Raw genomic sequence first — 57,167 nt, forward strand, 5'->3', positions numbered from 1 at the left:
CAGCCCGAAAAGACGTCGTCGATCTCCGGCCCCGCACATCGCACGCCCGCTGGGCGGTGACAGTGCCCGAAGCCGGGCATCCGCTTGGAGTTCCGACGGAGGGTGGCTTACCTGGGAGATTCGCGAGAGAATGATGAAGTCGCGTGATGAGAGGCGCTCTCCTGCGTCTCTTCCGGTGGAGGCGCAGCTGCGCCCCGCGACAGATGGATGATTGTGCACGAAGAGAACACGACTCACGACGAAACGATCGGCGACGCCGACCTGATCCTCCGCACCCGCTCGGGAGACACGGGGGCGTTCGGTGAACTCTGGCGCCGACACTATCCGTCCGGACTCTCCGTCGCGCGCTCCGTGACCTCGTCGATCGACCCGGACGATCTGGTGCAGGAGTCGTACACGCGCATCTATCAGGCGATCCTCAAAGGCGGCGGCCCCAACGGCTCGTTCCGCGCCTACCTCTTCACGAGCATCCGCAACACGGCCGCAGGGTGGGGGCGCGCGCGCCGCGAGACGGCGATCGACGAACTCGACACCGTCGCCGACCCCGACAGCACCGACCAGGCTGCGAGCGAGGCACTCGACCGCAGCCTCACCGCTCAGGCGTTCCGCAGCCTCCCCTCCCGTTGGCAGGAGGTGCTCTGGTACACCGAGATCGAGCAGATGAAGCCGCAGGAAGTCGGGCCGCTGCTCGGCATGAAGGCCGGCGCCGTGTCGCAGTTGGCCTTCCGCGCCCGCGAAGGCCTGCGTGAAGCGTGGATCCAGGCCCATCTGCGCAGCGCCGAAGACGGCTCAGAGTGCCAGTGGACCATCGAGCACCTGGGCGCGTACTCGCGCGGCAACCTCAGCACTCGCGATCACAAGCGCCTCGAACTGCACCTGGACGAGTGCGCGCGGTGCATGATCGTCGCGGCCGAGGCGAAGGACGTCTCCAAGCGTCTGGCTCTCGTGCTGCTCCCACTCGTCCTCGGCGTCACGGGCGCCGCGGGGTACCTCGCCACGCTCCAGGGCGCCGGCACGCCGATCGTCGCCCTGGCGGCGATGCCGTCCAGCATTCCCGGTGCCGTCTTCGCCGGCGACCCCGGCGCCACGCATGCCGCAACCGGTCTCGCCGCGGCCGGCGGTTCCGGTTCTGGTTCCGGTGCCGGCGGCTCAGCGGGTGGAACGGCCGGCGCTTCGTCAGGAGCCGGATCCGCAGGTGGCATGTTCACCGGTATCGGTGCACTGGTGGGAGTGGGATCCGCCGCTCTGGTCGTGGCCGGTGTCGTCGCCGCCGCCGCGATCGTCCCCGGGCTCGCCGGTGCCGATCCCGCGACGTCGCTTCCGAACGCCGGCGATGAGGACCCGTCCTCGATCTCTGCAGATGTCGGACCCGACGAGACGATGAACCTCGACGAGCCCGTCGTCATCGAACCCCCGGTCACCGTCCCCGACGAGACCCCAGCGCCGCCGGCCGCAGAACCTCAGCCCGGCGCAGATCAGGCGGGCGCACCCGTTCCTGTACCGCCCGCCACCGTCCCGCCCGTCACGGTCCCGCCGGTCATCGTTCCGCCGGTCGTCGTCCCGCCTGTCGATCCCGTGGACCCGGTCGACCCTGTGGACCCCGTAGATCCTGTGGACCCCGTAGATCCCGTGGACCCCGTCGACCCGGTGGACCCCGTCGATCCGGTGGACCCCGTCGATCCGGTGGACCCGGTCGACCCCGTGGGTCCGGTCGTCCCCACGGAGGCACCTACGTGGCAGACCGCCACCATCTGGTTCAACGGACTCCAGGTCCACTACAGCATTCCGGTCTCGGGTGTGGCCGGCCAGAGGGTCGAGGCGCTCCTGGACGACAGCACCGGCGGAGGCGACAGCATCCTGCTCGACGAGTCCGGCTTCGGAGTCATCGATCTCCGTCCCACCTTCTGGCAGTTCATCGACGCCGACCTCACGACCGTCACGTTCCGCTACGTCCTCGCATCCGGCACGGGCCCTTCCGCGGTCACCACCCTCCTCGATCTCGAGCCCAACCGCCCTGAGACTCCGGGTGAGGTGGTTCCGGTCGAATCGGCCACAGCGGAGCCCTCCACGACGAGCGACGTTTCCGCGTCGTCTGTGCCGTCCGAGTCTGCTCCGGTCGCTACCGAGCCGGAGGCACCCGCGTCAGACCCGACACCCACACCGGTCGAAGCAGCACCGGCACCGGTCGAAGCAGCACCGGCACCGGTCGAGACGGCCCCGGTCCAGACTCCGCCGGCCGAGACCACGCCCGCAGCAGCGCCCACGGAGGCGCCCGTTGCACCGACTGAGGAAGCCCCCACCGGCGAATAGACTGGATCCATGTCCTCGGATCCCGCTCCCGTTCCCGGCGTCGACCGTCCGGTGGTCACCGCACTCGACATCGTGCGCGCTGTCGTCCTCATCGTCGCCGTCGCCTCTCTGGCCTTGTGGGGCTTCGCGAGCTGGGATCTCCCGTGGAACATCGTCATCGGTATCGGCGCGCCGGTACTGGTGATCCTGGTGTGGGCTCTCTTCCTCTCGCCGCGACCTGTGCTGCGCGTGCACCCGTTCCTCCGCGCCGCGGTCGAGCTGCTGATCTACGTCGGCGTGACGATCGCCTGGTGGTCGATGGGGCAGGCACTCATCGGCACCGCCTTCGCCCTCGTCGCCGTGGTCGCCGGTGTGCTCAGCGGCCGGCGCGCATTGTCGTGAGATCTCCCTCATGAGTGTGCTCGCGCTCCTTGAGGAGTCCCTCGGAGCGCTCGTCGACACCGATGAGGCGACGCTCGAGGAAGCCAGAGCCGACCGCTCAGGGCACGCTGCCGCCGGCAGACCGCTCGCTGTGATCCATGCGGAGCGGGTCGAGCACGTGCAGCAGACCATGCGCATCGCGACCGCCACCCGCACACCGGTCGTGGTGCGTGGTGCCGGCACGGGTCTCGCCGGTGCCGCGAACGCCGGTACGGGCGAGATCGTCCTCTCCCTGCGCAGGATGACCGCGATCAACGAGATCCGTGCCGACGATCTGCTCGCGGTCGTCGAACCCGGCATCCTCAACGCCGACCTCAACGCCGTGCTCGCGGCTCACGGGCTGTGGTGGCCACCTGACCCCGCCAGCCGCGACATCTCCACGGTGGGTGGGAACATCGCGACAGGTGCCGGAGGGCTGCTCTGCGCCAAGTACGGGGTGGTTCGCGACGCCGTGCTGGGGGTGGACCTGGTGCTCGCCGACGGGCGCCTGCTGCACCTCGGACACCGCAGCGTCAAGGGAGTGACCGGGCTCGATCTCACCGCGTTGGTGGTCGGCTCGGAAGGCACGTTGGGCGTCGTCGTGGGCGCGACCCTCAAGCTCCGCAGGCTCGTCCCCGGGGAGACCTGCACGATCGCCGCGACCTTCTCGGGGGTGCGTCACGCTGCCGCCGCCTCGGCCGCTGTGACAGCCGCCGGCGTGCAGCCAGCCATCATGGAGCTGATGGACGCCGCGAGCCTCGCCGCCGTGCACGCGCTCCTCGCTCTTCCCATCCCGCATCAGGGAACAGCTCAGCTGACCATCCAGACCGATGGTCCGGCCGCCGCGGCCGAAGCGGAGGCGATCGCCGCGATCCTGCGCGCCCATGACGGCCTCACTGTCGTCTCACACGACCGCGACGAGGGCGAGCGCCTCCTGGCGGTGCGCCGTTCGATGCATGCAGCGATGGCCTCGCTGGGGACGACGCTGATCGAAGACGTCTCGGTACCACGGAGCGCCATGCCGGCGATGTTCGACGAGATCGCCCGCATCGAACGCGAGTACGACATCGTCATCCCGACGGTGGCACACGCAGGCGACGGCAACCTGCACCCGAACTTCATCTTCGAAGGGACGCAGACGCCTCCGCATGTGTGGGCGGCCGCCGACGAACTGTTCCGCGCCGCCATCCGCCTCGGAGGAACCCTCACCGGGGAGCACGGCATCGGGGTGCTCAAGCGCCGCTGGCTCGCCGACGAACTGGGCGACGACCAGTGGCGACTCCAGCGCCAGATCGCCGCGGTCTTCGATCCTCTCGGCATCCTCAACCCAGGGAAGGTCTTCAGCCCCGATGCCTGACATCCACGTGAGCGCGGCCGTGATCGTCGATGAAGCGGGGAGGGTGCTCGTGGTCCGCAAGCAGGGAACGACCATGTTCATGCAGCCCGGCGGCAAGCCGGAATCCGGCGAGTCCCCGGCGCAGACGTTGATCCGCGAGATCGAGGAGGAGCTCGGGGTGGTGCTCGATGAAGCGGCGCTCCGCCCTCTCGGCACGTTCGTCTCCGCCGCAGCGAACGAACCGGGTCACCGTGTCGTCGCCGAGGCCTTCGCGACCTCCATCGATCCCGCGACCGTCGCCGTCCAGGCCGAGCTCGCCGAGCTGCGCTGGATCACGCCCGCAGACGTCGGAACGCTCCCGCTGGCGCCGCTGAGCCTGGAGCACCTGCTCCCGATCGCCTGGCCCGCCCCGGCGAACTGAGTTCACCAGGGCAGGCATCAGGCACGTCTCAGATGCCCTGCCAGGCCGGCTTGTTGGCGAACGTGTACCGGTAGTAGTCGGCGAGCGCGAGACGCGACGCAGCCGCTTCGTCGACGACGATCGTCGCGTGCGGGTGCAGTTGGATCGCCGATCCGGGCAGGATCGCCGACAGCGGGCCCTCGACCGCACCGGCCACAGCCTCTGCCTTGCCCTCGCCGAAGGCGAGCAGCACGAGGTGGCGCGCCTCCAGGATGGTGCCGAGCCCCTGCGTGATGCAGTGCATCGGGACGTCGTCGATCGACTCGAAGAAGCGGGCGTTGTCCTCGCGCGTCTGCTCCGTGAGGGTCTTCACACGCGTACGCGATGCGAAGGAGGAGCCGGGCTCGTTGAACCCGATGTGCCCGTCGGTGCCGATCCCGAGGATCTGCAGGTCGACTCCACCGGCAGCCGCGATGGCCGCGTCGTAGTCCTCACCCGCATGCTGGATGGTGGCCTCCGCGCCGTTCGGCACGTGGATGCGCGCGGGGTCGAGACCGAGCGGCTCGACGACCTCGCGGGTGATGACCGAGCGGTAGCTCTCCGGGTGCGCCGGGTCGATGCCGACGTACTCGTCGAGGGCGAAACCACGCACCTGTGAGACGTCGCGGCCTGCGAGCTGCGTGCGCAGCGCCTGGTAGACCGGCAACGGGGTCGACCCCGTTGCGAGGCCGAGGACCGCGTCGGGACGACGCGCGATCAGCTCCACGATCTCGGTGGCGACCAAAGCGCCTGCGGCCTCGGCATTCTCGACGATGACGACCTCAGCCATGCGGGACGATCTCCTTCTCGGTGGTGGAGGCGCCGACGAGTGCGGCGCCGAATGCGGCAGCGGGGGAACCCGCGGGAAGCAGTTCGATTCTCTCATCCAGGCGGAGCGACCGCATGAACGGCGAGGCCTCCGCGCCGGCATGCAGGGCCGCGCGGAGTCCGTTCTCGAGTCGGTCGCCGAGAGCGGTGAGCCCTCCCCCGATGACCACCCTCTCCACGTCGGCGGAGAGCACGAGAACACGCACTGCGGCGGCGGCCCCGTGATGGAGGTCGTCACGGAGGGAGACAGCATGCGGGTCCCCGGCGTCCGCCGCATCGAAGATGTCCCTGATGGGCAGAGTGCCGGGTCGACCCCAGGCCTTGGCCAACGCCCCTCCGCCGCAGAACGTCTCGACGCACCCGTACTGCCCGCAGCCGCACAGGCGCCCTCGCGGATCGACGGAGAGATGACCGACCTCCCCCGCGGTTCCGCGTGCGCCGCGCCAGATCCGTCCGTCGATCACGATCCCGGCAGCGACGCCGGTCCCGAGATTCAGGTAGGCCATGGAACCGGCGACTCCGCTCAGCACCGCAGCGCCGAGGGCCGCGGCCTTCACGTCGTTTTCCACGCGGAACGGGACTCCGAGAGCGAGTTCGGCCCTGACGGCGAGGTCCAGGGACTCCACGCCGAGGTTGACCGCGTGGTCGACACGGCCGGTCTCGGCGTCGACGAGGCCGGGGATGCCGATCCCGACGGAGCCGACGTCGGCAAGGGGGAACCCGTTCTCCTCCGCGAGTGCCTTCACGGCCGTAACGATGCTCTCGACGACCGCGTCATCGCCCCAACCCGTCGGTCGGCGCAGGCGTCCGCGGATGGCCCCAGAGGGGTCCACGGCGACCGCGTCGATCTTCGTGCCGCCGACGTCCAGGCCCACTCGAATCGGCCGACCGGCGCGGTCGGCAGTGCTCGCACCCGTCATCGGATGCTGCTCCCGGCCGTGCCGTCAACGGTGCAGATGACGTTCACGACACTCCCAGCTGTCCCGAGAGCACCATGACCGCAGCTCCGCGCAGGACGATGTCCTCCTGGTGCGTCAAACGCACGACGACGTCTTCGAACACGCCCTCGAGGGTGCGCGCGCGCAACGTCGCGATGGCGGCCTCGATCAAGATGCCGTCGAGCAGCTCCGCCGGACCGGAGATCACCACCTCGGAGAGGTCGAGGGCAGCGACGATCGGAGCGGTCGCGATCGCCATCCGCGTCCCGGCATCGCGGAGGATCTCATCGCGTGCCTCAGGATCAGCGGCGATCGCCGCCTCGAGCCGACTCACGCTGAGCCACGCCTCGAGACAGCCGTCCTTCCCGCACGCGCAGCGAGGGCCCCCGTCGGTACCGACGACGACGTGACCGATCTCTCCCGCGGCGAAGCGGCTGCCCAGCAGAGGCTGGCTGCCGGTGATGAGGCCGGCGCCGACACCCTTGCCGATCTTGATCAGCATGAAGTCGGCCTTCGCCTCGCCGAACGTGTACTCGGCGAGCACCGCCGCGTTGGCGTCGTTGCGGGCGAGGACCGGAAGGTCGAGATCGACGCCGAGCTTCGCCTCCAGCGGGAAGTTCGTCCAGCCGAGGTTGGGAGAGCTCAGGACGAGCCCGTCGGGACGCACGACACCCGGGGTGCCGATGCCGACGCCCAGCAGCGGCTGAGTCGAGGCCTCGACCAGCGTCTGTGCGAGTTCCCGCAGCGCCGCGTATGCCGCCTCCCCGTCGGGGGATTTCGGACGCGGCACCTCGCGCCGCTCCAGCACGTCTCCGTCGAGGCTCAGCACCGCCCCGGTGAAGGCGTCGGGGCCGGAGAGATCGAGGCCGACGATCTGATGGCCGAAGCGATCGATGTCGATGAGGATGGGCGGCTTGCCCGGCCCCACCGCTTCACGGACACCCATCTCGATGACGATCCCGTCGGCGATGAACTCGGCGACCAGGTCGGAGATGGTGACACGGGTGAGGCCCGTCTCCCGGGAGAGGTCGGCGCGACTCATCGCCCCCGAGTGGTACAGCGTCTGCAGCACCAGTGCACGGTTGTGACCGCGCGCATGCTCTGGCAGCACCTTTGATCGCGAGCGCAGGTGGCGCCCCGGGCCGAAGGCGTGCGCATTCGCACCGGCGTACTCTGACGGCGATGCGGAACGCTGTTCATCCGAAACGGACATGTTTGTTAGTAGACCTTACGAACAAAATTTGCGCAACCTCTGCCCGCGGACGCGCTGGCAGGGTTACCGAAACGTTACATTACTTTCGATCGTCGACGACGACCGTGCGTGAGCGCCCGATGAGGCGCTCGACCAGGCCGGCGACGATCTGCTCCCGCGCCTCGATCGTGAGCGGCTTGCCCGGCACGCCGGGACGGCGCTGCTCGGGCTCCGGCCCGTCAAGGGGACGATACCGCACCCCCGCTGCGGCGAGCCGGCGCAGGTGCATCGGCAGACGCCGCTCGAAGTCGGCGTAGGGTCCCGGCTCCCCGCCGTCCCACAGACGCTCCGCGATCGCGGCGAGTCGAGGGAACATCGCGAAGTCGACGCGGTCCCTGGTGGGCAGGTGCTCGCTCCACACGTTCGCCTGCCCGCCCACAGCGCCGTCTTCGACACGCAGGGAGTACGCGCGCTCGATCGTGAGAGGCGGGCCCACTCTGATCGGCTCCTCCTCCGACTCCGACTGCGGGTAGTCGAGGTAGACCTCGAGGTCGGGGCACGCGACGACCTCGATGCCGAGCCGCAGCGCCTCACGCATCGCGGCGGGACCCCGCCACGCGAGGATGCGCACGCCCTCGGGCACGTCGCCTTCGAGGACCTCGTCCCAGGCCAGTGCCGTGCGGCCTCGTCCGCGGACATGCGCGACGAACTGCTCCGTGAACCACGGCTGCACGTCGTGTGCAGACTCGAGTCCGAGTTGTCGCATGCGCTCGGCCGCCGCGGCGCTCTGCTCCCACTCGGTCACCGGCACCTCGTCACCGCCGATGCCTATCCACTCCGAGTCGAACGCATCGCAGAGCGCATCGATCGCGGCGAATCCGAAGGCCAGGGCCTCGTCCGTCGGGGCGAGGGTGCGCGGATTGACCCCGAAGCGCTCCCATGCAGACAGCACAGGCTCTCCGACGTCGACGTTGCCGAGCTCCGGATACGCGGCGAGACCCGCTTGGATGTGTCCGGGCAGCTCGACCTCCGGCACGAGGGTCACGAAACGTTCTCGCGCATAGGCGACGAGCTCGCGCAGCTCCGCTGACGTGTAGAAGCCCTCGTGCACTCCCGGCTCCACGGTGGACAAGGGGCCGTGTCCGAGCTGGGTGGCTTCCCGACGCGCGCCCACTTCCGTGAGCCGAGGGAAGCCGGGCACCTCGAAGCGCCACCCCTGATCGTCTGTGAGATGAAGGTGCAGCACGTTCAGGTGATGATCGGCGAGGAGATCGACCAGACGACGGACCTCGTCGACGGACCGGAAGTGCCTGGCGACGTCGAGCATCGTCCCTCGCCAGCTGTACGCCGGCGCTCCCTCCCACACCCCGGCGGGGATGTGGGCCGATGCAGCGTCCGGATCCCGCAGCTGCCGCAGAGTGGTGGCACCGCGGAACACGCCGGCGGGGCTCGCTCCTCTGATCTCGACTCCGGCTGCACTCACGCTCACCCGGAAGGCCTCGTCACCGACACGTCCTCGCGCCGCGGCCTCAGCGCCGAGGTTCTCGTCGACCATCAGTCGGATCGGCGGGAGTTCGGCGTCGCCCGCGCCGGCGAGACCGCCCAGCCGGGCGGCAGCGGCGACGAGCTCAGGGGCCGAGAGGATCGGCGTGCGCTCCGTCCACGCGAATCCGGGGGCGACCGGATCGATGCGGGCACCCATGTGCGGCACGGTGGCGCGATGCGGCGGGGGCGGCATCCGCAGTGCGCGTCCGGGGGTCCGCCCCGTCGCCTCGCCCTCCGACACCACCGGCACTCCCCCGACAAGTACCTCGATGATCCCGCGCGGCGGTGCGAAGGGGGAGTCGAACGTGGCCCCCGCCTCGACCGTCTCCGGGTCGAAGAGCACGAGGTCGGCGGTCGCTCCCCGCCGGACGACGCCCCGAGGTGCGTCACCCCGGTCGAGTCCCAGCCGATGCGCCGGCGTCCCCGACAGGTGTCGGACGGCCTCCTCCCAGGTGAGGATGCCGAGCTCGCGCACGTAGTGTCCGAGGTACCGCGGGAACGTACCCCGCCCACGCGGATGAGGCCGCGCCCCGATCAGGATCCCATCACTGCCTCCCGTGTGCTGCGAGTGACGCATGATCGTCCGGACGTTCTCCTCGTCTCCGATGTGCATGAGGATTCCGGTGGCGGCGGCGTCCTCCACGATCGTGTCGAGCACCACATCGACGGCACGGCGACCGGTCGTGGTCGCGATCTCGGCGATGGTGCGGCCGATCAGACCCGAGAGGGCGGGGTTCACGGTGCCGGAGACCTGGATCTGCGTCCAATCGGCCCTCTCGCCGTGGAATCCGTCGCAGCCGACGTCTTCCAGTTCCACGCGGACGGCCTCCCTGCCCGCTTCGTCGAGCGCGGAGACGGCAGCGAGCAGGTCGCCGGATTCCGCCAGCCTGCTCGGCAGCAGAGCGGAGAGCGTCGTGGCGCCGGGCAGATACGGGTACGTGTCGAGCGTCACGTCGACGCCGTCCTCGATCGCCTCGTCGATCAGGGCCAGGAGCTCATCGGCGCGGCCGCGGTTCGGGGCGAAGTTCATCGTCGCGTGTGTGAGATGCACGGGGCACCCGGTGCGCCGACCGATGTCGAGCGCCTCCCGGTAGGCCTCCAGCGCCGCTCCCCCGTAGCTCCGGGTGTGCGGCGCCCAGTAGCCTCCTCGCTCGGCGACGATGCGGCACAGCGCTTCGAGCTCCGCCGTGTCCGCGTACATCCCCGGCGTGTAGGTGAGGCCGCTCGACATCCCGAAGGCTCCCGCGTCCAGCGCGCGACCCAGGATCTCCCCCATCGCGGTGAGCTCCGCAGTCGTCGCCCGACGGTTCTCGTGGCCGACGACCATCATCCGCAGATTCCCCTGGGGGACGAGGACGGCGGCGTTCGCGACCGCTGCGGCGTCGATCGCCGCGAGCAGGTCGTCCATCGTCCGCCACGGCACGTCGGCCGGAGTTCCGTTCCACCCGGCGATCTGCGCGGGGATGATCGCCGCCGCCGCATCGTCGAGGGGCGCATAGCCCAGGCCGTCCTGACCGAGCACCTCGGTCGTCACGCCCTGGCGGATCTTGGCGTCGTGCGCCGCGCCGCTCAGCACTGCGAGCTCGCTGTGCGCGTGCATGTCGATGAATCCGGGCGCGAGGACGAGTCCCTCTGCCGCGACCTCCACGGCGCCCTCGGGAAGTTCGAGTTCGGGGAGCTCGAGTTCAGGATTCACCGCACCGGCCGGGAGGATGGCGACGACCCTCGCGCCCTCCACCGCGACGTCGGCCACGTACCGGGGCGCCCCCGTCCCGTCGATGACGGTGGCTCCGCGGTACACCCGCACCTGTCCGGCGGCGGCCTTCTCGGCACTCAGAAGCACGTCGCCACCGCCCCGATCACGCGCGGATCGGCGGCATCGGGGTCGTCGATCACGGCGACGACCCTCCACTTGTCGAAGGCGGTGCACGGGTGGGAGAGCCCGAGACGGACGACATCGCCCACCGCGACCGTGTCATCGCCCGTGAGGCTCAGGAACGCATGCTGATCGTTCAGCGCCGTGATCTCCCCCCGCAGCCCCTGCGGGATCGGCAGATCCAGGTCGAAGGGCACATCGCGCCGTCCGGCGTCGAGGAGCGCAAGGCCGTCCTCGGGCTGCGACACCACCCGCGACCAGGCGTGCATCCCCGAGCGCAGAGGCGCGGTGCCGACGAGCGGTCCGAACGGAGACATGCGCGAGTAGAAGCCGTCGTCGTGGATCTGGAACGCCCCCGAACGCAGGACGACGTCCACGTCGTCCCCGGCGGCTGCGAGGACGGCGGCCGCCCGATCAGGGAAGGCGCTGCCTCCCGCGCTGAGAATCGGACGGAGACCGTGCGGGTACTCCAGTCGGGCGTGCAGATCCACGAGCGTCTGCAGGTACGCGTCGACGGCGGCGACCGAGGCATCGGAGCGATCGGGACCGAAGGGCCCCTCGTATCCCGCGACGCCGGCGAGGCGCAGCCCGGATGCGTCCGAGACGGCCTTCCCGATCCGCTCGCCCTCCTCCACGCTCCGTGCGCCCGTGCGGCCGTGCGCGCCGCCGAGTTCGACCAAGACATCGAGCGGACGCGCGGCATCGTGCATCCCCCGCGCGAGGATGGCCACTCCCTCGAGAGAGTCCGCCCAGCACAGCACGCGCAGGTCGGGGTCGGCTGCGAGCAGTGCCCCCAGGCGACGCACCGCAGTGAGATCGGTGACCGCGTTCGCGATCAGCACGGTCGAGACGCCCGCGTCGACGGCGACTTCGGCCTGCCAGGGCGTCGCCACGGAGATCCCCCATGCCCCCGCGTCGAGCAGTCGCTGCCAGAGGGCCGGAGCCATCGTGGTCTTGCCGTGTGGTGCGAGGAGCACCCGGCGCTCCCTCGCCCATGCGAAGACGGTCTCCTCGTTGTGCGCGAGGGCGCCCTCGTGCACCGTCAGCACCGGCGTCACCAGGTCGGAGAGATGCAGATCCGCATCCCCCACCTGCGAGAGGCGGAGTCCCGCTGCGTGCGCAGGAAAGCCCTTCGTCCAGGTGCCGAGAACGGGATCCGGAATTTGTAGAGGCATCTAACAATGCTACTAGGCTGGCGGCATGACCGCGAAGATCCGAGTTTCCACCGACGCCGCCCCCGCCCCCGCCCACACCTTCTCGCAGGGTATCCGCAAGGGCCCGTTCGTGCAGGTCTCCGGCCAGGGACCCGTGGACCCGAAGACCAACGAGTACCTGCACCCCGGGGACGTCGCTGCCCAGACCACCCGCACGCTCGAGAACGTGAAGGCGATCGTCGAGGCGTCCGGCGCGACGTTCGACGACGTCGTCATGCTGCGCGTCTACCTGACCAAGCGCGAGGACTTCCCGATCATGAACGACGCGTACGGCGCCTTCGTGACCGCTCACACGACCAACGGCGTCCTGCCGTCGCGCACCACGGTCTTCACCGGCCTTCCGCGCGAGGAGATGCTCGTCGAGATCGACGGCATCGCCATCATCGACTGACGTCTGCGTTGCGGGGAGGCACGTTATCACGGACCGTTGCCTCCCCGTTACCTCCCATCCCGTACCATTGGACGTCAGGACACGTTTGAGAGCCGGGGGGTGAAGTTCGTGACCGATCTGATTTCTGCGCCGGGCGCAGCAGCCGAGGCGCGTGGAGACGACTCCGCGCCCACTGCAGTGCTCGCGCCGACGGACGCTCCCACGGAGACCGTCCCGCCGACCACCGGTGACCAGCCGCTCGCCTGGGCTCCGATCGAACCGTCTCCCAAGAAACGTCGCCTCGGCCTCTGGATCGGCCTCGGGCTGGGAGTCGTCGCCCTCGGCGCCGGAGCCGCGTCGATGATCCTGATCGCACCGGGAACCACGGTCGCCGGGATCCCGGTCGGCTGGATGACTCCTGGCGCCGCCGCCGACGCCATCGACGCCCGCCTCGCTCAGACCGAGATCACGCTCACCGGCGCGGGAGACGGCACCGTCCTCACCGGCGCCGACCTCGGTGCGGACGTCGACGCCACCGCTCTCGCCGACAAGGCTTTCGCGGAGCACCCGCTGTGGAACCTCGGCACCTGGATGGGCGACCCCGTCCCCGCAGAGATCGCCTTCGACACCGCGAAGGCGGACGCCGCGCTGCGTGGCGCCGTGCCGACCAGCTTCGACGACCCGGTGGATGCCGGTGTCGTCTTCGATGCCGCCAGCGGCACCTTCGTGATCACACCGGCAGAGGCCGGAACAGGGATCGACCTCGCCGACCTCAACGCCGCCTTCACGGCAGCCGTCGAAGAGGGTCGCAGCGCGCTCGAGTACTCGGGAGACGCCGCGGAAGCCGCGCCGGCCGTCTCCGATGACGACGCCACCGCCACCGCCACCGCTCTCAACACGATGCTTCCCACCGTCGGCTTCTACGTCGGCGAGGAGCGGACCGTCCCGGTCGATCCCGCCGTCGCCGCCTCCTGGCTCACGGTCGTCGATGACGACGGACAGCTGAGCATCAAGGCCGACCCCCAGGCGATCCAGGCCACCGTGGACAGTCTCCCCTCCGTCGTCGACCGCGCGCCGGTCAACGCGACCAACATCGTCGACTCCGCCGGCACCGTGCTCCGTGCGGAGCAGGAGGGTGCCACCGGTCGAGCGCTGGGAGACACGTCAGGCATCGCGGACCAGTTCGCCGAGCAGCTGGCAGCCGGAAACGGAGCCTTCGCGCTCTCGGTCACCGAGACGCCCTTCGAGACGGTGAACCTGTTCCGCCGCATCGACATCAACCTCAGTTCGCAGCGGGCCGTCCTCTACGAGAACGGCGCTGTCGTGAACTCGTGGGCCGTGTCCACCGGCCTGCCAGGGACTCTGACGCCCACCGGCAACTTCAAGGTGTTCGCGCACACGCGTATCCAGGACATGGGCTGCTACGAGGGCGCCCCGTACTGCACGAAGGACGTGCCCTGGATCACCTGGTTCGCTCCGAACATCGGCTTCCACGGCACGTACTGGCACAACAACTTCGGCCAGCGCATGAGCCACGGTTGCGTCAACCTGCCGATCGACCTCGCCAAGTACGTCTACGACTGGTCCCCCAAGGGGCTCGAGGTCTCCGTCCACTACTGACGAAGCGTTCCGCGCTCGCTCGGGCAGACGGGCCGAACACGAAGAAGGGGGCGGATGCCGAAGCATCCGCCCCCTTCGCTCGTCTTAGCGCAGGGCGTCGACGATCGTGTTCAGCGTCGTGGACGGACGCATGACGGCCTCGACCAGCTTCTCGTCCGGACGGTAGTACCCGCCGATCTCAGCGGGCTGTCCCTGCACGGCGTTGAGCTCGGAGACGATGGCCTCCTCGTTCGCGGCGAGCTTCTCGGCGATCGGCGCGAAGGCCGCAGCGAGCTCGGGATCCTTCGTCTGCGCTGCCAGCTCCTTCGCCCAGTACAGGCCGAGGTAGAAGTGGCTGCCGCGGTTGTCGATCGTGCCGAGCGCACGACCGGGCGAGCGGTCCTCCTCGAGGAAGGTTCCGGTCGCGGCGTCCAGCGTCTCCGCAAGCACGCGGGCCTTGTCGTTGCCCGTGCGGTCGGCGAAGTGCTCGAGCGAAGCCGCCAGCGCGAAGAACTCACCCAGCGAGTCCCAGCGCAAGTAGTTCTGCTCGACCAGCTGCTGCACGTGCTTGGGAGCGGAACCACCGGCACCCGTCTCGAACAGCCCACCACCGGCGAGCAGCGGCACGATCGAGAGCATCTTGGCGCTCGTGCCGACCTCGAGGATCGGGAACAGGTCGGTCAGGTAGTCACGCAGCACGTTGCCGGTCACCGAGATGGTGTCGAGCCCGTGACGCATGCGGGCGAGCGTGTACCGCGTGGCCTCTTCCGGCGCGAGGATCGTGATCGTCAGGCCCTTGGTGTCGAGCGTGGCGAGGCCCTGGTGCACCTTCGCGATGATCTGGGCGTCGTGCGAGCGGTTCGCGTCCAGCCAGAACACGGCGGGGTCGCCGGTCGCGCGTGCACGCGTCACGGCGAGCTTGACCCAGTCCATGACGGGGATGTGCTTGGTCTGCGTCGCGCGCCAGATGTCGCCCTTGCCGACCTCGTGCTCGATGAGCACGGTGCCCTCGCTGTCGAGCACCTGGACGATGCCGTCCGCCGCGATCTCGAAGGTCTTGTCGTGGCTGCCGTATTCCTCGGCCGCCTGCGCCATGAGACCCACGTTCGGGACGGTACCGATCGTGGCGGGGTCGAGCGGGCCGTTCGCGATCACATCGTCGATGACGGCCTGGTAGACGCTCGCGTAGGACGAGTCCGGGATGACCGCGATCGTGTCGGCCTCCTCGCCGTCCTTGCCCCAGAGCTTCCCACCGTTGCGGACGAGGGCGGGCATCGACGCGTCGACGATGACATCGCTGGGCACGTGGAGGTTGGTGATCCCCTTGTCGGAGTTCACGTACGACAGGCGCGGCCCCTCGGCGATGGCCTTGTCGAACGCCGCAGCGATCTCCTCGCCACCGGCGACATTCGACAGGCCTGCAAGGATCGAGCCGAGGCCGTCGTTCGCGCTGAGTCCGGCTTCGGCGAGCTGCGTGCCGTACTGGTCGAAGACGTCCTTGAAGAACGCCTTCACGACGTGACCGAAGATGATCGGGTCGCTGACCTTCATCATCGTGGCCTTGAGGTGCACGGAGTAGAGCACGTCGTCGGCCTTGGCCGCCTCGAGCGTCTCCGCGAGGAACGCGTCCAGCTCCTTCGCGGAGAGGAACGTGGCGTCGATGATCTCACGCGGGAGGACCTTGAGGCCCTCCTTGAGGATCGTGACGGTGCCGTCCTGCGCCGTGTGACGGAACGAGAGGACGTCGTCGTGGGCCGCGACCCACGAGCGCTCGTTGTGCTTGAAGTCGTCGTGGCCCAAGGTCGCGACGCGGGTTTTCGAGCCGTCCGCGAAAGGCTTGTTGCGGTGCGGGTGCTTCTTGGCGTAGTTCTTCACCGCGAGCGGTGCGCGACGGTCGCTGTTGCCCTCGCGCAGCACGGGGTTCACTGCGGAGCCCTTGATGCGGTCGTAGCGGGCGCGGACGTCCTTCTCCTCCAGGGAGGTCGGCTCGTCCGGGAAGTCGGGGATGTCGAAGCCCTGCTTCTGCAGCTCGGCGATCGCACCCTTCAGCTGCGGGATGGACGCCGAGATGTTCGGCAGCTTGATGATGTTGGCCTCGGGGAGGGTGGCGAGGCCACCGAGCTCGGCGAGAGCGTCACCCACCTGCTGCTCGGGAGTGAGCTTCTGCGGGAAGGCGGCGAGGATGCGTCCGGCCAGCGAGATGTCGCGCGTCTCGACCTCGATGCCGGCCTGGCCGGTGTATGCCTGGATGATCGGGAGGAACGAGGCGGTGGCGAGCGCCGGTGCCTCGTCTGTGTACGTGTAGATGATGGCGTCGTCGGTCACCGGGAGGTACTCCGTTCGCGGGGAAATTTGTCTCGATACCAAGATACCTGAGCCGGTCTGGCCCTGTGGTCCGCGCCTGCGACCGCCGACCACCCCATGTCGACGAACGGCCACAGAGAGGCGAAATCTTCGTCGGAAACGTGTCCCGCCTCTCCGGAGGGGTTAGCCTGGGTCCATGTCCGAACTGCGCATGGTCAAACTCTCCGCTGCGACGATCGTCGCCGTGAACAACCTGTCGCTCAAGCCCGGACAGGAGCAGTTCCTCGCTCCGGTCTCGTACGGGATCGCCGCGACCGTCATCAACCCGCAGACCTCCTGGCAGCGGGTGATCCTGGACGGCAACGAGGTCGTCGGCTTCGTCAGCGCCAACTTCGACGACGAGGCCCCGGAGGAGCACTTCCGCTCCGTGCTGTGGCGCATCAACGTCGACGCGGACGACCAGGGTCGCGGCGTCGGCCGCTTCGCCGTCGAGGCGCTCATCGACGAGGCGCGTGAACGCGGAGTCGACCACGTCAACGTGATCTACGAAGCCGGCGAGGACGGCCCGGAGGCCTTCTTCCGTCGCGTCGGCTTCACCCCCGTCGGGGAGACGGCCTACGGCGAGGTCATCGCCGAGATCCGGGTCACGTCCTAGACCGGGCGGCGGGGTCTCGAATCCCCTCCCCCATCGAGACCTCGTCGCCCTTCACTCCCCTTCGGGGGAGCGCTCTCACAGCCCTGGCGGGTTCTCAGGAACGGTCGTCGGGGGTGCCCCCGGGTTTCCGCCGGCTCGTCCACGATGAGAGAGCGGCCGCGGCCGCTCCGGCAGCGCGATCGATGGCCTCGGCGGAACGGTTCAGCATGTCTTGAGCGGCGTCCTGCCACGCCGGCGTCGCCGGCGCCTCCCCCGCGTGCACCTTCGCGGCGTGTTCGGCGGCTTCGAACGCCCGCTCGAGCTCGGCGACAGCGTCACGATAGGCGGCGAACTCAGCCGGGGTGATGCGTCCGGAGGCCGCGCGGCGCATCTCCGTCGCGTGTCCGGCGGCACGGAAGTATGCGGCCGTCTCCGCGGACTTCACGTCGGTCATCGCCGGATAGGAGATCTGCAGAGCGGGGTCGGTCTCGTAACGCATCCAGCGTGCCGTCACTGCGTCATGCGCGGCGTGGAGTCGCTCGATCGGGCGCGGCTCCGCCGCGGAAGGCACGGCGGCGCGAGCCGCGTTCAGCCGCACCTGGCGCGCGCGCACATCGGCCGACGCGGCCTTCGCATCGCGCTCCCGCTCCTTCAGCATCCGCCGAGCCCCTGCCACCTGTTCGGGCGTCGCTCGCTGGGCCGCCCGCTCCGCCGTGACGCGAGCCAGGTCGGCGCGCGCGATCTTCCACGCGGTGCGCCGCTCGGCGGCGACCAGCTGTGCCTCTCTCAGATCGTGGCGGGCGGCATCGACCGCGAGCCTGCGTCCGCTCACCGTGCTGTTGCGACGTCGCATTCCCATCACACCCACCGTTCCCGCGGCGACTGCCGTCGGCGCGATCCACCACCACTCGGCGACGAGCAGCAGGGGGTCCATACCTCGATGCTACCCAGACGCAGACGACTTCCGGTCGCGATATGACAGCTCAACTGCGCCAGACGGCTGTCATATCGCGACCGGAAGAGGCAGATCAGACGAGGGTCTCCTGCCAGGCCGCATGCAGCTGCGCGAACTTGCCGGTACCGCCGATCAGGGCAGCGGGAGTGTCGTCCTCGATGATGCGGCCGTGCTCCATCACCAGCACCCTGTCGGCGATCGCGACCGTCGACAGGCGGTGCGCGATGATGATCGCCGTGCGGTCCCTGAGGAGGGTCTGCAACGCATCCTGGATCAAGCGCTCGGATGGGATGTCCAGCGAAGCCGTCGCCTCGTCGAGGATCAGCACCGCGGGGTCGGCGAGGAAAGCCCGGGCGAACGAGATGAGCTGACGCTGCCCCGCCGACACCCGACCACCGCGCTTGTTCACATCGGTGCCGTATCCGTCGGGCAGCGACGAGATGAACCCGTCGGCGCCCACGGCCCGTGCCGCGGCCTTGATCTCGTCGAGCGTCGCATCCGGCTTGCCGAGCGCGATGTTGTCGGCGACGGTGCCGCTGAACAGGTAGGCCTCCTGCGTGACCATGACGATCGCGCGGCGGAGGTCCTTCGGGTGCAGCGACCGCAGATCGACGCCGTCGAGCGTGACCCGCCCTTGGGAGGGGTCATAGAAGCGCGAGATGAGCTTGGCGAGCGTCGACTTCCCGGCGCCGGTCGTTCCGACGAGGGCGATCGTCTGCCCCGCCGGGATGTCGAGGGAAAAGTTCGGGAGGATCGTCTTCTCTCCGTTGTATCCGAAGGTCACCTCGTCGAACTCGACATGCCCACGGGACTCCCACAGGTCGACGGGGTTCTCGGGGTCGGGAACCGTCGGCACCTCCTCGAGCACGCCCGAGACCTTCTCCAGCGCGGCCGTGGCCGACTGATAGGAGTTCAGGAACATCGCGATCTCCTGCATCGGCGCGAAGAAGTTGCGGACGTAGAGCACTGCCGACAGCAGCACACCCACGGTCAGCGCACCCTCGGAGACGCGGATGCCTCCCCACAGCACGACGATGCCGAGCACGAGGGCCGCGACGCCCATCAGGCCGGGCTCGAACGTGCCGAACAGCAGCATCGAGCGACGGTTGACGTCGCGGTAGTCGCCAGCGATCTCCTGGAACGCCTTGTCGTTGCGCGGCTCCTTGCGGAACGCCTTGACGGCGCGGATGCCGGTCATCGTCTCGACGAACTGCACGATCACCTTCGCACTGATCACGCGCGACTCGCGGTAGACGAGCTGCGAGCGCGAGTAGAACCAGCGCATCAGGTAGAACAGCGGCACTCCGCCGATCGCCAGGATCAGGCCCGACTGCCAGTCCCAGAAGCACAGCGCGATGAAGGTGAACAGCCCGAAGAGCACGCCGGAGACGAGTTCGTTCAGGCCACCGTCGAGCAGCTCCTTGATCGAGTCGAGGTCGCTGGTCTGACGGGAGATGATGCGCCCCGACGTGTACGACTCGTGGAACTCCAGGCTCAGGCGCTGGGTGTGCAGGAAGATGCGCTTGCGCAGGTCCAGCAGCACCGCCTGCGTGAGCTTGGCCGCGATGATCACGTACCAGGCGATCAGCACCGCAGCGAGGGCACCGGCCAGCAGGTAGATGCCTCCGATCATGAACGTCGGCATCCAGTCGGCACGCTCGATCACCGCAGGCAGCGCTCGGTCGAGGCCCAGGCTGATGAGGATGGGGCCGGCGACCTGGAGCGCGGTCGACACGACCAGCACCGCGGCGGCGAGCACGATCCTCGGCTTCAAGGGGCTGACCAGGGATCCGAGCAGTCGGAGGGATCGACGACGGATCTCCCTGCTCTCCTCGCGGGTGTACTCGGAACGATCCTCGTTCCTGGTTCCGGTGATGGCGGAGCTCATCGCTGCACCTCCTTCTCGGTGATGGGGTCTTCGTCGGCGGCCTGCATCCCGAGGCCCGCACGGACCTCTTCATCGATCTCGGACTGCTCATCGCGGATCACCGGGATCGTCCCGGTGCGCGCCGCCTCCTCCGCCTCGAGGCTGGAGATGACATGACGGTAGTGCCGACTGGTCTTCAGCAGCTCGGAGTGCGTGCCCACCGCCGTCACGCGACCGGCCTCGAGCAGGGCGACGCGATCGGCGAGCGCGACGGTCGAAGGGCGGTGCGCCACGATCAGGGCGGTGGTGTCGGCGAGCACGTGCCGCAGCGCCTCCTCCACGAGGGCCTCGGTGTCGACGTCGAGCGCCGACAGCGGGTCGTCGAGCACGAGCACCTTCGGATTCGCCGCCACCGCACGGGCGAGGGCGAGCCGCTGGCGCTGACCGCCGGAGAGGCTGAGCCCCTCCTCGCCGATCACCGTCTCGACGCCGTCTGGCAGGGAATCCACGAACGAGGCCTGAGCGACGTCGAGAGCTTCGCGCAGCACACGCTCGCCCTCTTCGCCGTGCACGTCGAGCTCGGCACGACCGAGCAGCACGTTCTCCCGGACCGTCGCCGAGAACAGCGTCGCGTCTTCGAACGCCATGGCGATGTGCCGACGGAGCTCTGACAGCGGCAGGTCGCGCACGTCGACGCCGTCGAGGGTGACCCTGCCTCCCGTCACGTCGTACAGACGCGTGGGCAGCGTGGTGAGGGTGGTCTTGCCGCTGCCGGTGAGACCGACCAGCGCCATGGTCTCCCCTGGTCGCAGCACCAGGTCGATGCCGTCGAGCAGGTCGCGTTCGTGCGCGCCGGCGTCCTGATAGCGGAAGTGCGCGTTCTCGAACGTGAGCTCTCCGCGCGGGTTCTCGATGTGCACCGGGTGCTCGGGGTCGGTGATGGTGTTGGTCTCCGAGAAGATGTCGAACACGCGGTCGGTCGCCGTGCGCGCATCGAGCATGAACGAGAACAGGAAGCCGATCGACTCGATGGGCCAGCGCAGCACGACGGCCATCGCGAAGAAGGCGAACAGTTGCGCCTCGCCGATCTGCCCGACGGAGATCAGCCAGATGCCGGACATCAGGCTGAGGCCGAACGCGATCTGCGGCATGAGGTCGAGCCAGAACCAGATCGACGCGATCGCACCGGCCTTGCTCATCTCGGTCTCGCGCAGCGTCTCGGCCTGCCTGCTGAAGCGGCTCAGGGCGTGCTTGCCGCGCCCGAACGCCTTCAGCACGCGGATCCCGTGCACGCTCTCCTCGACGCTGGTCGCGAGGTCACCGGCCTGATCCTGGCTGCGGCGGGTGAGGGCGCCGTAGCGCTTCTCGAACAGGTAGCCGCGGATCCACAGCGGGATCGCCGTGACCAGGAAGATCGTGCCCAGCAGCCAGTGCCACCGGAACAGCAGCACGGAGCCGATGATGATCGTGAGGATGTTGACGACCAGCAGCACGAGGCCGAACGCGAGCCAGCGGCGGATGAGGCCGATGTCCTGCATCATGCGGCTGAGCAGCTGTCCTGAGCCCCACCGGTCGTGGAAGGACACCGGGAGGGTCTGCAGGCTCGAGTAGAGCTCCGTGCGCATCTTGTACTCGACCTGCGTGGCCGGGTTGAGCACGAACTGACGTCGCAGCCATACCATGAGGGCCTCGCCCAGGGCGAGCGCGAACACGGCGACAGCACCCCAGATGATGGCGCTGATCTCACCCGAACGGACGGGTCCGCTGATGATCTGCTCGAGGACGATCGGGATCATCAGGGCGATGACGGCGGCGATGAGCGCGCTGGCGGCACCGCCGGCGAGCCGCCAGATTACCGGCTTCACGAAGGGCTTCAGGCGCCACAGTGCGGCCGGAGTGGAAAGGGTCGATGAAGGCGAGGGATTCTGCGCGGAAGGCGAGGAGGACATGTCTCTCAGACGAGTTTCGTATGGACAGCGGTTGCGGAAGGGGACGGATGCGAGAGCGGACCCACAGGGTCCGGCATCCGACGGAGAAGGGGCGGGGTGGCTCTAGGAGAGCGGACGCGCCGGGGTCGAGCCGAGAGCTGCGATCCGCGCGGTGGCGATCGTGAACATGGTGTCCTCCTCAGGGGCTCGGCGATGTCGTCCGGTTGGCGCGACAGCCCACCAGCCTATTGCTGTGAACCAGCTGAAAGCAAGAGTCATTCCCGATTCGCCATGCTCTTTCCCGGCGACCGCGGCGAGGTGGCTCGGGTGGCTCACCCCTGGACAGCGAGCCCGGTTCGGAGAAAGCGCTGCAGGTTGCCGCCCAGCACGGCCACGACATCGGCGTCGCGCCAGCCGCGACGCAGCAGAGCCTCGGTGACGAGCGGAAGCCCTTCCGGACCCTCGAGCCCGGGAAGGTACCGATCGGCGGGGACGCCCTCGATCGTCGTCTGCACGCAGCACGGGGCCGTGGTGTCCGCGAGCACCTCGCGGACGAAGTCTGGTCCCATCCCGACGTGGTCCACCCCGGCGACGGACACCACCCGCTCGAAGTGGTCGATCAGGGTGTCGATCGTGTAGTCGCTCGCATGCAGATACGGGGCGAAGAAGTTGACGCACACGACTCCCCCCGTCTCCGCGACTCCGGCGATCTGCGCATCGGTGAGGTTGCGGTGGTGATCGAACAGGGCGCGGGCGGACGAATGCGTTGCCATGACGGGTCGCGTGGCGAGCTCGAGCACGTGGTCGACGCCGCCCGCTCCGAGGTGGCTGACATCGAAGATCATGCCGATGCGCTCCATCTCGGCCAGCGCCTGGACGCCCGTGCGCGTCAGCCGGCTGCCCGCGGCGTCTTCTCCGCTTCCGTCCGCGAAGGCGCTGCGACCGAAGTGGGCGACCGAGCCGACGCGCACTCCGAGCCGATGCACCGTCTCGAGGAGCTCGACATCGTCGGCGATGCCGGGCATGCCCTCGAGAGCGAGCACCAACGCGATGCGCCCCTCACCGATCACCCTGTCGATGTCGTCCCCGTCGAGGCAGAGCCCCACCGCATCCGCGTTTCCTTCCGCCACCCGGTGCGCGGCTTCGATCATGCGGAACGTACGACGCAGCGCGCCCTCCGGCCGGTAGACGTCATCGACGAACACGGGCAGGACCTGCAGGTCGACACCACCCGTGCGCAGCTGCGGCAGCCACTGGGCCCGGAAGTAGTCCGACCACTCGGCGGGCGGACGACTCGTCACCGAGCAGAGCAGATCGTTGTGGGCATCGGCGACGACGGCGCGGCGGTGGAGATCGAGGGCATCGATGGCGGTCACGGCTCGAGCCTATGGCCGCGTCGGAACGGACGGTTCGTCGTAGCGCACCATCACCGGTGCCGGATCTGGTGCTCCTGGCTCACGCCGCGGCACTCTCGCGGGCCAGCAGACTCTCCTTGACATCGACGCCCCACGCGAAACCGCCGAGGCTCCCGTCGGTGCGCAGCACCCGGTGGCAGGGCACGAAGAGCGCCGGGGCGTTGCGGGCGCAGATGGACGCCGCAGCCCGAACGGCCCGGGGGTTGTCCAGGCGTGAGGCGAAACCGGTGTAGGTCAGCGGCCCGCCCGGCTCGATCTCCCGGAGCGCCGACCAGCCGGCGAGCTGGAGTGCGGTGCCGGTCTGCTTCACGGCGACATCGTCGATGGCCGAGAGGTCGCCCGCGTAATAGGCGACCACCGCGTCCGCGGCGTCCGTCGCACCATCGCGCAGCGCCTCCGGACGGTTCGCCGCCGACAGCCGCCCGAGGATCGCCTCGACGTCGGACGTCCAGCCCGAGGCCAGCACGCGCTGATGGTCGTCGGCGAGGATCGTGAAGGCGCCGTCCGGCGTCTCGATGGTCTGGATGAGGGCGGTCATGAGTTCTCCTTCGTCGTGATGTCGGTGGGACGGTGCGCTGCGGGGACCCGCCGCGGCCCGACGGGGCGCACCGGAGCGGCGCGCCATAGATGCGCGCTCAGATAGCTGCGCCATGGTGCCGCGCGCAGGGCCCAGTCGGTGAGCGCCCGTGGCTCGCCCGGCAGGCCGGAGGCCGCCGCGCCGGCGCGCAGCGCGACGTCTCCCGGGAGCAGCACATCCGGATCGCCGAGCACACGCATGCGCACGTAGTCGGCTGTCCAGGGTCCGATGCCGGGCATCGCGAGCAGGGCAGCACGCTGGTCGACGCCGTCATCTCCGACCGTGAGCGTCAGGGATCCGTCGGCGAGAGCGGCCGCAGCGCCGGTGATCGCGCGGATACGGGCGGCCGGCCCTCGCAGCACCTCGGCTCCGTGGGCGGCGATCGCCGTCATCGTCGGGAAGAGCAGTCCGTTCTCGGTGCGCTCCCCCAGCGCCTCGGTGAGTGCCGTGAGCGCGGTTCTGGCGGCGACCACGGTGATCTGCTGCCCCACCATGGCGCGGATGAGCATCTCATGCGGATCAGCCGACCCCGGCACGCGGATGCCGGGGGTGCGCGCGACGAGCGGCGCGATCTCGTCGTGTTCCGAGAGCGCCTCGTCGATCGCCAGCGGGTCGGCATCGAGGTCGAAGATGCGTCGCACGGTCGAGACCAGCGGTGCCAGGTCCCCCAGCCGCGCGACGCGTGCCCGCAGGTGCAGGCGCTCACCCTCCTCCTGACGCACCTCGAACCAGGCGGGACCACCGGCCATGCGGAGGTGACGCGAGAAGGACGTCGCCGTGGTCTCTTCGACGCCGGGGATCGCACGCGCCGCCATCCAGGCGAAGACGCCGCTCGCGTCGAGTGGACCGCGATAGGGCAGCACGAGGTCGATCGAGCCGGGAGCCGCGGACGCCGGAAGCCGTCGCCGCGCCCTGAGCTCCCCCGGCGTGAGGCCGAAGACCTCGCGGATCGTGTCGTTGCACTGTCGGATGCTGGCGAACCCGGCGGAGAACGCGACATCCGAGATGGGCATGTCGGTGCCGACGAGGAGCATGCGCGCGGTGTGCGCCCTGTGTGCCCGCGCCAGTGCGAGCGGCCCGGCGCCGAGTTCGGTGGTCAGCAGCCTCGTGAGGTGCCGACCGGAATAGCCCAGTCGCGCGGCCAGGCCCGGCACGCCCTCCCGTTCCACGACGCCGTCGGAGATCAACCGCATCGCTCGCGCGGCGGTGTCGCCGCGGATATCCCACGCCGGCGAGCCGGGAGCGGCCTCGGGCAGGCAGCGCTTGCAGGCGCGATACCCGGCCTCGTGCGCTGCGGCGCTGGTCGGATAGAACGTCACGTTCTGGGGTTTGGGCGTGCGCGCGGGGCAGCTCGGACGGCAGTAGATCCCGGTCGAACGGACGGCCGTCACGAACTGCCCGTCGAAGCGGGTGTCGCGCGCGCTGATCGCACGGTAACGCTCGTCGAAGTCCGTCACGGGGAAGCTCATGCCTCCACTGTGTCACGCCCCACCGACAACGACTGGCGGAAATCGGACATTACTGTCCGGGCACGAACGCCGAGACCCACCCGCCTCGCCGACACCCATCGCCGCCGCAGTGGGCGCGTGTGGGTCTCGGCGTGGAGAGTGGGTCTCGAGGTATGCGCAGGCGCGCGTTCAGTGGAAGAAGTGGCGCTCACCGGTGAAGAACATCGTGACGCCGGCCTTGCGCGCCGCGTCCACGACCTCCTCGTCGCGCACGGAACCGCCCGGCTGCACGATCGCCGTGACGCCGGCATCGATCAGCACCTGAGCGCCGTCGGCGAAGGGGAAGAACGCGTCGGAGGAAGCGACGGATCCGGCCGCCCGGTCCCCTGCACGCTCGACCGCGAGGCGGCAGGAGTCGACGCGGTTGACCTGGCCCATGCCCACGCCCACCGTGGCGTTGTCCTTCGCGAGCACGATCGCGTTCGACTTGACCGCTCGGCAGGCCTTCCACGCGAAGATGAGGTTCTCCATCTCCTCGTCGGTCGGACGCTCACCCGAGACCAGCTCCCAGTTCTTCGCGACGGAGACGATGTCGTCGGGGAACCGGTCGGCATCCTGCAGCAGCAGCCCACCGGAGACGAGACGCACGTCCATGCGCTCCTGCTGCCAGTCCTCGGGCAGCTGCAGCAGGCGCAGGTTCTTCTTCGCCTTGAACACCTCGAGCGCCGCGGGCTCGAACGACGGCGCGACGATGACCTCGGTGAAGATGTCCTTGAGGTTCTCGGCCATCTTCAGCGTGACCGTGCCGTTGGCCGCGATCACACCACCGTATGCCGAGACGGGGTCGCACTCATGCGCACGCAGGTGGGCGCTGGCGATCGGGTCGAGCGCGTTCGGCGCCGTGGTCGCGATACCGCACGGGTTGGCGTGCTTGATGATGGCGACAGCCGGCTTGACCATGTCGTATGCCGCGCGCAGGGCGGCATCGGCGTCGACGTAGTTGTTGTACGATATCTCCTTGCCCTGCAGCTGCGTGGCCTGGGCGATGCCGTGTCCACCGGCGCGCGTGTAGATCGCGCCGCGCTGGTGCGAGTTCTCGCCGTAGCGGAGCGTCGCGAGCCGCTCAGCCTGGATCGTGAGATGCGTCGGCAGATCGCCGTCGTCCTGCAGCGTCCCCTCGGCGAACCACGAGGCGACCGCGGTGTCGTACGCCGCTGTGTGCGCGAATGCTCGGGCGGCGAGCTCACGACGCTGCGTCAACGAGGTGCCGCCCTCGCCGATCGCCGCGATGATGCCGGGGTACGACTGCGGCGAGACGACGATCGCCACGTTCGCGTGGTTCTTGGCCGCGGCGCGTACCATCGCGGGGCCGCCGATGTCGATCTGCTCGACCACGTCGTCGCCGACCGCGCCGGAGGCGACGGTCTCGATGAACGGGTAGAGGTTCACGACCACGAGCTCGAAGGGAGTGATGTCGAGGTCGGCGAGCTGGCGCTCGTGGTCCTCGAGACGCAGGTCGGCGAGCAGGCCGCCGTGGATCTTCGGGTGCAGCGTCTTGACGCGACCGTCGAGCATCTCTGCGACGCCGGTCACGGCGGCGACGTCGGTGACCTCGAATCCCGCCTCGCGGATGGTCGACGCCGTCGAACCCGTCGAGACGATCTCGATACCCGCCTCAGCCAGAGCCGCAGCCAGCAGGAGCAGGTCGGTCTTGTCGCTCACCGAGACGAGCGCGCGCCTGATCGGCACGGTGTCGCGATCGCGGTAGAGCGTGGGGTCGTGGCGGGGGCCGGCCATGATGGGCTCCTTCGTGCGGGGCGTCGGGTGGGGGTCAGGAGGAAGAGCTGAGGACGAGGTCGCCGGTGGCGATTCCGCGGACCACGTCGATGAGCAGTCGGCGCTCGACGGGCTTGATGCGCTCGTGCAGGCTGTGCTCGGTGTCGCCGTCGAGGATGGGGACGCGCTCCTGGGCGAGGATCGGACCGGTGTCGACGCCGTCGTCGACGACGATCACGCTGGCCCCGGTCTCGGCGACGCCGGCCGCGAGCGCGTCGCGGACGCCGTGGGCGCCGGGGAACTCGGGCAGGAACGCCGGGTGCGTGTTGATGAGGCGCGGCGAGTACTGTGCGACGAGCGACGGCGGAAGCAGGCGCATGAGCCCGCTGAGCACGACGAGGTCCGGCTTCCAGACGGCGAGCTGGCCGGCGAGTTCCGCACCCCACGCCTCGCGACTCTCGTGCTCATGCCACGGCACCGTGAAACTGGGGACGCCGAACTCCTCGGCATGGGCGAGCCCCTCGGCTTCGCGATCGGCGCCGACCACGATCACCCTGGCGGGAAAATCGGGATGACGAGCGGCCTCGAGGAGGGCGCGAAGATTCGAGCCGGTGCCCGAGATGAGAACGGCGACCGTGAGCACGCGCCCAGTCTACCGGGGCGCCGAAGCTCGTTCCGCCTGCGTCGCACGCACACCGGGAGCCGTCAGTCGCGGTCGTCCCTCGGCGGCGTGAAACCGCGGACATCATCCAGCGGAGCCGTGTCATCGAAGGCCTGCGTGTGGGGCAAGGGGATGCCAGGCACCGGGACCACGGACGCTGCGCTCGGATCGAGCTCGGACATCTCGGCTATCCACCGATCGGTGCGCTCCTCCGCCAGTTCATCGCGATGTCGTGGGGACAGGAGCAGGATCGCGGCGCCGACGAGCACCTCGAGGCCCAGGGCGAGCATGAAGGGCAGCGCCGCTGGTCCGACGTCCGACAGCCGTCCCGGTCCCATCGACCCGCTCGCCAGCACGGCGGCGATCCCGGCGATACCGGCGGTGACGACCGCGATCCCCACCGCGATGACGGCACGCTGCGCCGTTCCCAGCGGAGTGCCCTCCCAGACGAGACGGGAGCGAACCGCCCACCCCGCGAACGCTCCGGCGGCGATCGGGACGAGCACCACGATCAGCATCCACATCGAGCTGTTCTCGGGCAGCAGTCCGAACACGGGGATGCCGGGCACGACTCCCAGCTGGGTGCCCGCAGGCGACACCGCGGTGCCGACGCCGACGGCGAACCCGGGGCCGGCGAGCCAGGACGCGACCCAGACGATGAGGGTCGGCAGGTACACCAGCTGCGCCAGGGTCATCACCGTCGCACCCAGCGCGTCGACGCGCGAGGCCTGGAACAGCGCGACGACTTCACCTCCCCGGAACAGCGTCACCACCGCGAGGGTCAGAGCAGAAGCGCCGACCACGCCCATCAGGGTGAAGGCCGCGCCTCGAACGACGGCGGCGGGGACCGGTGCCCAGTCGTCGCGGACGTCGATGCGATCGTGCAGACGGTCGAGGATGCCGCCGTCGCCCTCTTCCCAGGCGATCCGGACGGCGCCGCACAGCGCGCCGACGAAGTAGACCGCCGCGGGAAGGGCGATCGCGAGCAGGAGGGGCGTCTGCGCCGGATCCAGCCGCGCCGTCAGCGCGACACCGGCGGAGATCGCGGTGAACACCACGGTGCCGGACACCACGCCGAGCAGCCAGGTTCCCGCCGTGGCGGCTCTGGCTCCGGAGCGCGCGGCGAACAGCAGTGTGAAGAGCAGGATTGCCAGCGGGGTGATCGACACCGCGAACGAGGCGGCCTGGGCGGGGATCGCGAGGGCGACCAGAAGCTCGTCAGGAATCGTCACCGCCAGCGGCACCCCGTGTCCGAACTCCCAGAGCGTGCCGGTGAGCGGCCAGAGCGCACCCCAGTCGGCGCTGATCCCGAAGGCGAGAGTCCACAGCAGTGTCAACGGCGCGAGCAGCACGACGAGACCGACCGCCGCGGCGATGGCGGCGTCGAAGGCGGCGAGGAGCGCGACGAGGAGGCGTTGCATAGCGTTTCGAGACTACGACGAGTTCCCGACGAAGCCCCGGGGGCGCGCGTGGGGTCGGCGACACGATAGCGTTTCTCCGGAGGTTTCCCGATGACAACTGCCCCGCCCGCCCCGGCACCCACCGAGCCCAAGAACTCCCTGGACCGCTTCTTCGAGATCAGCAAGCGCGGATCCACGATCGGCACCGAGATCCGAGGAGGTCTGGTGACGTTCGTCACGATGGCCTACATCGTGATCCTCAACCCGATCATCCTCTCCGGCAAGCCCGACGTCGCCGGAGACATGCTCAGCTTCAACGCCGTCGGCGCCGCCACCGCGTTGACCGCCGGCGTCATGACGATCCTGTTCGGTCTCGTGACGCGCCTGCCCTTCGGTTTCGCCGCAGGACTCGGCATCAACGCCTTCGTCGCGTTCTCCGTGGTCGGGCAGGTGACCTGGCCCGAGGCGATGGCACTCGTGATGATCAACGGTGTCGTGATCGTGCTGCTCGCGGCCACCGGGCTGCGGAAGGCGATCTTCGACGCCGTGCCCTTCCAGCTGAAGATCGCCATCACGGTCGGCATCGGCCTGTTCATCGCCTTCATCGGCTTCGTCAACTCGGGCTTCGTCACCGCGACCGGCGCCTCGTCCCCTCCGGTCGGGCTCGGCGTCAACGGTTCGGTCGCGACCGTGCCGACCCTGCTGTTCGTGATCACCCTGCTCCTCACCGGCATCCTCGTCGCCCTCAAGGTCAAGGGCGGCATGCTCATCGGCCTCATCGGCGGCACCGTGCTCGCAGTCATCGTCGAGGCGATCTGGCACATCGGCGCCCGCGGCTTCGACGACGAGGGCAACGTGGTCAACCCCGGCGGCTGGGGCCTCACGGTCCCGGCACTGAACGGCTCCCCCATCGGCATCCCGGACCTCAGCCTGATCGGCGCCGTCGACTTCAGCTTCGACCTGAGCAAGGTCAGCCTGGTCGCGATCGTGATGATCGTCTTCACGCTGCTCTTCACGAACTTCTTCGACGCCATGGGAACCATGACCGGCCTGGCGAAGGAGGCGAACCTCGCCGACGACAACGGGGACTTCCCCCGCATCAAGTCGGCACTGGTCGTCGAGGGCGTCGGCGCGATCGCCGGTGGTGCGACCTCGTCGTCCTCCAGCACCGTCTTCATCGAGTCGGGTGCCGGCATCGGCGAGGGAGCCCGCACGGGACTCGCGAACGTCGTCACGGGTGTCGTGTTCCTGATCGCGATGTTCCTGACCCCGCTGACCTCCATCGTCCCGACCGAGATCGCGGCCGCGGCCCTGATCATCGTGGGTGCGATGATGATGGCGCAGATCCGCTACATCGACTTCAGCGACTTCCGCGTGCTGCTGCCGGTGTTCCTCACCGTCTCGGTCATGCCGCTCACCTACTCGATCGCGAACGGCATCGGAGCGGGCTTCGTCAGCTGGGTGCTCATCCACGCGTTCTCGGGCAAGGCGAAGACCATCAGCCCGCTGTTGTGGGTCGTCGGCGCCGGCTTCCTGATCTTCTTCGCGAGAGGCCCCATCGAGGCGCTGTTCGGCGTCGGGATCTGACGCGAGAACACGAGGGGCGGATGCTGCGGCATCCGCCCCTCTTTCTGTTCTGTACCGTCGCCCGGATGCATGACCGTCGCACGGATGCATTGCCCACACGGAGTCCTCGGTCATGCAGGTGTCGGCCGATCATGCAGGTGTCGGCCGATCATGCATCCGACAGGGTCTCAGGAATAGGCCTCGGCGAACTCCGCTGACGGCTCGATGGGCTCGATCACGTCGATCAGCACACCCCCGGGCGCCTCGACGATGAAGTGACGCTGCCCGAAGGTCTCGTCCCGAAGCGCGAGGCGCTCGACCAACCCGTGCTCACCCACGAGCCGACGGTGCGCTGCCGTCGCGTCGACGACCTCGACGTTGAGCAGCAGACCTCGGACGGGCTCACGGAAGCCGTCGGGGATCGTCTCGTGACCCCGGTCGAGGAGCGCGAGCTCTCCTCCTTCGACGCGCAGGCTCACGTACCAGTCCGCCTCGAACGTCGTCTCGAAGCCCAGTTCCTCACGATAGAACTGCGCGGCAGCGGCGACGTCATCGACCATCAGAACCGGGTAGAAGCTCGTGATCTCCATGAACTCTCCTTTACATACAGTGTGTTTGTAACATCGGTGGCTAGAATACATACAAGTCGCACGTAAAGGAAGTCCCATGCCGCGAGCATCCGCTGCCGACGCCGCCGAGACGGCGCGACGCATCCTCGAGACCGCCACCGCGCACTTCGCCGAACACGGCTACGCATCCTGTTCCGTCGATGACCTCGCACGCGCCGCCGGAGTGACCCGCGGGGCCGTGTACCACCACTACGCATCGAAGCCGGGACTGTTCGCCGCGGTCGCCACCCGCCAACAGCAGAGCGTCGCCGAGGCGATCGTGGCCGCGACGAGGGACAGCACCCCGGAGACCGCACTCCGCGAGGGGAGCCATGCCTACCTCGACGGCATCACGGGCAGGACGGCCGCGCGCGTACTCCTCATCGACGGACCCTCCGTGCTCGGCTGGGAGGAGTGGCGCCGCCTCGACGCGGAGGGGCCGGAGCGCGAACTGCGGACGGGACTGCGTGAAGCAGGAGCCCCGCCCGCGCTCCTCGACGCCCTGACCGCAGCTCTGTCCGGCGCCATGAACGAACTCGCCCTCTGGCTCGCCGTTCGCCCGGACGACGCGGAGGCACGACAACAGGCCCACCGCGCACTCGACGCGCTTCTGGACACGGCTGCCAGCCGAAGCTGAGCGGTGCTTGCGCGGCCACCGTCGACCGCGCGAGGGTGGAAGCTCGACGACCGGGAGGAGCTGCGTGCACATGCCACACGACCATCACGCCCCCTTCGAGCTGAGAAAAGACCTCGATCGGCGCCTCGCGCAGTACCGCGAACTGATCCTCGGGAGTCTGGAGGGCGTCTCCGAGGACGAAGCGCGCTCGTCACCAGTGGCCGGCACTCCGTCGCTCCTCGGAGTGGTCCGCCACACCGCCTACGTCGAAGGCGTCTGGTTCGACGAGCGGATCACCGGGCGTCCGCGTACCGAGATCGGCCTCCCTGCCGCCACCGCGAACTCCTGGAAGGTGCGTCGAACCGACTCTCTCTCCTCGGTCGCCGCAGAGTGCCGCCGCATCCAGGAGATCGCCGATCGCAACCTCGCGGAGCGCCCTCTCGAGGCAGCTGTCGGCACCGTCGCCCGGATGCATGAGCATCGCACGGATGCATGACCCACACGGGGTCCTCGGTCATGCAGGTGTCATCGGGTCATGCAGCCGGTCAAGCGGCCGGGCATGAAAGAAGGCCCCGGGGTGGAGCCCGGGGCCTTCAGATCAAGCGTAACTCAGATCAGAGCGACTCGATGATCGCGCGCATCAGATCCGCCGTCTCGGACGGCGTCTTGCCGACCTTGACGCCGGCGGCCTCAAGGGCCTCCTTCTTCGCCTGAGCGGTACCGGCGGAACCGGAGACGATCGCACCCGCGTGACCCATGGTCTTGCCCTCGGGAGCCGTGAAGCCCGCGACGTAGCCGACGACGGGCTTGGTGACGTTCGCCTTGATGTAGTCGGCCGCACGCTCCTCGGCGTCGCCGCCGATCTCGCCGATCATCACGATCGCCTTGGTCTCGGGGTCGGCCTCGAACGCGGCGAGCGCGTCGATGTGCGTGGTGCCGATGACCGGGTCGCCGCCGATGCCGATGGCGGTCGAGAAGCCCAGGTCGCGCAGCTCGAACATCATCTGGTAGGTCAGGGTGCCCGACTTCGACACGAGGCCGATCGGACCCTTGCCGGTGATGTTCGCGGGCGTGATGCCGACGAGCGCCTCACCGGGGGTGATGATGCCGGGGCAGTTCGGTCCGATGATGCGGGTCTTGTTGCCCTTGCTCTGCGCGTACGCCCACGCCTCGGCCGAGTCGCCGACGGGCACGCCCTCGGTGATCACGACGAGCAGCGGGATCTCGGCGTCGATGGCCTCGATCATCGCGTCCTTCGTGAAGGCGCCGGGGACGAAGGCGATCGACACGTCGGCGCCGGTCTCCTTCATGGCCTCGGCGACCGATCCGAAGACGGGAAGCTCGACGGCGTTGCCGTCCTTGTCCGTGTGCGAGACCGTGGTACCGGCCTTGCGGGCGTTGACGCCACCGACGACCTGGGTGCCGGCCTTGAGCATCAGCGCGGTGTGCTTGGTGCCCTCGCCGCCGGTGATGCCCTGGACGATGACCTTGGAGTCCTTGTTGAGGTAGATAGACATAGCTCTGGTTCCTTGTGTCTCAGGCGATCAGGCGTTGGCGAGCTCGGCGGCCTTGTCGGCGCCCTCGTCCATGGTTGCGGCCAGGGTGACAAGCGGGTGCGCGTACTCGGCGAGGATCGCGCGACCCTCGTCGACGCGGTTGCCGTCCAGACGCACGACGAGCGGCTTGGAGGCCGTGGCGCCCAGCGTCTCGAGCGCGCCCTTGATGCCGTTGGCGACGGCGTCGCACGCCGTGATGCCACCGAACACGTTGACGAAGACGCTCTTGACCTGCGGGTCGCCGAGGATGACGTCGAGGCCGGCGGCCATGACCTCAGCCGAAGCGCCGCCGCCGATGTCGAGGAAGTTGGCGGGCTTCACGCCGTTGTGGTTCTCGCCGGCGTAGGCGACCACGTCGAGCGTCGACATGACGAGTCCCGCGCCGTTGCCGATGATGCCGACCTCGCCGTCGAGCTTCACGTAGTTCAGGCCCGACTCCTTGGCCTTGGCCTCGAGCGGGTCGGCGGCGTCCTTGTCCTCGAGCGCCTCGTGCTCGGGGTGGCGGATCTCGGAGGCGTTGTCGTCGAGCGTGACCTTGCCGTCGAGCGCGATGATGTCGCCCTCTTCGGTACGCACGAGCGGGTTGACCTCGACCAGCGTCGCGTCCTCACCCTTGTACACGTCGAACAGCTTCACGAAGACGTCGGACACCTTGTCGACGAGGTCTTCAGGGAAGTTGGCCGCACGAGCGATCTCGACGGCCTTCTCCTTGTCGATGCCCGTCAGCGGGTTGACCTCGACGCGCGCGAGCGCCTCGGGGCGCTCGACCGCGAGCTCTTCGATCTCCATGCCGCCCTCGACCGAGCACAGGCTCAGGTAGGAGCGGTTGGCACGGTCGAGCAGCACGGAGAAGTAGAACTCCTCGGCGATGCGCGCACCCTGCGCGACCATGACGCGCTTGACGACGTGGCCCTTGATGTCGAGGCCGAGGATGGCCTTCGCTGCCTCGTACGCCTCGTCGGGCGTCTTGGCGACCTTGACGCCGCCCGCCTTTCCACGGCCGCCGGTCTTCACCTGAGCCTTGACGACGACCACTCCACCGATCTTCTCGGCGGCCGCCCTCACCTCTTCAGGGGTGTCCGCGACGATGCCGGCGAGGACCGGCACTCCGTACTTTTCGAAAACGTCTCGTGCCTGGTACTCGTACAGATCCACTGTGGTTCCTTCACTGGGCTGCTGTCTGGTAATTCTCTCGATGTCGAGACATCGACCAGTCCCCCAGCCTACTACCTCGGCCTGGGCGCTCCTGCGGCCGCGAGGCCGCCCTCCCTCAACGCAGCGGGGGAACGCCGACTCGTCGCACCGGCACGCCGGTCAAGCGGAGCTGACGCCTGATCGCGAACGGCGTGAACACGAGCGCGGCACCGACCGCGACGATCAGCGGACGCACGACGACCACGGGCAGACCGCCCACGAAGGCGACCAGGATCGCGACCACGAGGACGACGGCCAGCACGACCTCGACCATCAGGAGTTGGCGGCGCACCGAGGCCCCGTCGTCCGCCAGGGTGGTCTCCCGCCCCCGCACCCGGATGTGCTCGGTCCACCGCACCCCGTCCCACCACCGCCGGGTGCCACGTCGCCGCGTGTCGAACCAGCCGGCCGGGATCCCGTCGTCTCTCACGCTCCTCAGTATGACGGCGATGCCTGGGCGTCTCCGCGCGCTCCGGTCTAGGCTTTCGCCATGCACGAATCCGCAGAACTGCGCACCGGCGTCGTCGCCGCCGCGCTCGAACTCTTCAACGCCCAGGGGTTCGACCAGACCTCGGTGGAGCAGATCGCGAAGGCCGCCGGGGTCTCCCGCTCGACGTTCTTCCGTCAGTTCGGCGGCAAGGAGGACGTCGTCTTCGCGGATCACGAGGTGCTCCTGGAGCAGCTCAGGGAGTTCCTCGACGAGGGTCATGACGATCCATGGGGTGCCGTGTGCGCCGCCTCCGAATCCGTCTTCGCGCACTTCGCCCGCGACCCGGAACTCGCCAGGCGTCGTTACCAGATCGTGCGCCAGGTCCCCGTGCTGCGCGAGCGCGAGATCATCACGGTCTTCCGCTACGAACGACTGTTCGACGACTACCTGCGCAGCGCGCTTCCCGGCGTCGATCCGCTCGACGCGGTCGGCTTCGCCGCTCTGGTCACAGCGGTGCACAACCACGTGCTGCGCCAGCTGCTGCGCGGCCGCAAGAAGGTGCCGCTGTCCACGCTCCAGACGGCGCTGGTCGATGTGCGCCGGCGCTATGGTGTCGCGGCCGATGAGGCCGCGTCCGCTCCGGATGACATGGTGGTCGCCGTCTTCCCCCGCTCCATGCCCATCGCAGAGGTGAGCCGCAGGCTGCAGTCCCAGCTCGACTGACGCGTCCCGGTCGTGGAACCCAGTATCGAGGAGTACGATACTTGGTGCCACGAAGGAGCCCCATGAGCACTGCAGCCTCCCCCTTCCCCGGCGAGCGCGTCTCGTCGTACGACATCACCGGACGTCAGGACAGCGACTACTACGCGGTCTTCACCGACATCCCCTCCGCCGACCGGGAGGCGTGGGACCGCGCGAAGGCCTACGTCGACGAGGTCGCCCCGCAGATGGCGGATGCCTGGGACCGTGCCGAGTACCCGCTCGATGCCGCACGCCGGATGGGCGAGATGGACCTCGTCGTCGACGGGGTCCAGCACCCGTCGCTCACGAGCCTGTCGCCCCTCGCCGCAGGCCTCGTGAACATGGAGATCTCCCGCGGTGACGGCTCGCTGGGCACGATCCTCGCAGTGCAGGGCGGACTCGCGTTGCGCACCCTGGCCCTGTTCGGCTCCTCCACGCAGCAGGAGCGATGGCTGACGGCCCTCGCCGACGGTTCGGTGCTCGGTTCGTTCGCTCTGACCGAGCCTGATCACGGCTCCGACTCGGTATCGCTGGAGACGGTCGCCCGCCGCGACGGCGAGAGCTGGGTCATCCGCGGCACGAAGAAGTGGATCGGCAACGGCGCCTCCGGCGGTGTCACGTTCGTCTGGGCGCGTGTCGACGACGAGGGCGCCGACGAGCACGGTGCCGTCCGGTGCTTCCTCGTCGAGCAGGACACCCCCGGCTACACCGGCACCGTGATCCGCGGCAAGGCCTCGCTGCGCGCCATCCACCAGGCCCACATCGAGCTCGACGACGTGCGGGTGCCGCTCGATGCCGTACTGCCGGGGACGAAGAGCTTCAAGGACGCATCGACCGTGCTGTACGCCACCCGCTCCGGTGTCGCCTGGTCGGCACTGGGGCACGCGACCGCCTGCTACGAAGCGGCGCTGGCCTACGCGACCCAGCGCGTGCAGTTCGGAAAGCCCCTGGCGAAGTTCCAGATGGTCCAGGAGCGCCTCACCCACATGCTCGAAGACCTCACAGCCATGCAGCTGTACTGCCGGCGCATGGCCGACCTCGAGACGGCCGGCGAGCTGCGTCCGACTCAGGCGTCGCTGGCGAAGTTCCACAACACGCGTGCCGCGCGCCGGATCGCCTCGACCGCCCGTGACCTGCTCGGCGGCAACGGCATCCTGCTCGAGAACGGCGTGATGCAGCACCTGGCCGATATCGAGGCGATCCACACCTACGAGGGCACCGAGAGCGTGCAGGCCCTGCTGCTCGGACGCGACATCACGGGGATGAGCGCCTTCGCCTGAGCCTCCGTCCGCGAGGACCGGTTCACCTGCGCCGCGCGCGCACGTGGCGCTCGCGACTCGCTGCCGCCCCGGCCACGGCCTGGACGCCGAGCAGCAGGACCAGCGCCACGACGGGGACGCCCCACCCTCCGACGGCAGCGTGCAGCACGCCAAGACCGATCGGGCCGAGCCCTGCCAGCAGGTAGCCGATCCCCTGGGCCATGGTCGACAGGTGCGCGGTGTGCTGTGCGTCGGGGGCACGCAGCACGATGTAGGTCAGCGACAGCGCGATGGCCGCACCCTGACCGAGTCCGAGGAGGGTCATCCACACCCAGGGCGCGGCTCCGCCCGGCGCGACCAGAAGGCCGATCAGACCTGCCGCGCACAGGAGTGCGGAGAGCAGGACGGGAAGCCAGCTCGGCCGCAGGTGTCGCAGCATCGTCGGCACGAGCAGCGCGGCGGCGATCCCCGGGAGACTCGAGTAAGACAGCAGCAGTCCCGCCTCGGACACCGGCACGCCGGCGTCCTGCAGCATGGTCGGGATCCAGGTCAGCGCTGCGTAGTAGCTCAGACTCTGCAACCCCATGAATCCGGTGACCGCCCAGGCGACGGGATCACGCAGCAGAACCGACATCCGCGGCTCGTCTCGAGGCTCGGCGATCGCATCCGCGGGAGCGCCTGTCGCGGGCGAGCGGACCGGCGCTCCCGGGACCCCGCGCAACGCCCACGGCAGCCACACCACCAGCGCGAGCACGGCGGGAATCGCCCAGACCGCGAGGGCACCACGCCAGGAACCGTCGAGAGCGGTCATGAAGGGCACCGTGAGGGCCGCAGCCTCCGCAGCACCGAGGAAGAGCGCGGTCGAGTACAGCCCCATCATGAGCCCGACGCGGTGGGCGAAGTCCTGCTTGATGACAGCGGGCATGCACACGTTCGCCACTGCGATGCCCGCGCCGACCAGCACAGTGCCGCCGAACAACGCCACGGGTGAGGGAAGCAGGCGGACGCTGATGCCGATCGCCACGACGACCATGGTCAGGGCGAGCAGCCGATGCAGGCCCACCCAGCGCGTCAGCGCCGGCGTCAGGAAGGCGAAGGCGCCGAACGCGAACACCGGGATCGTGGTCAGCAGTCCTGCCGCAGCTGCCGGGAGCCCGAGGCTCCGCTCCATCGCGGGGAGCACGGGCCCGACCGAGGCGACGCCCATGCGGAGGTTCAGCGCGATCAGGAGCAGGCCGACGCCGACATAGATCCCGGTGAGGATTCCACCACGACGAACGGACGGCGTCAGTGGGGTCGGGGCGGTGTCGAACGGTTCCTGCATGGTGGTCATGCTTCGAGTCCAGCATCCGCGCCGTGCGTCAGGAAACACGTACACTGCAATCTGATGTCGAATACCCGCCAATCATCCCGAATGGTCGACCTGCACCTGGTCGACTTCGACGCGCTGACCGCTCTCCCCCTGGAGGGCGCCTACCGGTTCGCGCACGCCGAGACATCTCCGCGTCATGCTCATCCGCTCGGACATCTGGTGCATGCCGCCTCCGGTGTGCTCTCCCTGCTCACCGACGACGGAGCCTGGATCGCGCCCTCCACGCGCATGGCCTGGGTGCCCGCCGGCGCCGAGCATCGCCATCGTGCGCACGGTCGCACCGACATGCGCATCGTGCACCTTGACGACGAACTCGCAGCACTCCTGCCCTCCGCTCCTGCCGTTCTCGTCGCCACGCCTCTTGCGCGGGAGGCGCTGCTCGCGATGACGTCCGACCGCCCCCGCAGCTCCATCGCACTGGACCATCTGCGTCATGTCGTCGTCGACGAGGCGGTGACGGCGCCGGAGCAGCCGCTGCATCTGCCGGAGCCCCGCGATCCGCGACTGCGCAGGGCGGCGCGCATCGTCGAGCACGACCTCGCCCGCCCCGTGCCGCTGGGTGAGCTCGGCATGCGCACCGGTACGGCCGAACGGACGCTGAGCCGCCTGTTCCAGCAGGAGACCGGGATGGGCTATCGGCAATGGCGTCTCCAGCTGCGGGTGCACCGCGCACTGGTCCTGCTCGCGGACGGAGCTTCGGTCACCGGGACGGCTGCCGCGTGCGGCTGGGCGACGACGAGCCAGTTCATCGAGCAGTTCACGCCGCTCGTCGGGATGACCCCCGGCCGATACCGACAGTCTCAGCCCGCGGTGTGAGACAGCTCCATGCACACGAGGCGCGCACGCTCGTCCCAGGACGGGACGCGTTCGAAGCCTCGCGATTCATAGAGGCGCACCGGCCCGGCCCGCCAGTCCCAGACCGACAGGCGCACCCGCGCGGCGCCGACGTCGCGCGCGTCGTGGAGCGCGGCGTCGAGCAGTGCGGACCCGACGCCTCGGCCACGCACCTCCGGCACCGCCCACAAGCGCTTGATCTCGGCCACGTCGTCGCTCACGGAGAGCACGACGACCCCGACGACGCGATCGCCGAGCTGGGCCACACGCACGCGGTGACCCGCGTAGGCCGCTGAGGGGTCATCGATCTCGCGGCGGTAGCGCTCGGGAAGTGCTCCGGAGGGATCGGGCGCGCTGCCGCCTTCCTGCTGCCTCTTCTCACGCTCGGTCTGCAGCAGATATGCCCGCACCGCAGCGCCGACCTCGTGCGCATCGGCTCCGGACAGGTCGGCGAGCCGGATCACCGGTCGATCCGCCTCGGGTCCGAGCGCGACGCTCACGCTCAGTCGCAGCCGCAGCCGCCGGACGGCGTCTTCACCATGAAGCACACGTCGCAGACGCCGTAGTCGCGCTCCTCGACGGGCTTCGGCGCCTTCTCCGCGCGGGGGGCGGAGACGCGAGGAGTCGTCGCACGCTTCGCCGCACGCTGCGGAGTCAGCGGGATGAACTCGCTCGGGTGACTGACGTAGAAGTACGGCGGGCGCCCCTCGCTGGGCTGCAGTCGCAACGGTGCGGAACCGACGATGAGTCGCTCGTCTTCCGCGAAGCCGTTCGTGTAGGTGCGGCCGATGTGGAGGGACGCTCCCTCGCCACGACGGATCGCCTCGATGTATCGACCGCGGTCGATGAACGAACTGATCCCGATGGCCTCGACGATCGCCGTGATGAACGCGTGGTTCGACGGGTCGATGCGGTGCGCGCGCAGCGCCTCCGGGAGCGAACGGTATGGACGGGAGGTGCCTGCGGGGGTCGGGCCCTGTACTTCTTTCATCCCTTCCAGGATCCCACGCCGCGAGGGGTGCGGCCGACCGTTTTCTCCTCGTATACGTGCCAAACTGACGTCATGGCTCAGGCGACGATCATCGGATCCGGCCCGAACGGCCTCGCGGCGGCGGTGTCGCTCGCTCGTGCCGGCTACACGGTGCGCGTCCTCGAAGGCGCGGACACGATCGGCGGCGGGGCCCGTACCCGCGAATCCACGCTCCCCGGCTTCCAGCACGACGTATGCTCCGCCGTGCACCCCGCTGCCCTCTCCTCTCCGTTCTTCCAGGCGTTCGGTCTCGATCGGCGGATCGAGTGGATCCGGCCGGAGGCGTCCTACGCGCATCCCCTCGACGACGGACGTGCGGCGGTGGCATGGCGCGATATCGATCGCACCGCGGCACAGCTCGGCGTCGACGGCGGAGCCTGGCTGTCCCGACTGCGGCCTCTGAGCCGGCACATCGAGGGGGTCGTCGACTTCACGGGCAATCAGCTGCTCCGGATCCCGCGCGATCCGGTGACCGCCGTGCGCTACGCCCTGCGGATGCTGGATCAGGGCACGCCCCTGGCCGCCGCGGCGTTCCGCACGGAGGAGGCCGCCGCACTGATGTCGGGGGTGGTGGCGCACGCGAACTCCCCGCAGCCGTCGCTGGCGGGCGCTGCCGCAGGGCTGCTGCTCGCCGCACTCGGTCACGCGGGAGGCTGGCCCTATCCGCGCGGTGGTGCGCAGCGCATCGCCGACGCCATGGTCGCCGACCTCGAACACCACGGCGGCACCATCGAGGTGAGCACCCCCGTCTCCGATCTCGCGACGCTGGACTGGGGCGACCCGCAGCGCGGCGACCTGCTGCTGCTCAACACCTCGCCGCGACTCGCACTCACGCACCCCGACGTCCCCGCAGGCTACGCCCGCTCCGTCCGTTCCTATCGCTACGGCCCGGGTGCCGCGAAGGTCGACTTCGCCCTCGACGGCCCGGTTCCGTGGACGAACTTCGACGTCGCCGGCGCACCCACCGTGCACCTGGGGGGCACCCGCGCGGAGGTCTGGGCGAGTGAGAACGCCGTCGCCGCAGGCCACGTGAGCGATCGCCCCTACGTGCTCGCCGTGCAGCCCTCTGTCCTCGACGACTCCCGTGCTCCCGCCGGGAAGGCCGTGTTCTGGGCCTACATCCACGTCCCTCCGGGCTCCGACCTCGACCCCACAGAGCTCATCACCGCGCAGGTGGAGCGCTACGCCCCGGGTTTCCGCGACCTGATCCTGGCGCACCACGCGGTGCCGGCGTCGTCGCGGGAGGCGATCAACCCGACCGAGATCGGCGGCGACATCTCCGGCGGAGTGTTCGACATCCGTCAGGCGCTGCGTCGCCCGGCGCTCTCCCCCGCCCCGTGGCGCACCCCGATGCACGGCGTGTATCTGGCCTCCGCCTCGACGCCCCCCGGTCCGTCCGTGAACGGGATGGCCGGTTGGCACGCCGCTCGCACCGCGCTGCGGGATGCGGGAGAACTCGCGGCGCTCTCCGACCTGTTCGGCTGACCGCCCCTCTTCCCTCGCCGATCGCGCGCAGCCAGGATGGGAGCATGCGCTACGACATCCCCGCGCCGATGCTCGCCAAAGCGGTGCCCGCGGTGCCCGACCCCGCGAAGACCCCGGGTGGGCTGCTGTACGAACCGAAGTGGGACGGCTTCCGCGGACTCATCGCGTGGGACGGCGAGACGGTGGAGATCGGCTCGCGGGGCGCCAAACCGCTGACCCGCTACTTCCCCGAACTGGTCGATGCGATCCCCCAGCTGCTGCCTGAACCGTGTCTGCTCGACGGGGAGATCGTCGTCGCCACCGGTCCGCACGGATCGCAGCGACTGGACTGGGAGGCGCTGAGCCAGCGCATCCATCCCGCTGCCTCGCGCGTGGCGAAGCTCGCCGTCGAGACACCGGCGATGTTCATCGCCTTCGATCTGCTCGCCGCCGGCGAGGACGATCTGCTCACCCAGTCGTTCGAGACCAGAAGAGCGCGCCTCGAGACGCTCCTGGAGACCGTCGAGCACCCGCTGCACCTCACCCGCGGGACCCGCGATCGCGAAGCCGCGGTGCGCTGGCTGGCCGAGTTCGAGGGAGCCGGACTCGACGGCGTCGTGGCGAAACCGCTCGATCAGCCCTACGCACCCGGCAAGCGCACGCTCTTCAAGATCAAGCACGCCCGCACAGCCGACGTGGTCGCGCTCGGCTACCGCGTCCACAAGTCCGGCTCGGGCGTCGGCTCCCTCCTGGTCGGGCTGTACGACGAGGACGGGACTCTTCGCCAGGTCGGCGGTGTGGCGGCCTGGAGCGATGCCCGTCGGCAAGAACTCGTCGAGGAGCTCGCCCCGCTGGTCGAGCGTGATGAGGCGGGCGAAGCCGTGACCGCGGAGGGCGAGCGATCGCGGTTCAGCGGATCGAAGGATGTCTCGTTCGTGCGGTTGCGTCCTGAGCGCGTGCTCGAGGTGCGATACGACCAGCTCGAAGGCGCTCGCTTCCGTCACACCGTGCAGTTCGAGCGCTGGCGGCCCGATCGCGATGCCCGCTCGTGCACCTACGAGCAGCTGGAGACCGTCGCGGGCTACGACCTCGCAGACGTCCTGAGCTGAAAAGCGCTAGCTGAAACCGTCGTGCGCTGAGATCCCCGACTCGACGGCGGGGGTCAGCCCTTCTCGGCCGGGGTGCCGTCGTCGTCCCAGTTCGCCGCGACCTTCTTGCTCGGCTGCACCCGCGGGGGCTCGCCGGGCATCTTCGGGAACTCCGGCGGGAAGGGCAGCTCGCCCAGCCCGTTCTCCTTGTCGCGCTCCCACCACTCCAGCAGCGTGTCGATGCGTCCTGGGCTGTCCTGCAGCGATGCCCACGGATCGCCGATGTCATCGAGGCGCTTCGGAATGCTCCGGACGGTGAACGCCGTCGGGTCGAGGCCGTCGAGTTCCTCCCACGCCACCGGTGTCGAGACGGTCGCTCCCGGCAGGGCACGCGGGCTGTAGGCGCCCGCCATCGTGCGGTCGCGGTTGGCCTGGTTGAAGTCGACGAAGATGCGCTCGCCCCGCTCCTCCTTCCACCAGTTCGTCGTGACCTGCTCGGGCATCCGCCGCTCGAGCTCGCGTCCGGCGGCGATCACCGCGTGACGCACATCCAGGAACTCGTGAGTCGGTTCGATCGGCGCGAACACGTGCAGCCCGCGGTTGCCGCTCGTCTTGGCGAAGGCCTCGAGTCCGGCCTCGCGGAGCACCTCGCGCAGCGTGTGGGCGGCTGTCACGGCGTCTGCGAAGTCGGTGCCCGGCTGCGGGTCGAGGTCGATGCGCAGTTCGACGGGATCGTCGGGGTCGGTGGCGAGCGATGCCCACGGGTGGAACACGATCGTGTTCATCTGGACCGCCCAGACGATCGCGCTGGCGCGGTTCAGGACGATCTGCGGGTGTCGACGCCCGCTGTTGTAGGTGACCGTCACGGCATCGACGAAATCCGGCGTCCCCTTGGGCGGGTTCTTCGAGAAGAAGCCCTCCGCTCTGGCCCCTCCGGAGGGGCCGATACCGTCACGGAACCGTTCCAGCGACACCGGGCGGTTGCCGTTGGCGGCCAGGAAAGGGCCGGCGACCAGCTGCACGTACTCGGCCAGTTCCGCCTTGGTGATGCCGAGGTCGGGCCACACCACGCGATTCGGGCTGGAGAGCGCGACCTCGCGCTCTCCGTCGAGGTCGGCGACGGTCAGGGTCACGCGTTCTGAGGCCATGTTCCGACCCTAGGGTGCAGCCAGGACGGACGGAACCCCGCTCGCTCCGCAGCGCGCGGGGGCCGGATCAGGTCAGCAGATCTGGGTCAGTCGCCGAGGTCGACGGCGAGGACCAGGACCGGCGTGAGCGCATCCCGTTCGACGACGATGGAGGGACCGGCCGAGTCGACGATCACCCCGGCGATGTCGGCGTGACTGGTGAGCACCTTCGCGAGCTGCTCGGGTGCGAACGGGAGCGGTCGGTCGCCGCGGCCGAGGGCGATGACCTCGAGCGGGTGCGAGAAGAGCTGCAGGAATCGGCGTCCGTCCGTCGTCTGGGCTTCGGCGATGCCGACGGGGCCGCCGCCGGAACCGTCGTTGACGGCGACCCACATCCGCGTGGTCGCGAGTGCCTCCCCGACCTTGACGGCCGAGTCCTGCTCGCGAGGGGCTGCGAGGATGCTCTTCACCGTCATGTCGACGTCGGCCTGCTCGAGAGTCTTCTGCAGGAGCTCGGTCGGGAAGACCACGCGGTGCGGAGCCGAGGCGTTGTCGACGATGAGGCCGGCGAAGTCACCGGACACGACCTGCTGCAGCACCGAGGTGACCGGCTGAGCGACCGCCGAGGTCGACGAGGGGTCGGCCTCGAGCTGCACGGAATCACGCACGGCGCCCGCCGAGCTGAACGCGAGCATGTACTGGCGGTCCTCGCTGTCTCGGACGACCGCGACCGAAAGGGCCTTGCCCTCGCTGATCTGTGCACGCGCGTCGCCGTTCACGCGGATGTACAGGTGCCCCTGGAGCGCCTGACGCATGACCCCGAGCAGCTGATCGTTGGTCGCGCCGGCTTCGATCTCGGTGAGCGCTTCACGCAGCAGGACGTTGTCCTTCATGCCGGGGACCGTCTCGGTCTGCTCCGGCGGCAGCGCGGACGCGAGGGGCAGGCGCCGCTCCTCGGGCGCCTCGGGCCGGGTGGCAGGACGCGGCGGGGTCTGCGGCGCGGCCGGAGCTGCGGGCGGCGTCTGCGGATTCGACGGCGCATCGGAGGACGGCAGCTCGACCTCAGGACCCGCTTCCGCACCGACGCCTCGGAACGCCTGCACCGAGATCCCGATCGACGGCGCCGCAGCGGGCTGCTCGTCGACGGTGCTGTCCGACGTCACGCTGTTCGACGTCACGCTGTCGGACGTCGCGCTGTCCGACGTCACGCTGTCGGACGTCACGCTGTCGGACGTCGCGCTCTCTGACGCCGTGCCTTCGGAGAGCGCACTCTCGGCGGGATGGTCGTCCCCCTGCGCTGTGCGGGGCTCGACGGTCTCGGCGGTGGGGGCGACGGCATCGTCACCGGACTTCTTGCGGCGGGAGAAGAGGGCCATATGAGCCAGCCTAACCGGCAATCCGCACGGCGCTCCCTCCCGATGCTCCGCCGACGCGGGCGCACCGGGACGGGGTCAGATCTTCTCGATCGGCGCGACCTTGATGAGGAGCTTCTTCTGTCCCGCCGAGTCGAACCGCACGTGAGCGATGCGCTTCGCGCCCTCGCCGGTCACCGCGTCCACCCGTCCTTCACCGAAGTCGACGTGACGGATGCGGTCGCCCGCGGCGAGTTCGAGGTCGCCGTTGTCGCGCATCTTGGCCGTGACCCTGTTGGGGAACTTGTCCATGGCGGTCGACAGCGGCTTCAAGGAGTCTCGCCCCGGCAACGACTTCACCGCGAAGCGATCTCCGGAGCCCGATCCGCCGAAACCGCCCTGACGACGGGCGTTCAGCGCACGCGACTGCATCCCGCCGCGCGAGTTGACGTCGCCCGGAGACTGCCGCCAGTCGATCAGGTTCGCGGGGATCTCCTGCAGGAAGCGGCTGGGCATCGCGACCGTGACCTCGCCGAACTGCGCGCGGGTCATCGCCAAGGACAGGTGCAGGCGCTTGCGGGCGCGGGTGATCCCCACGTAGAACAGTCGACGCTCCTCCTGCGGCCCTCCGGGCTCTCCCGCCGAGATGCGGTGCGGGATGAGGTCTTCCTCCACGCCGGTGACGAACACCGCGTCGTACTCCAGGCCCTTGGCGGTGTGCATCGTCATGAGCGATACGGAGCCGGATTCGTCGTCGAGATCGTCGGCGTCGGACACCAGGGCGACCTCGGTCAGGAAGTCGGTGATGGTGCCCTCGGGGTTGTTCCGGGCGAAGTCGCGCGTGACGGCGACGAATTCGTCGAGGTTCTCGACGCGTGCCTCGTCCTGCGGGTCGCGGCTGGCTCGCAGCGCGTCGAGGTAGCCGCTCTTCGACAGCAGCAGGCTGAGCCCATCGGCCACCGAGGTGGGTGGCGGCACTTCGCCCGTCGCCGGCAGCATGATCGCCGTCGCTTCGGCGAGCACCGCGTCGAGCTGCGCGATCGCGGCCTGGATCTTCGGGCCGACGCCGAGCTGGCCAGGAAGCGACAGGGCGTCTCGGAACGAGATCCCGTGTTCCTCTGCGAAGCGGGCGATCGCCGTCTCCGTGACATCGCCAATGCCGCGCCGCGGCTTGTTGAGGATGCGGCGGACGGACATCTCGTCGGCGGGGTTGGCGACAGCGACGAGATAGGCGAGCGCGTCCTTGATCTCGGCGCGCTCGTAGAACTTCGTGCCGCCCATGATCTTGTACGGCACAGCGGAGCGGATGAAGATCTCCTCCAGCGCGCGGGACTGCGAGTTCGTGCGATAGAAGACGGCCATCTCCGAGTACGGCATCCCCTTGCGGTGGAGTGCCTCGACCTCGTCGGCGACGAACTGCGCCTCGTCGTGCTGGGAGTACCCGGTGAAGCCGATGATGGCGTCACCGTCGCCCTTGTCGCTCCAGAGCTTCTTGTCCTTGCGGTCGAAGTTGTTGCCGATCACGGCGTTCGCGGCGGACAGGATGTTCTGGGTGGAACGGTAGTTCTGCTCGAGCAGCACCACCTTCGCTCCGGGGAAGTCGCGTTCGAACTCGCTGATGTTGCGGATGTCGGCACCACGGAAGGCGTAGATCGACTGGTCCGAGTCACCGACGACCGTGAGCGACGCCCCGGCCTCACCGGCGCCCGGTGCTGGCTCGGGGTCGGGCTCGAAGATCATCATGCCGTTCGAGGCATATGGCTCCGATGCCGCACCCGCGCCCGATACCGGCCGGGTGAGCTCGTGGATGAGCGCGTACTGGGCGTGGTTGGTGTCCTGGTACTCGTCGACCAGGATGTGCCGGAACCGACGGCGATAGGTGTCCGCCACCTGGGGGAAGGCGCGGAACAGGTAGACGGTCTGGCCGATCAGATCATCGAAGTCGAAGGCGTTGGCCTTCTGCAGCTGCCGCTGGTAGTCGGCGAACACCTCGACGAATACGCGCTCGGCGGGATCCGACATGTTGGCCTGACGCGCATAGCCCTCGGCATCGGACAGCTCGTTCTTCAGCTTGGAGATGCGACCCTGCACCGCGGCGGGGGTGAGCCCGTAGGCATCGGCCTCGTGCTCCTTCACGAGTCGCTTGATGAGCGCGCGCGAGTCGCCGGAGTCGTAGATGGTGAAGTTCTTGGTGAATCCGAACTGCTGAGCCTCGCGACGCAGGATGCGCACGCATGCGGAGTGGAAGGTCGAGATCCACATGCCGCGCGCAGCGTCGCCGATGAGCCCTTCGACACGCTCGCGCATCTCACCGGCGGCCTTGTTCGTGAAGGTGATCGCGAGGATCTGGCTCGGCCACGCCTCCCGGCTGCGCAGCAGCGAGGCGATGCGGCGGGTGAGCACGCTGGTCTTGCCCGATCCGGCGCCGGCGACGATCAGCAGCGCCGGGCCGCGATAGGTGACGGCCTCGAGCTGCTGAGGGTTGAGGCCGGCGAGGAGATCGTCCTGCCCCGGGGTTCCCGACGAGCGAGGACCAGCTGTGGAGGGGACGATGAGAGGAGCTTCGGTCATGGCCCTACGAGTCTAGGCGTCGGCACCGACACCACGGCACGGAACCTCGCCTCCCCGGAGGCGTGCAGCGACTGCGCGTGCAGGGGACGCTACCGGGTCTCCAGCGCAAGGCGTCCGGCCAGGAGCACGTAGGTCGCGGCGAAGGAGCGGCGCAGCCAGGTCACGACCCTCGGCCGCCCCAGCACCTGGGTGCGCATCGTGGCGGCGAAGATGCCGTACAGCGCGAAGACCACGAAGGTGAGAGCCATGAACACGAGGCTGAGTCCTGCCATCTGCCAGGCGGCGTCCGGCGCCTGCGACGGCACGAACTGAGGGAGGAAGGCGAAGAAGAAGATCGTGAGCTTCGGGTTGAGCACGTTGATGAGCACGGCCGTGCCGATCACGCGCCACGACGAGCGCGGAGCAGGATCCTCTTCGGCCTGGATCAGCGACTTGTCGCGCAGCGTCTGCCAGGCGAGGAAGAGCAGATAGGCGATACCGATCCACTTGATCGTCTCGAATGCCACGGCGGAGGCGTTCAGGATCGCGGCCAGCCCGGTGATCGCCGCGATCATGTGGGGGATGACGCCGAGCGTGCAGCCGAATGCGGCGATGATGCCCGCTCTGCGCCCACGGGAGATGCCCTCGGCGATGGAGTAGACGGCGCCGGTGCCGGGCGTCGCGACGATCACCAGCGTGGTCAGCAGGAATGCGATGCTCATCGACGTCCTCTCATGCGGTTCCCCGCGCTCACACCCTGTCTAGTGGGTCGGGCGTCGTGCGCGCACCCCCCTGGAGGAAGATGGCGCGGGTGCGCGGGGGCACGAGCAGATCGCACCCCCGCTCACGACTCAGGCCCCGCGCCGCCGACGTCCCATCGTCGCCGCGCCGGCGGTGAGCAGCAGCAGCGCCAGGACTGCAGCCGCGAGGGGAAGCTCGGATCCGGTGGCCGCGAGCCCACCTGCGCCGGCTCCTGCACCGGCCCCTGCTCCCGCTCCCGCTTCCGCTTCCGCTTCCGCTTCCGCAGAGATCCGGATGTCGGCCCAGCCGAGGAGAGCACCGCTCGCATCGAACACCGCGATCCGATGTGCCCCGAGCGGTGCATCCGCCGGGATCCTCACCGCGATGGTGCCGCCCTCCGCGAGCGAGCCCATCGCGATACGCGTCGGATCGGAGTACATCCATACCGCGACGTCCGTGCCAGCGCCCTTCGCGTCGACGGTGATCGTGACCGTCTGGCCTCGCGTCGCGACCGCGGGATCGACGGTCAGACCACCGCGATTGCCGTCGACGAGCTCCGTGCCGGGAAGCGGCGGGATCTCTCCTCCAGGAGCGCCGCCACCACCGGGGAGCGTCCCGGTGCGCAGCGCCTCCGAGGCGAAACCGTCGGCGAACCACCAGACCGGCCGCTGCCCGTCGACCGAAAGCGAGGCCGGCCCCGTGGCGAAGCCCTCGTTGTTGATGTCGGGCATTCCAGCCGGGCGGGCGTAGTGCGCGATGCCCGGCTGTGCGGTGCCGTTCAGCGTGATCTCGGCCGAGCGCCCCTGACACCCGTCGTCGCACACCGCCCAGAGGCTGTCGCGCACGCTGTCGTAGTCGAGCGCCATCACTCCGGCGAGGCCGGGAGCGATCTCCGAGACCAGCGTCGCCGAGCCGTCGGAGCCGAGCGCGAAGGCGTACACATGACCGTTGTCCTCGACCGCGACGAGGAACAGCCCGCCCCCGTGTCCCGCGTAGTCCTTCGGGTCGTATGCTGCGCTCTTCCGGTCGTCGAAGAGCTTTCCGGCGAGCGCGGAGTCCGGAACCCACTGCACGGCCTCCATGCCGAGGTTCGCCCCGACCGCAGGCAGCAGCGAGGTCAGGTCCCACTCCTGCTGGGCGACGAGGTCGCCGGGCGAGGCATCGGGGTCGACCTTCAGCACCACGTTCTGGTTCACGCCCTTGGCGCTGTTGTCTCGCTCGGATGCGACGTAGACGAAGCCGTCTCCGTCGACCGTGATGCCTTCGGTGTCTGGACCTGCGGCTCCCGGGTTCGCTGCATCCTTCTGGAAGCGCACCCTCTTGCCCGCATCCCAGCCGTCGACCTTCTCGATGGAGCCGTCGGCGTGCGCTTCGAGCTTCCAGATGCGCCCCTCGCCGTTGTCGACCGCCCAGAGGAACGCCCCGTCGGCCGTCTCCTGCACGTCGAGACCAGAGCTGTCCTCGAGGAACGTCGGGATGCTGTCCACCACGCGCACCTCAGCGGAGCCTGGCCACGTTCCCACGGCGACCTCGCCGGCACAGACGTTCGCGACGCCCTTCGTGGAAGCAGCGGTGACGGCGAACGCGCCGGTGGTGTCGGGGCAGCGGCCCCAGGTGGTCGCGGCGTGGCCATCGCCCCACGAGGTCGAGTCCACGAGCAGATCGCCGTCGAACACCCGCACCGCATCGCCCGCGCCGAGTCCGAAGCCGAGCTGAGCCCGCTCGATCACGAGGTACTCCCCCGCTCCGATCGTGGTGCCGTCCGGAATCGCGTAGGCGTGCGCGTCATCGTCGTCCTTCACCACGATGCCCGACACATCGAGCGCGGTGTCCGTCGGGTTCACGAGCTCCACCCAATCGTCGGGTGAGCCGCCGTCGGACTCGACCTCGTTGATGCGCACCGGGTTGCCGCACGCGTTGCGCAGCCCCTTGGTCGAGACCGCGATGTCGACGAAGTCCCCGATGCCGTCGGCACAGCGGGCGAGAACGCCGGCCGCGTGCGCGGTGTAGACGTGCTCATCGACCGTGTTGCCGTTCGCGTCGCGGATCGTCACGGTGTCGCCGTTGCCGAGACCGAAGACGAAGTTCGACGGCTGGTCGAAGACGAAGTAGCCGCCCGGCTGCAAGATCGTCCCGGTCGGAAGCGGCGTGGTCTCGGCGGCGTGCCCCGTCGGGTCACTGTCCATCACGGTCCAGCCGGAGAGGTCGACCGCTGTGCCCCCGGTGTTGACGACCTCGACCCAGTCGGTGGTGTCGCCGTTCGACTCGATCTCGTTGATCACGACGTCGGGCATGACGCACGAGTTCGTGGCACCGGGAGTCGGGTGCGCGAGCACGAACGACCCGACGCCGTCGGGGCAGCGGGCCAGGGTCGCCGCGGCGAAGTCGCCGTCGATCGCCGCATGGCCCTGCCAGGGCAGAGTGTCGTCGATCATCGTGCCCGCGACGTCGAAGAGGCGGATTCGGTCCGCGCTGCCGATGCCGATCGGCTCGCGGAACGCGGCCTCGACGCCTCCGGAGAGGCCGATCGTCCCCTCCTCGACCACGAGGAACTGTCCTGCTCCGATCTGCGTTCCCGGAAGGAACTGCCAGCGGTGATCGTCGGAGTTGTCGCGGATCTCGTAGCCCGAGACATCGAGCGCTGCGGTGCCGGGGTTGAAGAACTCCACCCAGTCGGCCGGCTGCGAGTCGACCTCGTTGACGACGATGGAGCCGGCGACGGGAGCGACCGCGCAGTCGTTCGGCGCGCCCGGCGTGACCGTCGTCGCAGGTGCCCACGGCCCCGTCCCGTCGGGACAGCGTGCCCACACCGACAACGGCGCGGTGTTCTCGTACGCATAGGAGTCCGCTTCGGCGCCGCTCGGATCGAACAGCACGACCTCATCGCCCTTGCCGAGCCCGAAGGCGAAGTCGACGTCTTTCACGAGCACCAGGAACTCCCCCGGTGCGAGAGACGTGCCATCCGGCGCCTTGCCGAAGCTGTCGCGCTTCTCGTCGGCGATCGTCCAGCCGGTGAGGTCGACCGTCTCAGCGCCGGCGTTGTAGATCTCGACCTGATCGGCGAGGCCGGTCGCCGCGTCGTCGTAGACGATCTCGTTCAGCACGAGGCTCGGAGCAGCCGAGATCGCTTCGGTCGGACGGATGCCGGGATCGGCGCCGATCGCGACGGCGGGAGTGGCGAGCAGGGCGGCGGCGCTCAACGCGCACACCGCCGTGACCGCCGCAGCACGATGCATGCGGGGCATGGAGGACTCCTGGGTGGCTGGGCGGGCAGCCTCCGCGGGACGCGAGGCTGATCCGGACGGGACTCAGTCGGGTACCAGCCCAGACCACCGACCCCGGATGGCCGCCGAGGATCCCTCGGGTGCACACCAGGTGAACAGGAGGTGGCGATTCCCGTCAGGCGATTCGCGTGCCAGGGGGCAGACGCCGGGCGGGGGTGCGGGTGCGCGCCCATGCCCCCGCGAACAGCGAGCCGGCGATGACGACCTGCACTCCGAGTCCGACGAACCAGCTCGGCACCGTCGATTCGATGACCTCTTGCGGTGTGCGGTATCCGCCATCGGGGTCACAGGCGTCCCAGCGCTGTTCGAGCGGCGACTGCTGGGCGCTGCGCAGGCCGTACTTGATCTGACCGAACAGGTCGACGGGGTAGCCACCGGTCGCATACTCGGTCGGGGTGGCATCGGCGAGCACGACGAAGGAGTTCGCCGACAGGGTCCACCAGACCAGATCGAATCGCGGCACCTCCTGCATGCTGTTCACCTCCCAGCGATCGCATTCGGGGTTGCCGTTCGCGTCGTACGGGCGGGAGTAGACGGTGGCCTCGCCGCGCACGGCCATGCCGCCGAGTCCGAACGCGATCAGCGTTCCGAACACGAGGGCGGCGACCACGAGATACGTCGTCGCCACCGAGAACAGCGGGCGCGCGATGAGACCGCTCAGGCCCACGCCGATCGCGGCGACGATGATGATCTCGGCCGCGAGCACGAGCAGGGAGACGAGCAGCACGACGGGGTTGGTGCCTCCGCCGAGCAGGGATAGCCCGAGGAACGGAACCGCCACGACCAGGAAGGCACCGCCGGTGGCGACCGCAGCGACGAGCTTGCCCAGCATGATGTCACCGGTCGATGCGGCGGTCACCTGCACCGCGGCGAGGGTGGCGGCATCCCGATCGCCGTTGATCGCGTTGCCGCTGAGCGTCGGCGAGACGAGCACGACCAGCAGCAGGACGACGTTGACCACGATCGAGTACACGCCGGCGCCGATCGCGTCGCCCCACGAGTACACGGCGAAAGACAGAGCCGTGACGCCGAGCAGTACCAGAGCGAAGACGCCGAGCAGCACGTACCACCCGACGCTGCGCAGCCGCTGGGTCAGTTCCAGTCGGGCGATGATGCCGATGTTCGCGAGGCTCATGCGCCCGCCTCCGTTCCGGTGGGTGCTGGGGGCGGTGACGCCTGTTGCAGGTTCAGGAAGGTGTGCTCGAGCTGGCTCTGCGCCGGCGCGAACTCGACGACCGGGAGTCCCGCCTCGACGAGGTGCCGCAGTGCCTGCGCCGCAGCCCCCTCCCCTTCCAGCCGGACAAGCACGGCACCGCGATCCTGTCCGAGCGATTCGGGCGCAATGCCGAGGGTCGATGCCACCTGCCATGCGTCGGCCTTCGTCCGCTCCTCCGTCGCGCCGGCGAGACGCACCCGCCAGGCCCGCATCACGCGCTGTGCCGGCGCAGCGTCGACGACGGAGCCGGCGACGAGGAACACCGCGTCGTCGACGACCTCGTCCAGCTCGGAGAGGATGTGGCTGGAGATCAGCACGGTGCGCCCCTCGGCGGCGAGGCCGCGCAGCAGCACGCGCAACTGCACCCGCGCTTCGGGGTCGAGGCCGGAGGCCGGCTCATCGAGGAGAAGGACCTGCGGATCGTGCACGAGGGCACGCGCGAGTCCGAGCTTCTGCTTCTGGCCACGGGAGAGCACCTTGGCCGGGGAGTCAGCGAGGTCGGCCAGACCGACGAGGGCGAGCAGCTGCTGGGCGCGGACCTCGGCATCGGGCTTCTCGATCCCGTACAGACGGGAGGTCGTGACGATGGTCTCGCGAGCTGTGAGCGACGGCCAGGCGCCGAGCGCGTCCGGCATCCAGCCGAGCAGACGTCGCGCGGCGAGCGGGTCGACCGACGGGTCGACACCGCCGATGCTGATCGTCCCCGCGTCGGGAGCGAGCAGGGAGGCGAGCATCAGGAGCAGCGTCGTCTTGCCCGCACCGTTCGGACCAACGAGGCCGGTCACGCGCCCCGGCTCCGCACGAAGAGTGGCCCCCTTCACCGCCTGCACCGTCCCGAATGCTCTGCTGACGTCTTGCACAACGATTCCGGTCATGCGGTCAGTCTGGCATCCGCACACGGTCTCGGCCGGGACCTCCGGGCGGATGCTCAGTCCCGGCGGGGCGGTGGTGACACAATCGGCTCATGCGCACGATCCTCAACATCATCTGGGTCATCCTGGCCGGATGGGCCCTGTTCCTCGGGTACGTCCTGGCGGGCATCCTGCTGTGCATCCCGATCATCACGATCCCGTGGGCGATCGCCTCGTTCCGCATCGCCGCCTACGCGATCTGGCCCTTCGGACGAGAGGTCATCAGCAAGCCGACCGCCGGGGTCGGATCGTTCCTCGGCAACGTGCTCTGGGTGATCCTCGCCGGCTGGTGGCTCGCGATCGGCCACATCGTCTCGGGCATCCTGCTGTGCATCACGATCATCGGCATCCCGATGGGCATCGCCGACTTCAAGATGGTCCCCGTCTCCCTCATGCCGCTGGGCAAGGAGATCGTCTCCACGCGGCGCGGCGCCTTCGACCGCACACTCTGAACGGGACGTCTCCTGCACTGAACCGATCTACACTGGCGCGATGGATGCCGCCCGCCTGATCGCCTGGGATCAGGAACTCCGGTCGGCGCATTCCCGTCTGCGCGCTGCCCTCGCCGCCACGCGCGACGCGCTCGGCCGGGGTGCGGACGTGCCGGATGCGACGTCGGAGCTCGTGCTCTACTGCATCGGCTTCTGCGCCGCCCTCGACGGTCACCACGGCGCCGAGGACCGGCAGCTCTTCCCTTCCCTGCGCGCCGAGCATCCCGAGCTCGGCGGAGTCATCGACAAGCTCATGCAGGATCACTCGATGCTCGCCCACCTGCTCGCCTCGCTGCGCAGTGCGGCCGAGCGCGGAGATGACTCGGCGACGATCGGCGCGCACCTCGACGGGATCGCGGCGATCATGGAATCGCACTTCCGGTTCGAGGAACGGGAGATCCTCGAACCGCTGCGCACGCTGACGCTCGACGACGACGTGAAGAGCGTGCTCGGCCCGCTCTGACGCGGTCGGGGACGACTCAGCCGCGGAAGAAGGCGACGCCCAGATCCGGGTGGTCCACGAACACCCCGTCGATGCCCTGACGGGCGAGGACGCCCCACTCCGCCTCGTAGTCGCCGAACTCCCCGCGGCCGCCCGGTCCTCGGAACTCCGCGGCGAGGAAGGCGTTCTCCGGTCGGCATGTCCACGTGAAGACCTGAAGTCCGCGCGCGTGCGCATCCGCGACGATCGTGTTGCCGCGGTCGAGCAGCATCTTCTTGCTCACGCTGATGCCGTCGACCCGGCCGACCAGAGCGTCGAGCCCCTTCGGCGCGACCGTCTCCTTGTAGGTGAGAGCACGCTTGCCCTCCGCCACCAGCAGGTCGTACGGACGCCCCGACGCCTCGATCAGATAGATGTACGAGGCCGAGATCCCGCGCTCTCGCAGCTGCCCGAGCACGGTCGATTCGAAGCACTCGATCACCAGGGGCAGCTCGCCCTCGGCCCATCCGGCGTCGCGCAGCTCGAGGTCGATGAGCGGGGCGAGCTCGAGGCCGATGCTCGCGAAGTACGTGGCGTGCTTGACCTCGAGCACCACGCCGATCTCGCGTCCGTGCTCCACCGAACCCTCACGCACGATGTCGAGCACGTCGCGCAGTCGCAGGATCTGCTGAGCGCCGTCGAAACTCGCACTCGAGGCCCGCACCTCCGGCAGACGCTCCCGGATACGCAGGGTGGACAGCTCCGCCCAGGTGAAGTCCTCGGTGAACCAGCCGGTCAGCGCGTTTCCGTCGACGCGCTTGGTCGTCTTGCGGTCGGCGAACTCCGGATGGTCCGCCACATCTGTGGTGCCCGAGATCTCGTTCTCGTGACGCACGATGAGCACACCGTCCTTCGTCGCCACGACGTCGGGTTCGACCGCATCCACCCCCATGGCGAGGGCGAGCTCGTAGGAGGAGCGGCTGTGCTCCGGACGGTAGCCGGGCGCACCGCGGTGCCCGATGACGAGGGGGGAATTCCTGGGCACGCTCTCAGCGTAGAACACCCCGGCGGCGCCCCCTGCCGAGTATCGTGGAGGAAAGAGACCTACTACCCCCCTTTGGAGTGAGGCCCACCAATGAGCAACTTCGCTTTCAACAACCCTGCTTTCCAGCAGCAGGACCCGCGCAACGTCGCGACGTACCCGGGCGGACCTCAGGCTGCCCAGGGCGCGCAGAGCGCCTCGCTCCAGCACGGGGCGATGGACGCTGCGGCCAACGCACAGCTCGAGGGCATGTACGCGGCACCGCCTGCCGGCGCCATCGAGACCGACCGCATGTCGGTCGAGGACACCGTCTGGAAGACCGCCGGCCTGTTCGGCATCCTGCTCGTCACCGCCGCGATCGGCTGGGTGCTGACGCTCGGCGGACTCGACGTCCCCCGCTACAACCCGTACAACCCCGCTGCCGTCAACGTACTGCCGTGGGCCATCGGAGCACTCGGCGGCTTCGTGCTCGCCATGGTCATCACCTTCACGTCGCGCAAGAAGGTGCGCCCGGCGCTCATCTTCGCCTACGCGGCTTTCGAGGGGCTCTTCATCGGTGGCATCTCGGCGTTCTTCGAGGTGCAGTGGCCCGGCATCGTCTTCCAGGCGACGCTCGCGACCGTCTCGGTCGTCGGCGTGACCCTCGCGCTCTTCGCGAGCGGCAAGATCCGCGCCTCGAAGAAGGCCACCAAGATCTTCATGATCGCGATGATCGGCTATCTGGTCTTCTCGCTCCTGAACCTCGTCCTCATGTGGACGGGAATCAATGACAACGCTTTCGGCCTTCTGAGCACTAGGGTCTTCGGCATCCCGCTCGGTCTGATCATCGGCGTCCTCGTCGTGATCATGGCCGCGTACTCGCTGGTGCTCGACTTCGATCAGATCCAGCAGGGCGTCCGCAACGGCGCTCCCCGTAAGTACGGCTGGCTCGGCGCCTTCGGCATCATGGTCACTGTCGTGTGGCTCTACGTCGAGATCCTGCGCATCATCGCGATCGCCCGCGGCAACAACTGACGCGACCGCGTCGCCACAGTCGCAGAGGCCCGTCTCCCACGAGGGAGTCGGGCCTCTTGGCATATCCGGGGGTGCGCGCGCAAGGGGTTGGCACTCGGATCCGGATTTCGGCAGGCTTGTGGACAAGAAGCCCCGGCACCCCGGGGCTCCCGATCACAGGAGCTGACCATGAGTTTTCTCGGCTTTCTTCTTCTCGGCCTCATCGCCGGTGCCATCGCCAAGCTGATCCTTCCCGGCAAGCAGGGCGGC

General features: G+C 69.1%; 49 protein-coding genes (1 of these 49 running past the window's edge). 19 read left to right on the forward strand and 30 right to left on the reverse strand.

The window, feature by feature from the left end; genetic code table 11:
• The first annotated feature begins 207 nt into the window (after positions 1 to 207).
• From MOX01_RS19510 to MOX01_RS14340, 4 genes are read left to right on the forward strand one after another with little or no spacing between them, the layout of a single operon-like run.
• Positions 208 to 2,310 carry a sigma-70 family RNA polymerase sigma factor gene (locus MOX01_RS19510; protein ID WP_141370280.1) on the forward strand — a complete coding sequence of 701 codons (2,103 nt, stop codon included), beginning with the start codon at positions 208 to 210 and terminating at the stop codon, positions 2,308 to 2,310.
• 9 nt (positions 2,311 to 2,319) lie between these two features.
• On the forward strand, positions 2,320 to 2,691 hold the full coding sequence (locus MOX01_RS14330) for a YrdB family protein (protein WP_046748837.1): 372 nt from the start codon (positions 2,320 to 2,322) through the stop codon (positions 2,689 to 2,691).
• 10 nt (positions 2,692 to 2,701) lie between these two features.
• Positions 2,702 to 4,066: an FAD-binding oxidoreductase gene (locus tag MOX01_RS14335; protein WP_141370282.1), complete on the forward strand. Its 1,365-nt coding sequence runs from the start codon at positions 2,702 to 2,704 to the stop codon at positions 4,064 to 4,066.
• Complete coding sequence (locus MOX01_RS14340; protein ID WP_046748835.1) at positions 4,059 to 4,466, forward strand: NUDIX hydrolase; 408 nt, start codon at positions 4,059 to 4,061, stop codon at positions 4,464 to 4,466. Before MOX01_RS14335 ends, MOX01_RS14340 begins: the two co-directional genes overlap by 8 nt.
• 28 nt (positions 4,467 to 4,494) lie before the next feature.
• On the opposite strand, the gene nagB is transcribed toward MOX01_RS14340, so the two are convergent.
• The 5 genes from nagB to MOX01_RS14365 form a co-directional block, all read right to left on the reverse strand.
• Positions 4,495 to 5,274: a glucosamine-6-phosphate deaminase gene (gene nagB, locus MOX01_RS14345; RefSeq protein ID WP_046748834.1), complete on the reverse strand. Its 780-nt coding sequence runs from the start codon at positions 5,272 to 5,274 to the stop codon at positions 4,495 to 4,497.
• A complete protein-coding gene (locus MOX01_RS14350) occupies positions 5,267 to 6,232 on the reverse strand; it encodes an ROK family protein (RefSeq protein ID WP_174799790.1) in 966 nt (321 codons plus the stop codon). The genes nagB and MOX01_RS14350 overlap by 8 nt, the downstream gene beginning before the upstream one ends.
• 43 nt (positions 6,233 to 6,275) lie before the next feature.
• Positions 6,276 to 7,463: an ROK family transcriptional regulator gene (locus MOX01_RS14355; RefSeq protein ID WP_058632679.1), complete on the reverse strand. Its 1,188-nt coding sequence runs from the start codon at positions 7,461 to 7,463 to the stop codon at positions 6,276 to 6,278.
• A gap of 79 nt (positions 7,464 to 7,542) precedes the next feature.
• Positions 7,543 to 10,830: a family 20 glycosylhydrolase gene (locus MOX01_RS14360; protein WP_141370284.1), complete on the reverse strand. Its 3,288-nt coding sequence runs from the start codon at positions 10,828 to 10,830 to the stop codon at positions 7,543 to 7,545.
• The gene (locus tag MOX01_RS14365; RefSeq protein ID WP_230977943.1) at positions 10,821 to 12,038 is read right to left on the reverse strand and encodes a type III PLP-dependent enzyme domain-containing protein; all 1,218 of its coding nucleotides are present in this window, start codon (positions 12,036 to 12,038) and stop codon (positions 10,821 to 10,823) included. The genes MOX01_RS14360 and MOX01_RS14365 overlap by 10 nt, the downstream gene beginning before the upstream one ends.
• A gap of 25 nt (positions 12,039 to 12,063) precedes the next feature.
• Here MOX01_RS14365 and MOX01_RS14370 point away from each other — a divergent pair, with 25 nt between their 5' ends.
• Both MOX01_RS14370 and MOX01_RS14375 read left to right on the forward strand, forming a co-directional pair.
• Positions 12,064 to 12,468, forward strand: a complete 405-nt coding sequence (locus MOX01_RS14370; protein ID WP_046748830.1) for a RidA family protein — start codon at positions 12,064 to 12,066, stop codon at positions 12,466 to 12,468.
• A gap of 108 nt (positions 12,469 to 12,576) precedes the next feature.
• The gene (locus MOX01_RS14375) at positions 12,577 to 14,067 is read left to right on the forward strand and encodes a L,D-transpeptidase family protein (protein WP_230977945.1); all 1,491 of its coding nucleotides are present in this window, start codon (positions 12,577 to 12,579) and stop codon (positions 14,065 to 14,067) included.
• Positions 14,068 to 14,151: 84 nt separating this feature from the next.
• Here the strand turns inward: MOX01_RS14375 and MOX01_RS14380 are convergent, their stop codons facing one another.
• Entirely contained in the window at positions 14,152 to 16,371 is a 2,220-nt protein-coding gene (locus MOX01_RS14380; protein ID WP_058632675.1) for an NADP-dependent isocitrate dehydrogenase, read from the reverse strand.
• A gap of 175 nt (positions 16,372 to 16,546) precedes the next feature.
• Here MOX01_RS14380 and MOX01_RS14385 point away from each other — a divergent pair, with 175 nt between their 5' ends.
• Positions 16,547 to 17,005, forward strand: coding sequence for a GNAT family N-acetyltransferase (locus tag MOX01_RS14385; RefSeq protein WP_141370288.1), 459 nt, complete (start codon positions 16,547 to 16,549; stop codon positions 17,003 to 17,005).
• Between the two features lie 94 nt (positions 17,006 to 17,099).
• Here the strand turns inward: MOX01_RS14385 and MOX01_RS14390 are convergent, their stop codons facing one another.
• From MOX01_RS14390 to MOX01_RS14430, 9 genes are all read right to left on the reverse strand, one after another.
• Complete coding sequence (locus MOX01_RS14390; protein ID WP_058632673.1) at positions 17,100 to 17,918, reverse strand: hypothetical protein; 819 nt, start codon at positions 17,916 to 17,918, stop codon at positions 17,100 to 17,102.
• 94 nt (positions 17,919 to 18,012) lie between these two features.
• Positions 18,013 to 19,827 (reverse strand): ABC transporter ATP-binding protein, encoded by a 1,815-nt coding sequence (locus MOX01_RS14395; RefSeq protein ID WP_141370290.1) that lies wholly within the window; start codon positions 19,825 to 19,827, stop codon positions 18,013 to 18,015.
• On the reverse strand, positions 19,824 to 21,755 hold the full coding sequence (locus tag MOX01_RS14400; RefSeq protein WP_141370292.1) for an ABC transporter ATP-binding protein: 1,932 nt from the start codon (positions 21,753 to 21,755) through the stop codon (positions 19,824 to 19,826). Before MOX01_RS14400 ends, MOX01_RS14395 begins: the two co-directional genes overlap by 4 nt.
• A 311-nt stretch (positions 21,756 to 22,066) precedes the next feature.
• The gene (locus MOX01_RS14405; RefSeq protein ID WP_141370294.1) at positions 22,067 to 23,110 is read right to left on the reverse strand and encodes a dipeptidase; all 1,044 of its coding nucleotides are present in this window, start codon (positions 23,108 to 23,110) and stop codon (positions 22,067 to 22,069) included.
• A 79-nt stretch (positions 23,111 to 23,189) separates the two neighbouring features.
• Positions 23,190 to 23,687 carry a methylated-DNA--[protein]-cysteine S-methyltransferase gene (locus MOX01_RS14410; protein ID WP_046748824.1) on the reverse strand — a complete coding sequence of 166 codons (498 nt, stop codon included), beginning with the start codon at positions 23,685 to 23,687 and terminating at the stop codon, positions 23,190 to 23,192.
• A complete protein-coding gene (locus MOX01_RS14415) occupies positions 23,684 to 25,195 on the reverse strand; it encodes a DNA-3-methyladenine glycosylase 2 family protein (protein WP_141370296.1) in 1,512 nt (503 codons plus the stop codon). Before MOX01_RS14415 ends, MOX01_RS14410 begins: the two co-directional genes overlap by 4 nt.
• 168 nt (positions 25,196 to 25,363) lie before the next feature.
• Positions 25,364 to 26,971, reverse strand: coding sequence for a bifunctional phosphoribosylaminoimidazolecarboxamide formyltransferase/IMP cyclohydrolase (gene purH / locus MOX01_RS14420; protein ID WP_141370298.1), 1,608 nt, complete (start codon positions 26,969 to 26,971; stop codon positions 25,364 to 25,366).
• Between the two features lie 34 nt (positions 26,972 to 27,005).
• A complete protein-coding gene (purN, locus tag MOX01_RS14425) occupies positions 27,006 to 27,593 on the reverse strand; it encodes a phosphoribosylglycinamide formyltransferase (protein WP_058632670.1) in 588 nt (195 codons plus the stop codon).
• A 62-nt stretch (positions 27,594 to 27,655) separates the two neighbouring features.
• The gene (locus MOX01_RS14430; RefSeq protein WP_141370300.1) at positions 27,656 to 29,032 is read right to left on the reverse strand and encodes a cell division protein PerM; all 1,377 of its coding nucleotides are present in this window, start codon (positions 29,030 to 29,032) and stop codon (positions 27,656 to 27,658) included.
• Positions 29,033 to 29,122: 90 nt separating this feature from the next.
• Between MOX01_RS14430 and MOX01_RS14435 the strand changes: the two genes are divergently transcribed.
• Entirely contained in the window at positions 29,123 to 30,598 is a 1,476-nt protein-coding gene (locus MOX01_RS14435) for an NCS2 family permease (RefSeq protein ID WP_061018553.1), read from the forward strand.
• Between the two features lie 167 nt (positions 30,599 to 30,765).
• Here MOX01_RS14435 and MOX01_RS14440 read toward each other — a convergent pair whose 3' ends face one another.
• Positions 30,766 to 31,167 carry a VOC family protein gene (locus tag MOX01_RS14440; RefSeq protein WP_058632668.1) on the reverse strand — a complete coding sequence of 134 codons (402 nt, stop codon included), beginning with the start codon at positions 31,165 to 31,167 and terminating at the stop codon, positions 30,766 to 30,768.
• Between the two features lie 76 nt (positions 31,168 to 31,243).
• Here MOX01_RS14440 and MOX01_RS14445 point away from each other — a divergent pair, with 76 nt between their 5' ends.
• Positions 31,244 to 31,822: a TetR/AcrR family transcriptional regulator gene (locus MOX01_RS14445; RefSeq protein ID WP_046748817.1), complete on the forward strand. Its 579-nt coding sequence runs from the start codon at positions 31,244 to 31,246 to the stop codon at positions 31,820 to 31,822.
• A gap of 70 nt (positions 31,823 to 31,892) precedes the next feature.
• Positions 31,893 to 32,297 carry a mycothiol transferase gene (locus tag MOX01_RS14450; protein WP_141370302.1) on the forward strand — a complete coding sequence of 135 codons (405 nt, stop codon included), beginning with the start codon at positions 31,893 to 31,895 and terminating at the stop codon, positions 32,295 to 32,297.
• A 118-nt stretch (positions 32,298 to 32,415) separates the two neighbouring features.
• Here MOX01_RS14450 and sucD read toward each other — a convergent pair whose 3' ends face one another.
• From sucD to MOX01_RS14465, 3 genes are all read right to left on the reverse strand, one after another.
• Positions 32,416 to 33,318, reverse strand: a complete 903-nt coding sequence (sucD, locus tag MOX01_RS14455) for a succinate--CoA ligase subunit alpha (protein WP_046748816.1) — start codon at positions 33,316 to 33,318, stop codon at positions 32,416 to 32,418.
• Positions 33,319 to 33,345: 27 nt separating this feature from the next.
• The gene (sucC, locus tag MOX01_RS14460; protein WP_045263776.1) at positions 33,346 to 34,512 is read right to left on the reverse strand and encodes an ADP-forming succinate--CoA ligase subunit beta; all 1,167 of its coding nucleotides are present in this window, start codon (positions 34,510 to 34,512) and stop codon (positions 33,346 to 33,348) included.
• A 115-nt stretch (positions 34,513 to 34,627) separates the two neighbouring features.
• Positions 34,628 to 34,981 (reverse strand): DUF2510 domain-containing protein, encoded by a 354-nt coding sequence (locus MOX01_RS14465; protein ID WP_141370304.1) that lies wholly within the window; start codon positions 34,979 to 34,981, stop codon positions 34,628 to 34,630.
• A gap of 60 nt (positions 34,982 to 35,041) precedes the next feature.
• Here MOX01_RS14465 and MOX01_RS14470 point away from each other — a divergent pair, with 60 nt between their 5' ends.
• Together MOX01_RS14470 and MOX01_RS14475 are read left to right on the forward strand one after the other, a co-directional pair.
• The gene (locus MOX01_RS14470; RefSeq protein WP_046748814.1) at positions 35,042 to 35,704 is read left to right on the forward strand and encodes a TetR/AcrR family transcriptional regulator; all 663 of its coding nucleotides are present in this window, start codon (positions 35,042 to 35,044) and stop codon (positions 35,702 to 35,704) included.
• Between the two features lie 62 nt (positions 35,705 to 35,766).
• Entirely contained in the window at positions 35,767 to 37,002 is a 1,236-nt protein-coding gene (locus MOX01_RS14475; RefSeq protein WP_141370306.1) for an acyl-CoA dehydrogenase family protein, read from the forward strand.
• 22 nt (positions 37,003 to 37,024) lie between these two features.
• Here MOX01_RS14475 and MOX01_RS14480 read toward each other — a convergent pair whose 3' ends face one another.
• Positions 37,025 to 38,314, reverse strand: a complete 1,290-nt coding sequence (locus tag MOX01_RS14480; protein WP_141370309.1) for a CynX/NimT family MFS transporter — start codon at positions 38,312 to 38,314, stop codon at positions 37,025 to 37,027.
• Between the two features lie 54 nt (positions 38,315 to 38,368).
• Here MOX01_RS14480 and MOX01_RS14485 point away from each other — a divergent pair, with 54 nt between their 5' ends.
• Positions 38,369 to 39,169: an AraC family transcriptional regulator gene (locus tag MOX01_RS14485; protein ID WP_141370311.1), complete on the forward strand. Its 801-nt coding sequence runs from the start codon at positions 38,369 to 38,371 to the stop codon at positions 39,167 to 39,169.
• Here the strand turns inward: MOX01_RS14485 and MOX01_RS14490 are convergent.
• The gene (locus MOX01_RS14490; protein WP_211368772.1) at positions 39,154 to 39,687 is read right to left on the reverse strand and encodes a GNAT family N-acetyltransferase; all 534 of its coding nucleotides are present in this window, start codon (positions 39,685 to 39,687) and stop codon (positions 39,154 to 39,156) included. The two genes, MOX01_RS14485 and MOX01_RS14490, sit on opposite strands and share 16 nt — an antisense overlap.
• A 2-nt stretch (positions 39,688 to 39,689) precedes the next feature.
• Positions 39,690 to 40,178, reverse strand: coding sequence for a hypothetical protein (locus MOX01_RS14495; protein ID WP_058632665.1), 489 nt, complete (start codon positions 40,176 to 40,178; stop codon positions 39,690 to 39,692).
• Positions 40,179 to 40,250: 72 nt separating this feature from the next.
• On the opposite strand from MOX01_RS14495, the gene MOX01_RS14500 reads away from it, so the two are divergent.
• Complete coding sequence (locus MOX01_RS14500; protein WP_141370313.1) at positions 40,251 to 41,702, forward strand: phytoene desaturase family protein; 1,452 nt, start codon at positions 40,251 to 40,253, stop codon at positions 41,700 to 41,702.
• A gap of 44 nt (positions 41,703 to 41,746) precedes the next feature.
• Complete coding sequence (locus MOX01_RS14505) at positions 41,747 to 42,790, forward strand: ATP-dependent DNA ligase (protein WP_141370315.1); 1,044 nt, start codon at positions 41,747 to 41,749, stop codon at positions 42,788 to 42,790.
• A 53-nt stretch (positions 42,791 to 42,843) separates the two neighbouring features.
• On the opposite strand, the gene ligD is transcribed toward MOX01_RS14505, so the two are convergent.
• The 7 genes from ligD to MOX01_RS14540 form a co-directional block, all read right to left on the reverse strand.
• Entirely contained in the window at positions 42,844 to 43,917 is a 1,074-nt protein-coding gene (gene ligD, locus MOX01_RS14510) for a non-homologous end-joining DNA ligase (RefSeq protein ID WP_046748808.1), read from the reverse strand.
• 86 nt (positions 43,918 to 44,003) lie between these two features.
• Positions 44,004 to 45,272, reverse strand: coding sequence for an SseB family protein (locus MOX01_RS14515; protein ID WP_141370317.1), 1,269 nt, complete (start codon positions 45,270 to 45,272; stop codon positions 44,004 to 44,006).
• Between the two features lie 75 nt (positions 45,273 to 45,347).
• Positions 45,348 to 47,819, reverse strand: coding sequence for an ATP-dependent helicase (locus tag MOX01_RS14520; protein ID WP_058632660.1), 2,472 nt, complete (start codon positions 47,817 to 47,819; stop codon positions 45,348 to 45,350).
• 89 nt (positions 47,820 to 47,908) lie between these two features.
• The gene (locus MOX01_RS14525; RefSeq protein ID WP_046748806.1) at positions 47,909 to 48,520 is read right to left on the reverse strand and encodes a LysE family translocator; all 612 of its coding nucleotides are present in this window, start codon (positions 48,518 to 48,520) and stop codon (positions 47,909 to 47,911) included.
• Positions 48,521 to 48,649: 129 nt separating this feature from the next.
• Positions 48,650 to 51,784 (reverse strand): lamin tail domain-containing protein, encoded by a 3,135-nt coding sequence (locus MOX01_RS14530; RefSeq protein WP_141370319.1) that lies wholly within the window; start codon positions 51,782 to 51,784, stop codon positions 48,650 to 48,652.
• A gap of 154 nt (positions 51,785 to 51,938) precedes the next feature.
• Positions 51,939 to 52,958, reverse strand: coding sequence for an ABC transporter permease (locus tag MOX01_RS14535; protein ID WP_141370321.1), 1,020 nt, complete (start codon positions 52,956 to 52,958; stop codon positions 51,939 to 51,941).
• The gene (locus tag MOX01_RS14540; RefSeq protein WP_046748803.1) at positions 52,955 to 53,914 is read right to left on the reverse strand and encodes an ABC transporter ATP-binding protein; all 960 of its coding nucleotides are present in this window, start codon (positions 53,912 to 53,914) and stop codon (positions 52,955 to 52,957) included. Before MOX01_RS14540 ends, MOX01_RS14535 begins: the two co-directional genes overlap by 4 nt.
• Before the next feature lie 89 nt (positions 53,915 to 54,003).
• On the opposite strand from MOX01_RS14540, the gene MOX01_RS14545 reads away from it, so the two are divergent.
• Together MOX01_RS14545 and MOX01_RS14550 are read left to right on the forward strand one after the other, a co-directional pair.
• On the forward strand, positions 54,004 to 54,402 hold the full coding sequence (locus tag MOX01_RS14545; RefSeq protein WP_046748802.1) for a YccF domain-containing protein: 399 nt from the start codon (positions 54,004 to 54,006) through the stop codon (positions 54,400 to 54,402).
• Positions 54,403 to 54,442: 40 nt separating this feature from the next.
• A complete protein-coding gene (locus tag MOX01_RS14550) occupies positions 54,443 to 54,904 on the forward strand; it encodes a hemerythrin domain-containing protein (RefSeq protein WP_061018575.1) in 462 nt (153 codons plus the stop codon).
• A gap of 16 nt (positions 54,905 to 54,920) precedes the next feature.
• Here MOX01_RS14550 and MOX01_RS14555 read toward each other — a convergent pair whose 3' ends face one another.
• Positions 54,921 to 55,907: a glycerophosphodiester phosphodiesterase family protein gene (locus MOX01_RS14555; protein ID WP_061018613.1), complete on the reverse strand. Its 987-nt coding sequence runs from the start codon at positions 55,905 to 55,907 to the stop codon at positions 54,921 to 54,923.
• Positions 55,908 to 55,997: 90 nt separating this feature from the next.
• On the opposite strand from MOX01_RS14555, the gene MOX01_RS14560 reads away from it, so the two are divergent.
• Positions 55,998 to 56,918 (forward strand): Bax inhibitor-1/YccA family protein, encoded by a 921-nt coding sequence (locus MOX01_RS14560; RefSeq protein WP_141370323.1) that lies wholly within the window; start codon positions 55,998 to 56,000, stop codon positions 56,916 to 56,918.
• A gap of 168 nt (positions 56,919 to 57,086) precedes the next feature.
• Positions 57,087 to 57,167: the start of a GlsB/YeaQ/YmgE family stress response membrane protein gene (locus MOX01_RS14565; RefSeq protein WP_045263759.1), read on the forward strand. Its footprint extends 192 nt past the window's final position; 81 of the gene's 273 nt are visible here — the first part of the coding sequence; the start codon lies at positions 57,087 to 57,089; its stop codon lies off the right edge, out of view.

Origin of the sequence: Microbacterium oxydans, assembly GCF_006540085.1 — a bacterium.
GTDB classification, from domain to species: domain Bacteria; phylum Actinomycetota; class Actinomycetes; order Actinomycetales; family Microbacteriaceae; genus Microbacterium; species Microbacterium oxydans.

Excerpts from the sequence above, each read along its gene's own strand:
- MOX01_RS19510 (WP_141370280.1), top strand. The coding sequence starts at position 208 with ATGATTGTGCACGAAGAGAACACGACTCACGACGAAACGATCGGCGAC.
- purH (WP_141370298.1), bottom strand. The coding sequence starts at position 26,971 with ATGGCCGGCCCCCGCCACGACCCCACGCTCTACCGCGATCGCGACACC.
- MOX01_RS14340 (WP_046748835.1), top strand. The coding sequence starts at position 4,059 with ATGCCTGACATCCACGTGAGCGCGGCCGTGATCGTCGATGAAGCGGGG.
- MOX01_RS14355 (WP_058632679.1), bottom strand. The coding sequence starts at position 7,463 with ATGTCCGTTTCGGATGAACAGCGTTCCGCATCGCCGTCAGAGTACGCC.
- MOX01_RS14370 (WP_046748830.1), top strand. The coding sequence starts at position 12,064 with ATGACCGCGAAGATCCGAGTTTCCACCGACGCCGCCCCCGCCCCCGCC.
- MOX01_RS14480 (WP_141370309.1), bottom strand. The coding sequence starts at position 38,314 with ATGACCACCATGCAGGAACCGTTCGACACCGCCCCGACCCCACTGACG.
- MOX01_RS14470 (WP_046748814.1), top strand. The coding sequence starts at position 35,042 with ATGCACGAATCCGCAGAACTGCGCACCGGCGTCGTCGCCGCCGCGCTC.
- sucD (WP_046748816.1), bottom strand. The coding sequence starts at position 33,318 with ATGTCTATCTACCTCAACAAGGACTCCAAGGTCATCGTCCAGGGCATC.
- MOX01_RS14540 (WP_046748803.1), bottom strand. The coding sequence starts at position 53,914 with ATGACCGGAATCGTTGTGCAAGACGTCAGCAGAGCATTCGGGACGGTG.
- MOX01_RS14335 (WP_141370282.1), top strand. The coding sequence starts at position 2,702 with ATGAGTGTGCTCGCGCTCCTTGAGGAGTCCCTCGGAGCGCTCGTCGAC.
- MOX01_RS14450 (WP_141370302.1), top strand. The coding sequence starts at position 31,893 with ATGCCACACGACCATCACGCCCCCTTCGAGCTGAGAAAAGACCTCGAT.
- MOX01_RS14485 (WP_141370311.1), top strand. The coding sequence starts at position 38,369 with ATGTCGAATACCCGCCAATCATCCCGAATGGTCGACCTGCACCTGGTC.
- MOX01_RS14520 (WP_058632660.1), bottom strand. The coding sequence starts at position 47,819 with ATGACCGAAGCTCCTCTCATCGTCCCCTCCACAGCTGGTCCTCGCTCG.
- MOX01_RS14400 (WP_141370292.1), bottom strand. The coding sequence starts at position 21,755 with ATGTCCTCCTCGCCTTCCGCGCAGAATCCCTCGCCTTCATCGACCCTT.
- MOX01_RS14365 (WP_230977943.1), bottom strand. The coding sequence starts at position 12,038 with ATGCCTCTACAAATTCCGGATCCCGTTCTCGGCACCTGGACGAAGGGC.
- MOX01_RS14560 (WP_141370323.1), top strand. The coding sequence starts at position 55,998 with ATGAGCAACTTCGCTTTCAACAACCCTGCTTTCCAGCAGCAGGACCCG.
- MOX01_RS14430 (WP_141370300.1), bottom strand. The coding sequence starts at position 29,032 with ATGCAACGCCTCCTCGTCGCGCTCCTCGCCGCCTTCGACGCCGCCATC.
- MOX01_RS14410 (WP_046748824.1), bottom strand. The coding sequence starts at position 23,687 with ATGACCGCCCTCATCCAGACCATCGAGACGCCGGACGGCGCCTTCACG.
- MOX01_RS14535 (WP_141370321.1), bottom strand. The coding sequence starts at position 52,958 with ATGAGCCTCGCGAACATCGGCATCATCGCCCGACTGGAACTGACCCAG.
- MOX01_RS14415 (WP_141370296.1), bottom strand. The coding sequence starts at position 25,195 with ATGAGCTTCCCCGTGACGGACTTCGACGAGCGTTACCGTGCGATCAGC.
- MOX01_RS14385 (WP_141370288.1), top strand. The coding sequence starts at position 16,547 with ATGTCCGAACTGCGCATGGTCAAACTCTCCGCTGCGACGATCGTCGCC.
- MOX01_RS14390 (WP_058632673.1), bottom strand. The coding sequence starts at position 17,918 with ATGGACCCCCTGCTGCTCGTCGCCGAGTGGTGGTGGATCGCGCCGACG.
- MOX01_RS14350 (WP_174799790.1), bottom strand. The coding sequence starts at position 6,232 with ATGACGGGTGCGAGCACTGCCGACCGCGCCGGTCGGCCGATTCGAGTG.
- MOX01_RS14515 (WP_141370317.1), bottom strand. The coding sequence starts at position 45,272 with ATGGCCCTCTTCTCCCGCCGCAAGAAGTCCGGTGACGATGCCGTCGCC.
- nagB (WP_046748834.1), bottom strand. The coding sequence starts at position 5,274 with ATGGCTGAGGTCGTCATCGTCGAGAATGCCGAGGCCGCAGGCGCTTTG.
- MOX01_RS14525 (WP_046748806.1), bottom strand. The coding sequence starts at position 48,520 with ATGAGCATCGCATTCCTGCTGACCACGCTGGTGATCGTCGCGACGCCC.
- MOX01_RS14395 (WP_141370290.1), bottom strand. The coding sequence starts at position 19,827 with ATGAGCTCCGCCATCACCGGAACCAGGAACGAGGATCGTTCCGAGTAC.
- MOX01_RS14500 (WP_141370313.1), top strand. The coding sequence starts at position 40,251 with ATGGCTCAGGCGACGATCATCGGATCCGGCCCGAACGGCCTCGCGGCG.
- MOX01_RS14495 (WP_058632665.1), bottom strand. The coding sequence starts at position 40,178 with ATGAAAGAAGTACAGGGCCCGACCCCCGCAGGCACCTCCCGTCCATAC.
- MOX01_RS14545 (WP_046748802.1), top strand. The coding sequence starts at position 54,004 with ATGCGCACGATCCTCAACATCATCTGGGTCATCCTGGCCGGATGGGCC.
- MOX01_RS14435 (WP_061018553.1), top strand. The coding sequence starts at position 29,123 with ATGACAACTGCCCCGCCCGCCCCGGCACCCACCGAGCCCAAGAACTCC.
- MOX01_RS14475 (WP_141370306.1), top strand. The coding sequence starts at position 35,767 with ATGAGCACTGCAGCCTCCCCCTTCCCCGGCGAGCGCGTCTCGTCGTAC.
- MOX01_RS14440 (WP_058632668.1), bottom strand. The coding sequence starts at position 31,167 with ATGGAGATCACGAGCTTCTACCCGGTTCTGATGGTCGATGACGTCGCC.
- MOX01_RS14330 (WP_046748837.1), top strand. The coding sequence starts at position 2,320 with ATGTCCTCGGATCCCGCTCCCGTTCCCGGCGTCGACCGTCCGGTGGTC.
- MOX01_RS14550 (WP_061018575.1), top strand. The coding sequence starts at position 54,443 with ATGGATGCCGCCCGCCTGATCGCCTGGGATCAGGAACTCCGGTCGGCG.
- MOX01_RS14505 (WP_141370315.1), top strand. The coding sequence starts at position 41,747 with ATGCGCTACGACATCCCCGCGCCGATGCTCGCCAAAGCGGTGCCCGCG.
- ligD (WP_046748808.1), bottom strand. The coding sequence starts at position 43,917 with ATGGCCTCAGAACGCGTGACCCTGACCGTCGCCGACCTCGACGGAGAG.
- MOX01_RS14445 (WP_046748817.1), top strand. The coding sequence starts at position 31,244 with ATGCCGCGAGCATCCGCTGCCGACGCCGCCGAGACGGCGCGACGCATC.
- MOX01_RS14530 (WP_141370319.1), bottom strand. The coding sequence starts at position 51,784 with ATGCCCCGCATGCATCGTGCTGCGGCGGTCACGGCGGTGTGCGCGTTG.